At 63.2% G+C, this 55,755-nt stretch carries 55 protein-coding genes and 1 pseudogene (2 of these 56 cut by a window edge); 33 read left to right on the top strand and 23 right to left on the bottom strand.

Going from position 1 to position 55,755, the window contains the following annotated elements:
* The 4 genes from R3C13_RS03850 to R3C13_RS03835 all read right to left on the bottom strand — a co-directional run.
* Positions 1-675 carry the 5' portion of a multidrug effflux MFS transporter gene (locus tag R3C13_RS03850; RefSeq protein WP_371309472.1) on the bottom strand. 573 nt of this gene lie to the left of the window's left edge, so only the first 675 of its 1,248 coding nucleotides appear in the window; the start codon lies at positions 673-675; its stop codon lies beyond the left edge, outside the window.
* A gap of 154 nt (positions 676-829) precedes the next feature.
* On the bottom strand, positions 830-1,387 hold the full coding sequence (locus tag R3C13_RS03845) for a hypothetical protein (protein WP_371309471.1): 558 nt from the start codon (positions 1,385-1,387) through the stop codon (positions 830-832).
* 199 nt (positions 1,388-1,586) lie between these two features.
* Positions 1,587-3,017: an aldehyde dehydrogenase family protein gene (locus R3C13_RS03840; protein ID WP_371309470.1), complete on the bottom strand. Its 1,431-nt coding sequence runs from the start codon at positions 3,015-3,017 to the stop codon at positions 1,587-1,589.
* Positions 3,018-3,115: 98 nt separating this feature from the next.
* Positions 3,116-5,389 (bottom strand): NADP-dependent malic enzyme, encoded by a 2,274-nt coding sequence (locus R3C13_RS03835; RefSeq protein WP_371309469.1) that lies wholly within the window; start codon positions 5,387-5,389, stop codon positions 3,116-3,118.
* Positions 5,390-5,548: 159 nt separating this feature from the next.
* Here R3C13_RS03835 and mutS point away from each other — a divergent pair, with 159 nt between their 5' ends.
* Positions 5,549-8,254, top strand: a complete 2,706-nt coding sequence (mutS, locus tag R3C13_RS03830; protein WP_371309468.1) for a DNA mismatch repair protein MutS — start codon at positions 5,549-5,551, stop codon at positions 8,252-8,254.
* Positions 8,255-8,256: 2 nt separating this feature from the next.
* On the opposite strand, the gene R3C13_RS03825 is transcribed toward mutS, so the two are convergent.
* The 4 genes from R3C13_RS03825 to R3C13_RS03810 all read right to left on the bottom strand — a co-directional run bounded on the left by R3C13_RS03825 (position 8,257) and on the right by R3C13_RS03810 (position 10,913).
* Positions 8,257-8,661 (bottom strand): helix-turn-helix domain-containing protein, encoded by a 405-nt coding sequence (locus tag R3C13_RS03825; protein WP_371309467.1) that lies wholly within the window; start codon positions 8,659-8,661, stop codon positions 8,257-8,259.
* A gap of 190 nt (positions 8,662-8,851) precedes the next feature.
* Complete coding sequence (locus tag R3C13_RS03820) at positions 8,852-9,202, bottom strand: hypothetical protein (RefSeq protein WP_371309466.1); 351 nt, start codon at positions 9,200-9,202, stop codon at positions 8,852-8,854.
* Between the two features lie 28 nt (positions 9,203-9,230).
* Positions 9,231-10,181 (bottom strand): glutathione synthase, encoded by a 951-nt coding sequence (gene gshB / locus R3C13_RS03815; RefSeq protein WP_371309465.1) that lies wholly within the window; start codon positions 10,179-10,181, stop codon positions 9,231-9,233.
* Positions 10,182-10,223: 42 nt separating this feature from the next.
* A complete protein-coding gene (locus tag R3C13_RS03810; RefSeq protein WP_371309464.1) occupies positions 10,224-10,913 on the bottom strand; it encodes a BON domain-containing protein in 690 nt (229 codons plus the stop codon).
* Between the two features lie 165 nt (positions 10,914-11,078).
* On the opposite strand from R3C13_RS03810, the gene rsfS reads away from it, so the two are divergent.
* From rsfS to R3C13_RS03795, 3 genes are all read left to right on the top strand, one after another.
* Positions 11,079-11,516 (top strand): ribosome silencing factor, encoded by a 438-nt coding sequence (rsfS, locus tag R3C13_RS03805; RefSeq protein WP_371309463.1) that lies wholly within the window; start codon positions 11,079-11,081, stop codon positions 11,514-11,516.
* The gene (locus tag R3C13_RS03800) at positions 11,517-11,981 is read left to right on the top strand and encodes a 23S rRNA (pseudouridine(1915)-N(3))-methyltransferase RlmH (protein ID WP_371309462.1); all 465 of its coding nucleotides are present in this window, start codon (positions 11,517-11,519) and stop codon (positions 11,979-11,981) included.
* A 298-nt stretch (positions 11,982-12,279) separates the two neighbouring features.
* Positions 12,280-13,587: a TAXI family TRAP transporter solute-binding subunit gene (locus R3C13_RS03795; RefSeq protein WP_371309461.1), complete on the top strand. Its 1,308-nt coding sequence runs from the start codon at positions 12,280-12,282 to the stop codon at positions 13,585-13,587.
* A 2-nt stretch (positions 13,588-13,589) separates the two neighbouring features.
* Here the strand turns inward: R3C13_RS03795 and R3C13_RS03790 are convergent, their stop codons facing one another.
* Positions 13,590-14,327, bottom strand: coding sequence for an SDR family oxidoreductase (locus R3C13_RS03790; RefSeq protein ID WP_371309460.1), 738 nt, complete (start codon positions 14,325-14,327; stop codon positions 13,590-13,592).
* A 69-nt stretch (positions 14,328-14,396) separates the two neighbouring features.
* On the opposite strand from R3C13_RS03790, the gene R3C13_RS03785 reads away from it, so the two are divergent.
* The gene (locus R3C13_RS03785) at positions 14,397-15,599 is read left to right on the top strand and encodes an FAD-dependent oxidoreductase (protein ID WP_371309459.1); all 1,203 of its coding nucleotides are present in this window, start codon (positions 14,397-14,399) and stop codon (positions 15,597-15,599) included.
* On the opposite strand, the gene mutM is transcribed toward R3C13_RS03785, so the two are convergent.
* Positions 15,596-16,441 (bottom strand): bifunctional DNA-formamidopyrimidine glycosylase/DNA-(apurinic or apyrimidinic site) lyase, encoded by an 846-nt coding sequence (gene mutM, locus R3C13_RS03780; protein ID WP_371309458.1) that lies wholly within the window; start codon positions 16,439-16,441, stop codon positions 15,596-15,598. The genes R3C13_RS03785 and mutM overlap by 4 nt on opposite strands.
* A gap of 48 nt (positions 16,442-16,489) precedes the next feature.
* On the opposite strand from mutM, the gene R3C13_RS03775 reads away from it, so the two are divergent.
* From R3C13_RS03775 to coaBC, 5 genes are all read left to right on the top strand, one after another.
* Entirely contained in the window at positions 16,490-17,278 is a 789-nt protein-coding gene (locus tag R3C13_RS03775) for a class I SAM-dependent methyltransferase (RefSeq protein WP_371309457.1), read from the top strand.
* 8 nt (positions 17,279-17,286) lie between these two features.
* The gene (locus R3C13_RS03770; protein ID WP_371309456.1) at positions 17,287-18,801 is read left to right on the top strand and encodes an AarF/UbiB family protein; all 1,515 of its coding nucleotides are present in this window, start codon (positions 17,287-17,289) and stop codon (positions 18,799-18,801) included.
* A 44-nt stretch (positions 18,802-18,845) separates the two neighbouring features.
* A complete protein-coding gene (locus R3C13_RS03765; protein WP_371309455.1) occupies positions 18,846-19,235 on the top strand; it encodes a GFA family protein in 390 nt (129 codons plus the stop codon).
* A 96-nt stretch (positions 19,236-19,331) separates the two neighbouring features.
* Positions 19,332-20,519, top strand: a complete 1,188-nt coding sequence (locus R3C13_RS03760; RefSeq protein WP_371309454.1) for a hypothetical protein — start codon at positions 19,332-19,334, stop codon at positions 20,517-20,519.
* Between the two features lie 86 nt (positions 20,520-20,605).
* On the top strand, positions 20,606-21,838 hold the full coding sequence (gene coaBC / locus R3C13_RS03755; protein WP_371309453.1) for a bifunctional phosphopantothenoylcysteine decarboxylase/phosphopantothenate--cysteine ligase CoaBC: 1,233 nt from the start codon (positions 20,606-20,608) through the stop codon (positions 21,836-21,838).
* A 106-nt stretch (positions 21,839-21,944) separates the two neighbouring features.
* On the opposite strand, the gene R3C13_RS03750 is transcribed toward coaBC, so the two are convergent.
* Positions 21,945-22,697, bottom strand: a complete 753-nt coding sequence (locus R3C13_RS03750) for a YdiY family protein (protein ID WP_371309452.1) — start codon at positions 22,695-22,697, stop codon at positions 21,945-21,947.
* A gap of 210 nt (positions 22,698-22,907) precedes the next feature.
* On the opposite strand from R3C13_RS03750, the gene R3C13_RS03745 reads away from it, so the two are divergent.
* From R3C13_RS03745 to R3C13_RS03725, 5 genes are all read left to right on the top strand, one after another.
* Complete coding sequence (locus R3C13_RS03745; RefSeq protein ID WP_371309451.1) at positions 22,908-24,593, top strand: class I adenylate-forming enzyme family protein; 1,686 nt, start codon at positions 22,908-22,910, stop codon at positions 24,591-24,593.
* 43 nt (positions 24,594-24,636) lie between these two features.
* Positions 24,637-25,092 (top strand): dUTP diphosphatase, encoded by a 456-nt coding sequence (gene dut / locus R3C13_RS03740; RefSeq protein ID WP_371309450.1) that lies wholly within the window; start codon positions 24,637-24,639, stop codon positions 25,090-25,092.
* A gap of 96 nt (positions 25,093-25,188) precedes the next feature.
* Entirely contained in the window at positions 25,189-25,419 is a 231-nt protein-coding gene (locus tag R3C13_RS03735) for a hypothetical protein (protein ID WP_371309449.1), read from the top strand.
* A gap of 50 nt (positions 25,420-25,469) precedes the next feature.
* Complete coding sequence (locus R3C13_RS03730; protein WP_371309448.1) at positions 25,470-25,664, top strand: hypothetical protein; 195 nt, start codon at positions 25,470-25,472, stop codon at positions 25,662-25,664.
* 125 nt (positions 25,665-25,789) lie between these two features.
* Entirely contained in the window at positions 25,790-26,479 is a 690-nt protein-coding gene (locus R3C13_RS03725; RefSeq protein ID WP_371309447.1) for an RDD family protein, read from the top strand.
* Positions 26,480-26,485: 6 nt separating this feature from the next.
* Here the strand turns inward: R3C13_RS03725 and R3C13_RS03720 are convergent, their stop codons facing one another.
* The 4 genes from R3C13_RS03720 to R3C13_RS03705 all read right to left on the bottom strand — a co-directional run bounded on the left by R3C13_RS03720 (position 26,486) and on the right by R3C13_RS03705 (position 29,821).
* Positions 26,486-27,832 (bottom strand): ATP-dependent RecD-like DNA helicase, encoded by a 1,347-nt coding sequence (locus R3C13_RS03720; RefSeq protein ID WP_371309446.1) that lies wholly within the window; start codon positions 27,830-27,832, stop codon positions 26,486-26,488.
* A 49-nt stretch (positions 27,833-27,881) separates the two neighbouring features.
* Complete coding sequence (locus tag R3C13_RS03715; RefSeq protein WP_371309445.1) at positions 27,882-28,673, bottom strand: PhyR family response regulator anti-anti-sigma factor; 792 nt, start codon at positions 28,671-28,673, stop codon at positions 27,882-27,884.
* A gap of 109 nt (positions 28,674-28,782) precedes the next feature.
* Positions 28,783-29,187 carry a Fur family transcriptional regulator gene (locus R3C13_RS03710; RefSeq protein ID WP_371309444.1) on the bottom strand — a complete coding sequence of 135 codons (405 nt, stop codon included), beginning with the start codon at positions 29,185-29,187 and terminating at the stop codon, positions 28,783-28,785.
* A gap of 103 nt (positions 29,188-29,290) precedes the next feature.
* Positions 29,291-29,821, bottom strand: coding sequence for a GcrA family cell cycle regulator (locus R3C13_RS03705; protein ID WP_371309443.1), 531 nt, complete (start codon positions 29,819-29,821; stop codon positions 29,291-29,293).
* Positions 29,822-30,094: 273 nt separating this feature from the next.
* On the opposite strand from R3C13_RS03705, the gene R3C13_RS03700 reads away from it, so the two are divergent.
* The 3 genes from R3C13_RS03700 (at position 30,095) to R3C13_RS03690 (ending at position 33,041) form a co-directional block, all read left to right on the top strand.
* On the top strand, positions 30,095-30,964 hold the full coding sequence (locus R3C13_RS03700; protein WP_371309442.1) for an ABC transporter permease: 870 nt from the start codon (positions 30,095-30,097) through the stop codon (positions 30,962-30,964).
* Positions 30,965-31,059: 95 nt separating this feature from the next.
* A complete protein-coding gene (locus R3C13_RS03695; RefSeq protein ID WP_371309441.1) occupies positions 31,060-31,662 on the top strand; it encodes a hypothetical protein in 603 nt (200 codons plus the stop codon).
* Between the two features lie 161 nt (positions 31,663-31,823).
* On the top strand, positions 31,824-33,041 hold the full coding sequence (locus R3C13_RS03690) for an MFS transporter (protein WP_371309642.1): 1,218 nt from the start codon (positions 31,824-31,826) through the stop codon (positions 33,039-33,041).
* A 49-nt stretch (positions 33,042-33,090) separates the two neighbouring features.
* Here the strand turns inward: R3C13_RS03690 and R3C13_RS03685 are convergent, their stop codons facing one another.
* Entirely contained in the window at positions 33,091-34,989 is a 1,899-nt protein-coding gene (locus R3C13_RS03685) for a caspase domain-containing protein (RefSeq protein ID WP_371309440.1), read from the bottom strand.
* Positions 34,990-36,090: 1,101 nt separating this feature from the next.
* On the opposite strand from R3C13_RS03685, the gene R3C13_RS03680 reads away from it, so the two are divergent.
* The 3 genes from R3C13_RS03680 to R3C13_RS03670 all read left to right on the top strand — a co-directional run bounded on the left by R3C13_RS03680 (position 36,091) and on the right by R3C13_RS03670 (position 38,715).
* A complete protein-coding gene (locus R3C13_RS03680) occupies positions 36,091-36,783 on the top strand; it encodes a hypothetical protein (RefSeq protein WP_371309439.1) in 693 nt (230 codons plus the stop codon).
* Between the two features lie 53 nt (positions 36,784-36,836).
* Complete coding sequence (locus R3C13_RS03675; protein ID WP_371309438.1) at positions 36,837-37,046, top strand: hypothetical protein; 210 nt, start codon at positions 36,837-36,839, stop codon at positions 37,044-37,046.
* 205 nt (positions 37,047-37,251) lie between these two features.
* Positions 37,252-38,715, top strand: a complete 1,464-nt coding sequence (locus tag R3C13_RS03670) for a hypothetical protein (protein WP_371309437.1) — start codon at positions 37,252-37,254, stop codon at positions 38,713-38,715.
* A 28-nt stretch (positions 38,716-38,743) separates the two neighbouring features.
* Here the strand turns inward: R3C13_RS03670 and uvrB are convergent.
* A pseudogene (uvrB, locus tag R3C13_RS03665) lies at positions 38,744-40,942 on the bottom strand (excinuclease ABC subunit UvrB).
* Positions 40,943-41,061: 119 nt separating this feature from the next.
* Here uvrB and R3C13_RS03660 point away from each other — a divergent pair.
* The 4 genes from R3C13_RS03660 to R3C13_RS03645 are packed head-to-tail and all read left to right on the top strand — an operon-like array spanning position 41,062 to position 43,662.
* Complete coding sequence (locus R3C13_RS03660; protein WP_371309436.1) at positions 41,062-42,165, top strand: ParA family protein; 1,104 nt, start codon at positions 41,062-41,064, stop codon at positions 42,163-42,165.
* Positions 42,162-42,728: a hypothetical protein gene (locus R3C13_RS03655; protein WP_371309435.1), complete on the top strand. Its 567-nt coding sequence runs from the start codon at positions 42,162-42,164 to the stop codon at positions 42,726-42,728. Before R3C13_RS03660 ends, R3C13_RS03655 begins: the two co-directional genes overlap by 4 nt.
* A 23-nt stretch (positions 42,729-42,751) precedes the next feature.
* Positions 42,752-43,210 carry an ester cyclase gene (locus tag R3C13_RS03650; RefSeq protein WP_371309434.1) on the top strand — a complete coding sequence of 153 codons (459 nt, stop codon included), beginning with the start codon at positions 42,752-42,754 and terminating at the stop codon, positions 43,208-43,210.
* Between the two features lie 47 nt (positions 43,211-43,257).
* Positions 43,258-43,662, top strand: a complete 405-nt coding sequence (locus tag R3C13_RS03645) for a hypothetical protein (protein WP_371309433.1) — start codon at positions 43,258-43,260, stop codon at positions 43,660-43,662.
* Between the two features lie 16 nt (positions 43,663-43,678).
* On the opposite strand, the gene R3C13_RS03640 is transcribed toward R3C13_RS03645, so the two are convergent.
* From R3C13_RS03640 to R3C13_RS03630, 3 genes are all read right to left on the bottom strand, one after another.
* Entirely contained in the window at positions 43,679-45,190 is a 1,512-nt protein-coding gene (locus R3C13_RS03640) for an inorganic phosphate transporter (RefSeq protein WP_371309432.1), read from the bottom strand.
* A gap of 116 nt (positions 45,191-45,306) precedes the next feature.
* Positions 45,307-45,738, bottom strand: a complete 432-nt coding sequence (locus R3C13_RS03635; protein ID WP_371309431.1) for a group III truncated hemoglobin — start codon at positions 45,736-45,738, stop codon at positions 45,307-45,309.
* 16 nt (positions 45,739-45,754) lie between these two features.
* Complete coding sequence (locus R3C13_RS03630; RefSeq protein ID WP_371309430.1) at positions 45,755-45,901, bottom strand: hypothetical protein; 147 nt, start codon at positions 45,899-45,901, stop codon at positions 45,755-45,757.
* A 298-nt stretch (positions 45,902-46,199) separates the two neighbouring features.
* Here R3C13_RS03630 and R3C13_RS03625 point away from each other — a divergent pair, with 298 nt between their 5' ends.
* Both R3C13_RS03625 and R3C13_RS03620 read left to right on the top strand, forming a co-directional pair.
* A complete protein-coding gene (locus R3C13_RS03625) occupies positions 46,200-46,868 on the top strand; it encodes a hypothetical protein (RefSeq protein WP_371309429.1) in 669 nt (222 codons plus the stop codon).
* A gap of 548 nt (positions 46,869-47,416) precedes the next feature.
* Positions 47,417-48,703 carry an ATP-binding protein gene (locus R3C13_RS03620; RefSeq protein WP_371309428.1) on the top strand — a complete coding sequence of 429 codons (1,287 nt, stop codon included), beginning with the start codon at positions 47,417-47,419 and terminating at the stop codon, positions 48,701-48,703.
* 50 nt (positions 48,704-48,753) lie between these two features.
* Here the strand turns inward: R3C13_RS03620 and bioB are convergent, their stop codons facing one another.
* Positions 48,754-49,752, bottom strand: a complete 999-nt coding sequence (bioB, locus tag R3C13_RS03615) for a biotin synthase BioB (RefSeq protein WP_371309427.1) — start codon at positions 49,750-49,752, stop codon at positions 48,754-48,756.
* Positions 49,753-49,858: 106 nt separating this feature from the next.
* On the opposite strand from bioB, the gene R3C13_RS03610 reads away from it, so the two are divergent.
* Both R3C13_RS03610 and R3C13_RS03605 read left to right on the top strand, forming a co-directional pair.
* Positions 49,859-51,052, top strand: coding sequence for an NAD(P)/FAD-dependent oxidoreductase (locus R3C13_RS03610; protein WP_371309426.1), 1,194 nt, complete (start codon positions 49,859-49,861; stop codon positions 51,050-51,052).
* Between the two features lie 123 nt (positions 51,053-51,175).
* Positions 51,176-51,631, top strand: a complete 456-nt coding sequence (locus R3C13_RS03605) for a helix-turn-helix domain-containing protein (protein WP_371309425.1) — start codon at positions 51,176-51,178, stop codon at positions 51,629-51,631.
* A 5-nt stretch (positions 51,632-51,636) separates the two neighbouring features.
* Here the strand turns inward: R3C13_RS03605 and R3C13_RS03600 are convergent, their stop codons facing one another.
* Together R3C13_RS03600 and R3C13_RS03595 are read right to left on the bottom strand one after the other, a co-directional pair.
* Positions 51,637-51,885: a hypothetical protein gene (locus tag R3C13_RS03600; protein ID WP_371309424.1), complete on the bottom strand. Its 249-nt coding sequence runs from the start codon at positions 51,883-51,885 to the stop codon at positions 51,637-51,639.
* A 119-nt stretch (positions 51,886-52,004) separates the two neighbouring features.
* On the bottom strand, positions 52,005-52,733 hold the full coding sequence (locus R3C13_RS03595) for a lysostaphin resistance A-like protein (RefSeq protein WP_371309423.1): 729 nt from the start codon (positions 52,731-52,733) through the stop codon (positions 52,005-52,007).
* A 119-nt stretch (positions 52,734-52,852) separates the two neighbouring features.
* Between R3C13_RS03595 and R3C13_RS03590 the strand changes: the two genes are divergently transcribed.
* The 4 genes from R3C13_RS03590 to R3C13_RS03575 form a co-directional block, all read left to right on the top strand.
* Positions 52,853-53,368: a DUF2975 domain-containing protein gene (locus tag R3C13_RS03590; RefSeq protein ID WP_371309422.1), complete on the top strand. Its 516-nt coding sequence runs from the start codon at positions 52,853-52,855 to the stop codon at positions 53,366-53,368.
* A 3-nt stretch (positions 53,369-53,371) separates the two neighbouring features.
* On the top strand, positions 53,372-53,578 hold the full coding sequence (locus R3C13_RS03585) for a helix-turn-helix domain-containing protein (RefSeq protein WP_371309421.1): 207 nt from the start codon (positions 53,372-53,374) through the stop codon (positions 53,576-53,578).
* A gap of 132 nt (positions 53,579-53,710) precedes the next feature.
* Positions 53,711-54,460 carry a TVP38/TMEM64 family protein gene (locus tag R3C13_RS03580; protein ID WP_371309420.1) on the top strand — a complete coding sequence of 250 codons (750 nt, stop codon included), beginning with the start codon at positions 53,711-53,713 and terminating at the stop codon, positions 54,458-54,460.
* Between the two features lie 145 nt (positions 54,461-54,605).
* Positions 54,606-55,755, top strand: the 5' portion of a protein-coding gene (locus R3C13_RS03575; protein WP_371309419.1) for a 2-isopropylmalate synthase. Its footprint extends 386 nt past the window's final position; only the first 1,150 of its 1,536 coding nucleotides appear in the window; the start codon lies at positions 54,606-54,608; the stop codon falls past the right edge of the window.

The raw sequence follows: 55,755 nt of genomic DNA, 5'->3' as shown, positions 1-55,755 counted from the left end.
GACTTCGTTATAGGCTGCCAGCGCATTGCTGAGGTTGAGTGGCCGGCGCCGCGCAACCGGCAGCGTTTCCGGAAGCCGGGCAAAGGTCCATCCAAGCATGACGATGCCGAAGATCACCAGGGCGCCGAAAATCCATTCCCAGGGGCCAACGAACAGGACGATCTGGCCGATGGCCGGGGCGATGATCGGAATGATCATGAAGATCGTCATGACCAGTGACATGAACCGCGCCATCTGGCGTCCGGCGAATAGGTCGCGCACCACTGAGGTGGCGACGAGCCGGGCGCCTGACGCGAAGACGCCCTGCACGAAGCGGGCGGCCAGCAGCATGTGGAATTCACGGATCGCGATGCAGAGGACCGCCGTCACGATATAACCGGTCAGGCTGACGAAAAGCGGCATGCGCCGCCCGAAGCGGTCGGTGATCGGCCCCCAGAGGATCTGCGGCGCGCCGAAGCCCAGCACATAGGCGAAGATGATCAGCTGCTGGCGATTGTCGCTTTCGACGCCCGCCGAGGTGAGGCCCACATCGTGCGCGATCTGGTTCAGCGCCGGCAGCATGATGTCTATGGCGAGGGCATTCATCGCCATCAGGCCGGCGATCATCACAACGAGTTCGCTGCGCCCCGGAATGGGCCGGCCGGGTGCGTCTGAGTGCGGCGCCATGTTCTGCATGTCAGGCACCCTGTGCACCCCTTCGATCAAACCGTGTCCAGCCGGGCTATCTGGGCCGGTCCGGCCGGTTTGGCCAGAGCGGCAGCGGCATTTTCGTCAGAAAGTGAAAAGCCCCGCCGGAGCGGGGCTTTGAAGAGGAGGGGGCGGGGCCTGATCAGCCTTCGTCCGGCCGCATGATGGTGCCGCTGAGATTCATGATCACTTCATCCGCGTCGAAATAGGCCGCATCGTCGGGCTTCTCGCCCTTGCCCATCAGGATCTCGGCGGTCGCGACATAGCGGGTGGATTCCCGGTATTCTGTCGGCGCGCCCCAGAACGGGTCATAGAAGGGATCGTAGAAGCGCGAGCGATAGATCGGTGCGCGCGGGCTGAAATAGTAATAGTCGAGATAGAAGTGGTTGTAGAAGGGCGAACCGGCTCCGCCGACCGCCACCATCCGGCTATCGGCATCCGTATCGCGGCGCACGACGCGGAAATGGTCGTAACCGTTCAGCTTCGTCAGCTCCGCCGCGCGATAAAGCAGGTAGGTCTCGACCGTTTTGCGGTCGGTCAGGCTGTTGCCGGCGAACTGGACCTGGAACCGGTTGGTTTCGATCTTCAGCTCCGAATAGCCCATGCTGGACGTCATCGCCGGCTGGTAAGGCGTGGCAGTGGCGCAGGCGCCGAGCATGGCAAGGGCAGCGAGCCCCGCGGCGATCTTGAGTCTGGGCATGGGGCATAAACCTCCGGAGCGAGTCTTCGAGCCGGTCCCCTGACCAGCCTGAAACAGGATTACCTATATCAGCTGATATAAAGCTGACCTGTCTGAATGTAACTTGAATATCCGGGGGATGAGCGGACACAAATAGGTGATCGGGGGCACAAAAAAGGGCGGCCGGGGCCGCCCTTTTTCATTCGTCTGGTGCCAGAGATCAGGCGGCCTTGTAGCCGATGACGGCCTTGGTTTCGAGGAATTCCTCAAAGCCCATCTCGCCCCATTCGCGGCCATTGCCCGACTGGCCGTAGCCGCCGAACGGCGCGGCGAAGTCCGGCGGTGCGCCGTTGACATTGATCTGGCCGGCGCGGATGCGGTTGGCCACCTTGTAGGCATCTTCTTCCGGACCCTGCACATAACCGGCAAGGCCGTAGACCGTGTCGTTGGCCATGGCGATGGCATCCTCGACATCGTCATAAGGCAGGATGCAGAGCACCGGCCCGAAGATTTCCTCGCGCGCGATGGTCATGTCATTGGTGACATTCGCAAACACTGTGGGACGGGTGAAGTAGCCCTTGTTGAAGCCTTCCGGGCGGCCGGGGCCACCGGCAACGAGGGTTGCGCCCTCGTCGATGCCCTTCTGGATCAGATCCTGGACCTTCTGCCACTGGGTGCCGTTCGAGATCGGGCCGATGGAGCCCGGCGTGCCTTCCGACGGCATCATCACCTTCACGGATTCTGCTGCGGCCTTGGCGATGGCGATGGCTTCGGCCTGCTGGTCCTTCTGCACGAACATGCGCGACGGCGCGTTACAGGACTGGCCCGTATTGTTCATCATGTGCATGACGCCGCCGGTGACGGCCTTTTTCAGGTCGGCATTCGGCAGGACGATGTTCGGGCTCTTGCCGCCGAGTTCCTGGGCGACGCGCTTGACGGTCGGGGCTGCGGCCTGCGCCACCAGCACGCCGGCACGGGTCGAGCCGGTGAAGCTGACCATGTCGACATCCGGGTGCGAGGAGAGGGCGGAGCCGACGCCGGGCCCATCACCGTTGACGAGGTTGAACACGCCTTTCGGGACGCCGGCCTCATGCAGGATTTCGGCGAAGATGTAGGCATCAAGCGGCGCGATTTCCGACGGCTTCAGCACCATGGTGCAGCCGGCGGCGAGGGCCGGAGCGACCTTGCAGGCGATCTGGTTCAGCGGCCAGTTCCAGGGCGTGATGAACCCGCAGACGCCGATCGGTTCTTTCCGCAGGAGGGTCGTGCCTTTCAGCTCTTCCCATTTGTAGTTCCGCAGGATCGCCGCTGTGGTGGCGAAATGGCCCATGCCGGCAGGCACCTGCGCGGCATTGGCGAGCCAGGCCGGGGCGCCCATTTCGCTGGAGATGGCTTCAGCCAGTTCCGGGATGCGCTTCTGGATGCCGGCGGTGATCTTGTCGAGCAGCTCGGCGCGGTATTCCACGCTGGTCTGCGAGAAGGCGGGGAAGGCCGCCTTGGCCGCGGCAACCGCCTTGTCCACATCGGCCTTGGAGCCGAGCGAAATGACGGCGAAGTTTTCTTCCAGCGCGGGGTTCTCGACTTCGAGCGTGCGCGGCGTGACGGGGTCGACCCATTCACCATTGATGTAGAATTTGAGATATTCTTTCATGCCGCTCGGGCCTCCCTTGGGTTTTTGCCTTTGCAGACAAGTATAGGGGAGCGACCCGCGCCCTGCGAGTCCTGACGCTAGGAAAGGTAGGGCTTCACTCAGCCGTGAACACGGTCCACGTCATAGGCGGCAATCGTCGCCAGATTGACGATGTCGCCGACGGTCGCGCCGAGCGAGGCAATCTGGACCGGTTTTTCGAGGCCAAGCAGCATCGGGCCGATCACGGTCGCACGGCTCATCGATTCCAGCAGTTTGGTGGAGATCGACGCGGCATGGATCGCCGGCATGACCAGCACATTGGCCGGGCCCTTGAGGCGGGAGAAGGGATACAGCATCCAGTGGTTCGGGTTGAGCGCCACATCGGCGTTCATGTCGCCTTCGTATTCGAAGTCGATGCCTTCCATCTGGTCGAGGATTGCGACGGCTTTGCGCACTTTCTCGCCGCGCTCGCCCATCGGATTGCCGAAAGTGGAGTAGGAGAGGAACGCCACACGCGGCACGAAACCGACCGAAGCCACGGCGCGGGCCGCTTCGATGGCGATGCTGGCGAGTTCCTCGCCCTGCGGAAGTTCGGTGACGCTGGTGTCGGCGATGAAGACGGTCTTGCCGCGGTTGATTACCATGGACATGCCGATCACGGCCTGGCCGGGGATAGGGTCCAAGACCATCTGTGCGTCCTTGAGCGCCACGTCATAGTTCCGGGTGACGCCGGTGACCATGCCGTCGGCGTCGCCATTTTTCAGCATGCAGCAGCCGAAGACGTTGCGGTCCTGGTTCACGAGCCGCTGCACGTCGCGCTTCAGGTAGCCTTCGCGCTGCAAGCGGGCGTACAGCATATCCGTATAGACCGGATTGTTGTCCGACAGGCGGGCATTGATGATCTCGAGCGAGCCGGACGGCACGCCCATCAGTTCCATCGTCGCTTCGACCTGCGCCTCGCGGCCGATCAGGATGGGATGGCCGAGGCCCTGGTTCTTGAAGCTGTAGGCGGCGCGCACGACGGAAGGCTCTTCGCCCTCGGCGAAGACGATGCGGCGCTGGAGTTCCTTGCAGCGGGCCTGCACGCCTTCGAGGAAGGCTGCGGCCGGATCGGCCCGGCGCTTCAACGAGGCGCGGTAGGCATCCATGTCGGCGATCGGCTTGCGGGCAACGCCTGTGTCCATCGCGGCTTGCGCCACGAAAGGCGGAATGAAGCTGATCAGGCGCGGATCGAACGGCGTCGGGATGATGTAGTCGCGGCCAAACGTAGGACGCGAGCCGTGATAGGCGGCGGCGACTTCGTCCGGCACGTCCTCGCGAGCCAGTTCGGCGATGGCCTGCGCGCAGGCGACCTTCATTTCCTCATTGATGCCGCGGGCGCGTACATCGAGGGCGCCGCGGAAGATGTAGGGGAAGCCGAGGACATTGTTGACCTGGTTCGGATAGTCCGACCGGCCGGTGGCGATGATGGCGTCGTCGCGGACCGACTTGATGTCTTCCGGCGTGATTTCCGGGTCCGGATTGGCCATGGCGAAGATGATGGGGTTCTTTGCCATCGACTTGACCATGTCCTTGGTCACTGCACCCTTGACCGAGAGGCCGAGGAAGACGTCAGCGCCCTCCATGGCCTCCGCCAGCGTCCGCTTCTTGGTCTTCACGGCGAAGGCGGACTTGAACTGGTCCATCTTCTCGGTGCGGCCTTCATAGACGACGCCCGCAGTGTCGCACATCAGGATGTTCTCGGCCTTGACGCCGAGATGGCGGATGAGGCCCGCGCAGGAGAGGCCCGCCGCGCCGGCGCCGGAGACGGCGACCTTCACGTCGGAGAGCTTCCGCCCGGTGATAAGGCAGGCATTGATGAGGCCGGCGGTGGCGATGATGGCCGTGCCGTGCTGGTCGTCATGGAAGACCGGGATGTCGAGTTCCTCGCGCAGCCGGCTTTCGATGATGAAACAGTCGGGCGCGGAAATGTCTTCGAGGTTGATGCCGCCCCAGGTGTCGCCGATGTTGCGCACGGTGCGGATGAAGTCTTCGGCGTCGGTGGTGCTGACCTCGACATCGAAACTGTCGATGTCGGCAAAGCGCTTGAACAGGACCGACTTGCCTTCCATCACCGGCTTCGACGCCATCGGGCCGAGATTGCCGAGGCCGAGAATGGCGGTGCCGTTGGAAATCACGGCAACGAGATTGCCCTTCGACGTATAGTCGTAGGCCTTGTCCTCATCCTCTGCGATGGCGAGCACCGGCACCGCGACGCCGGGGCTGTAGGCCAGCGACAGGTCGCGCTGGGTGCCCATGGGCTTGGTCGGCGCCATGGAAATCTTGCCGGCATTCGGCTTGGAGTGGAAATCGAGGGCTTCCTGGTCGGTAAAGCTCGGGCGCTTGGACGTCATGGGGGAGAATCTGGCTTGCAAAATTTTGTGATGAGGCGCCGGACCCTAGGCCGCGCCGCCCGCACTGCCAACCGCTAAAAGCGTCCTGTGGCATTCCGCCAGCGAATGGCTGGTCTGATGCTTTGCGAATCCCTTTGCAAACCGTTAGCGTCCCCGGCCATGGCTGATACCGCAACCGCTCCCGATTCTGCAAAGGCGTCCCAGCCGACGCCGTTTATGGCGCAATATTTGTCCATCAAGGCCCAGCAGCCGGATGCACTGCTTTTCTTCCGTATGGGGGATTTCTACGAGCTGTTTTTCGACGATGCAGTGGCGGCGGCCCGCATTCTCGACATTACACTGACCTCGCGCGGAGAACATGACGGCCAGCCTATCCCCATGGCTGGCGTGCCCTATCACGCCGCTGAAGGCTATCTTGCCCGGCTGATCAAGTCCGGTGCCCGGGTCGCGGTATGCGAGCAGACCGAAAGCCCGGCCGAAGCAAAGAAGCGCGGCTCAAAAGCCATTGTAAACCGGGAGATCGTGCGGATCGTCACGCCCGGCACCTTGACCGAGGAGGCGCTGCTGCCGGCCCGGCAGGGACAGGCGCTGGCCGCCATCGCCATCGGGGGAGGGGGCGCGGAAGGGGCGATCGCGGTGTGCGATGTATCCACCGGCCGGTTCGAGGCCGCCGCGCTGGACCCGGCGGCGCTTGCCGATGCGCTGCTGGCCTGGCCGCTGTCGGAATTGCTGGTGGCAGATGCCGATGCCGGAAAGCCGGTGATCTCGGCGGCCTGCGAAGCCTCGCCCGCACCGGTGACCTGGCGCCCGGCCCGTGCCGCGACCCACAAGACCGGCGAAGCCCTGCTGAAGGACGCCTTCGGTGTTGCCGCAATAGATGCCTTAGGTGACTTCACGCGCACTGAACTTGCCGCCATCGGCCTGTTGCTCGACTATGTGAAACTGACCCAGGCGGGCGGCGAGATCCGGCTGGACCAGCCGCGCCGTCCGGATCCGACCGGGCATCTCTCCATCGATCCCGCGACCCGTGCGAGCCTCGAAATCGACCGCGCGATGAATGGTGGACGGGAGGGCTCGCTGCTCGGAACGATCGACCGGACGGTGACGGCGCCGGGGGCGCGCCTGCTCGCCGCGCGGCTCGCCCGGCCATCGCTGAACGAGGCGGAGATCGAGGCGCGGCTCGATGCGGCGTCGTGGTTTGCGTCGGAGCCGCCGGCGCTGGAAGACGTGCGAGCGTGCCTGAAGAAAGCGCCGGACCTTGAGCGGGCGCGAACGCGGCTCAATCTCGGGCGCGGGGGCCCAAGAGACTTGTTATCCGTCGCCGAAGCGCTTGAGGCGGCGAGCGAGGCGGCCGGCATATTGTCCCGTGCGGTGTCGCTGCCGGCGCGCCTCGCGGATGCGGCGGCGCAGCTGGACCTGGCGCGCCAGCCGGACCTCGACGGCCTGTCGGCGGACATTTCGCGGGCGATCGCCGAAAGCCCGCCGGTGCTCGCGCGCGATGGCGGCTTTGTCGCGCCGGGTTGGGACACTGCGCTCGACGAGGTGCGGGCGCTGCGCGACGACAGCCGCAAGATCATCGCCGGGATGCAGGCGCGTTACGCCAGTGACACCGGCATTTCGGCGCTGAAGGTCAAGTTCAACAATGTCCTCGGCTATTTCGTGGACGTGCCGGCCAAGCATGGCGAGACGCTGATGGCGCCACCCTGGTCGGAGACTTTCATCCACCGCCAGACACTGGCCGGGAACACCCGTTTCTCGACACGCGAACTCGCCGATCTTGCCGGGCGTATCTCGCGGGCCGAGGAAGAGGCGAAAGCACGCGAGCTGGCGATCTTCGATGATTTCGCCGCGCGGGTTTCGGCGGCGAGCAGGGCGCTCTCCGCCAGCGCCGATGCGATTGCCAGCCTCGATGTTGCGGCAGCGACCGCGGCATGGGCGGCCGAGTGCGATGCCGTCCGTCCACGGATCGAATCGGAACCGGTGTTCGAGGCGGAAGGCCTGCGCCATCCGGTCGTGGAAGCGGCGCTGAAGAAGGAGGGGCAGGGCTTCACCGCAAATGCGCTGACGCTCGATGCGGGCGGCGAGACGGCGCCGCGCCTGTTGCTTGTGACGGGCCCGAACATGGCAGGCAAGTCGACCTATCTGCGGCAGGCGGCACTGGCGGTGATCCTCGCGCAGGCGGGCCTGTTCGTTCCGGCACGGAACATCCGGCTTGGCCTCGCAGACCGGGTGTTCTCGCGCGTCGGGGCGTCGGACGACCTTGCGCGCGGGCGCTCGACCTTCATGGTGGAGATGGTGGAGACCGCGGCGATCCTGACGCAGGCGAGCCCACGCAGCTTTGTCATCCTCGATGAAGTCGGTCGCGGGACGTCGACCTGGGACGGGCTCGCCATTGCCTGGGCGGCGGTTGAGCACCTGCATTCCACGAATGCCTGCCGCGCGCTCTTCGCCACGCATTATCATGAGTTGACGACGCTGGCGGAAGACCTGTCCGGCGCGGCCAATGCCTCGCTCAGGGCGCGGGAGTGGAAGAACGACCTTGTCTTCCTGCACGAGGTTCAGCCGGGCCCGGCCGACCGGTCTTACGGCGTGCAGGTGGCGAAGCTCGCGGGCCTTCCCAAGAAGGCCGTCGCGCGTGCGGCGCAGATCCTCAAACGGCTCGAAACCGATCCGTCCTCGGCGGAATCGTTGCCCTTGTTTGCGGCTGTACCGCTGCCGGACGAGGCGCCCCCCCAGGGACTCCCCGATCCGGCAGCAGATGCTGTCAGGTCACTGCTGGACGCGGTAGACCCCGACAGCCTGACCCCAAGAGAAGCGCTCGATCTCGTCTACCGGATGAAGGATCTGGCCAAGGATTCCGAATAACATCAGTTCGCCCTGTCGAGTGCTTCAAGGATGTGGATCGCCGCCTTCAGGTCGATGGCATCGTGAATCTGGTCGATCAGGCGTTTGCCGTCCCGGCGGAGATCCTGCACCTGCAGGCGCCGCTCGGCGTCCGGTGACACCGGCATGTCGATTTCGAACGGCTCGTAGAAATAGTCGATCGGTTTTCGCAGGGCGATGGCGACGTCGCGCAGGCGGCCGGCCGACAGGCGGCTGTGCCCGGCTTCATATTTCTGGATCTGCTGGAAGGTCACTCCCAGCAGCGTGGCCAGCGCATCCTGCGTAAGGCCCAGTTCGCGGCGCGCCTGGCGCACCTGAAGGCCGACGAAACGGTCCGCTTCGGTCGGCTTGCGAGCATCATGCCCGTTATTCTGGTTTGTGTTCGGCATGTCAGTCCATCCCGGTTCCGATCCAAGATGGACAGGGACATGCAAGTCAGGGGCCAAAAATCAACTTTAACGTGTTGTTAACCAGAAGATTCGCCAAGTATTTCTACTAAAGATAGCAATATGCCGCGCGTAAGATCCTTCAGGATGACGCCCGATCGAAAAAATATTCAATTATTTCAATTATTTGGGCCTATTTCGGCTCTACGCGGATGATCTCGTCATCCGGATCGACCGGAGCGTCATCAAGGTCGATCCCGAAATCGCTCTCCGGCACGTCGCCGAAATCCGCGGTCGCCAGCTGGCCGGACCCGATCAGGCGGACGTCTTCATTCGAACCGCCGAGATTGAGGTTGAGTGTGCCACCTGTGGACTCTGAGTCCGACAGGGAGGACGGCATGGAGAGATTGAGCGTTCCGCCCGCATCCGCGGACTCGACCGTCATCGCATCGGCTGCCTCGGCAGCGGGCTTCGACTTCGACTCCGAACAGGCAACGCCCGCAATGGCAAGCGACGCAACGGCGAAAACGGTCATCAATTTCATGTTCATGCCCCGGATCATGTGCCTGCACTCAGCGCTGTGCAAGCTTCTCCTGCACAGAGTCCCAGAAAATGGCAGGGATATCAATGCCGCTGAGACGCTTGATTGCCTGAACGCCTGTGGGTGACGTGACATTGATCTCGGTGAGGCGCCCGCCGATCACGTCGATGCCGGCCAGCACGAGGCCGCGGCGCCGGAGTTCCGGGCCGATCGTCTCGCAGACAAGCCTGTCGGCGTCGCTGAGTTCGGTCTTCTCCGCCGTGCCGCCGACGACCAGGTTGGAGCGCACCTGCCCGGACTGAGGGCGCCGGTTGAGGGCGCCGACAGGCTTGCCGTCGACCAGCATGATTCGCTTATCGCCCTCGCTGACGGCGGGGAGGAAGGCCTGCACCATGACCGGCTCACGCGATTTCGAGAAGAACAGCTCCAGCAGGGAGTCGAGATTGGAATCGTCGGGCTTCAGGCGGAACACGCCCGCCCCGCCATGGCCGTAGAGCGGCTTGACGATGATGTCCTTGTGCGTTTCGCGGAAAGCGGCGATGGCGCGGGGATCGCGGCTGACGAGGGTCGGCGGCATCAGGTCGGCGAACAGGAGCGGCAGGATCTTTTCCGGGCTGGAGCGCACGCCGGCCGGATCGTTGAGAACCAGCGTCTCTTCGCTGACCAGTTCCAGCAGGTGGCAGGCGGTGATGTAGGACAGGTCGAAAGGGGGATCCTGGCGCATCAGGATGACATCGACATCTTTCGCAAGGTCCAGCGTGACCGCTTCACCGAAAATGCCAGGCGTGCCTTTGACGCGCTGAACCTTGGCCGGGCGGACGCGGGCGGTAACCCGGCGGCCCTCGAGGCTCATATCCTTCGGCTCGTAGACGAAGATCTCCATGCCGCGCGCCTGCGCCGTTTCGGCGAGCGCAAAGCTCGTATCGCCGTCGATATTGACGTTTTCAAGCGGATCCATCTGGATCGCGACGCGCAGGCTCATTCAGGCGCTCCCCGTTCTGGGAGCGCGTCGGGGCGCGTCCCGTCAGTAATTCACGCCCAGAAGTTCGGCGTTTGCGTCCGTCCCATATGAGGTATCGGGGCCGTTTTGATAAGAGGCCTCGTCGCCGGCGGGCGCAGGTGCCGCCTGTTGCGGGCCATGCGGCTCACGGATGCGGACATAGGACACGACCTGTTTGACGCCGCGGACATAGCTTGCTTCCTCGGCGGCATGTTTCAGCTCGTCGGGGCTGCGCGCGATGCCCATGAGATAAACGACGCCATCATAGGTCTCGACATTGTAGTTCACGCTCTTGACGGTCTTGGAGCCGATGAGGCGGGCGCGCACGCGGCCGGAAATGATCTCGTCGGAGACATTGGCGAGGAAGCCGCCGGGCGGCTCGATCCGGATTTCGTTGGCGACGTCCTTGGTGCGGGACGAACTCCAGGCGAAGCCCTCCGCTTTCACGCGGTCTTCCGGCGTGTTGACCCGGCCGGACAGGAGGACGAGGCCGTTTGCGACCTCCACATCCACCTCGCCGAATTTTTCGGCATCGTCGGACAGCAGCTTGCCCTTGATCTCGGCGCTCGCGGTGGTGTCGTCGAGCGCTTCGCCCCAGGTCTTGTCCTGGACCGCAGTCACGCCCACGGCGCCGGCCGCTCCGACAGCAGCGACGGCGCAGCCTGAAAGGGGAAGGAGGGCGGCAAGCAGAAGGGCGGGCAGGCGCAGGGTCATCGGCGGTACTCCGGAACAGAAACGGGCAGGATCGCCTGTTTCGTATCCCGAGGATAGGGCAAAATTCTGGCAAAACATGCCGGAAAGGCCGCTCCGGCTGCTGCAGGCGCTGCGCGAGACAGTCCTGATGGTTTCTTCTGGTTGTAGGGGGGCTGACGTGGTATTATGGGCAAATCATCAAAAGAAGGAACTGAACCCCTGACTTCCAGTGCTCCGCGGCCCCAGCCCGCCAAGCAGGCCAGTATTGAAGACATCCGATCCCTGGCCGAAGCGCTCGCCAAGGCCCTTGAGGATGACAAGGCCGAAGACCTCCTTTTCATCGATCTCGAAGGCAAGTCCTCGCTCGCTGATTTCATGATCATTGCGTCCGGCCGCTCCGGTCGACACGTTGCGTCGCTTGCCGATCATCTCGCCCAGGAAGTGAAGAAGCTGACCGGTCGCCCGGCCAGCGTCGAAGGCATGCCGAATGCCGACTGGGTGCTGATCGATACCGGGGACGTGATTGTTCACCTGTTCCGGCCTGAAGTGCGCGAATTCTACAATCTGGAAAAGATCTGGGCGCCGAATGCCGTGCGCGTCCCGTCGCAAGCCAGCCAGGCCTGAATGCGCCTCATCTTCCTGGTGGTCGGAAAGCTGAAATCCGGCCCCGAACGCGATCTTGTCGATGAATATGTGAAGCGGGCCCGGCCCGTGGCGCGCAGCCTCGGATTCCGGGGCATCGAGGAGGTCGAGGTTGCAGGCGGCGGCGGGCTCGACGCCGAAGCCGCCCGGATTCTCGAAAAAATCCCGGCAGGCGCGCGCATTCTGCGCCTTGATGAGTTCGGCCCGGCGATGGGGTCAGAGCCGTTTGCGCAGAAGCTCGCCCAATGGCGCGACCAGGGCACGCCCGACCTTGTGTTCCTGATCGGCGGGGCGGAGGGCTATGGCGAGGCGGTGAAACAGGCCGCGCCGGACACGCTGGCCTTCGGGCCGCAGACCTGGCCGCACCGCTTTGTGCGCGTCATGCTGGCCGAACAGGTCTACCGGGCGGTCTCTATCCTCGCCGGCACGCCTTATCACAAGGCGTGAACGCTGCGTTCACCCGGCATAGAGCGAAGGCTGGGGCGCGAAGGCGAGGACGAAGAGCAGGGCCGCAATCGCTCCAAGCGTCGCAAGCGACATCCAGCGGGAGATAGCGGGGGCGGTGTGCATGGCGGAGTCCTTCCGGCCTGTGTTGCGTGTTTCCTGTATGAACACTCTCCAAACGGAATGGGTTGCGTCGGGGGCGCGATCGGGGCGATTTGGAGGCAGACCCTTACAGTTTGTTGATCCTGCACCAGACCCGGCCTAGACGTGTGGGTCATAGCCATTGGTTCGGGAGGCCTGTGTGGCCGGTTTGCGCGATTTCCTGAAAGTCTATTGGCCGCTGATCGCGGTCGCCCTGATCGGCCTGATCGTGGCGTTCATGTTCATGGACCCGGCGCCGCCGAAGAAGATCCGCTTCGCCTCCGGAGCTCCGGGCGGGGCCTATCATGCCTATGCCGAGCGCTATCAGCGCCTGCTGGCGGACGAGGGCGTCGAAGTGGTGCTGCTCGACACGGCCGGGTCGGTCGAGAATTTGCGCCTGCTGGCCGATGGAGAGGCCGATGTCGGCCTGATCCAGGGCGGGCTGGCGACCGACCGGGATCGTGAGCTGTTGCAATCCCTCGGCGGCCTGTTTCCGGAACCGCTCTGGGTGTTCGTGCGCGCCGACAGCCCGGTGCAGGCTTTTGAAGACCTGCGCACGGTGCGGTTCGCGATTGGCGGGCAGGGGTCGGGCACGCGCACGCTGACGCTGGAATTGCAGGGTGAGTTCGGCGGAAGCTGGCCGGCGAGCGCGCAGATGACGCCGTCAGGTACGGCTGCCGCCGATGCGCTTCTGGCGGGCGAGGTCGATGCGGCCGCGTTCGCTGCTTCGCTCGAAGCGCCTTATGTCGAAAAACTGTTGCGGTCCGCGGATGTGCGCCTGATCCCGTTCCCGCGCGCCGCGGCGCTCGCCCGGCGGCAGAAGGCACTGTCGGCGGTGACGCTGCTGCGCGGCGTGGTGGACATCGGCAAGGATATTCCGTCTGCGGATGTGCCGCTGGTCGCCCCGGTCGCACAACTGGTGGTGAGCAAGGATCTGCACCCGGCGATCCAGGCGCTGCTGATCGATTCCGCCGTTGCGATCCATGGCGACGGCTCGCTGATTTCCGAGGCCGGCAGCTGGCCCGACCCGGACGCGACGGACCTGCCGCTGACCAGCCAGGCGCGGCGCTTTTACCAGAACGGGCCGAGCTTCCTGCGCCGTTATTTCTCGTTCGGCTGGGCGAATTTCCTCGACCGGGCCTGGGTGCTGGCGATCCCGCTTCTGACACTTCTGTTCCCGCTGGTACGGGCGGCGCCGCCGATCTATCGCTGGCGCGTGCGGCGCAAGATCTATGTCTGGTACAAGGACATCCGCGAATTGGAACAGCGCGGCCGCTCCAAGCCGACGGCCGAGGAGCGCAAGGAGATCCTCGCGGAACTCGAAGACCTTCAGGAGGAGATCGGGACGGTCGAGGTGCCGTTGTCGTATACGGACGACCTTTACCGCCTGCGCAGTCATGTCGAATTCGTCAAGCAGCTGGTGATGAACACCAAAGCCCCGGTCAATGCGCCCGCCGTGGGCGTCTGACTTCACCAGGTTTCGCACCAGGGACGCAGGTCCAGCTCGTGCGTCCAGGCAGAGCGGTGCTGCCTGTGCAGCCAGACATAATTCTTGGCGATCTCGTCGGGCACCAGCAGGCCGTCGCGCGCGCGGCGGTCGTCCGCATCCGGAAACATCTCGCGGATGAAAGCTGAATCGATCGCCCCGTCGATCACGACATGGGCGACATGGATGCCCTTTGGCCCGAGTTCCCGTGCCATGGACTGGGCGAGGGCGCGCAGGGCATGTTTCGCCCCGGCAAAGGCGGCAAAGCCTGACCCGCCGCGCACAGCGGCTGTCGCGCCGGTGAAGATGATTGTGCCCCGCCCGCGCGGGCTCATCACGCGCGCCGCTTCCCGCCCCATGAGGAAGCCGGCATAGGCGGCCATTTCCCACACCTTGCGATAGACCTGTTCGGTCATCTCGGTGATCGGGAAGCGGACATTGGCGCCGATATTGAAGACGCAGGCCTCCAGCGGGCCGACCTCTTTCTCGATCGTGTCGAAGAGGGCGACGGTTTCCGCCTCGTCCCGGGCATCGACCCCGAAGGCGCGGGCCTTGTGGCCTTCCGCTTCGATGGCAGCCGCGAGGGCCTGAAGCTCATCCAGGTGCCGTGCCCGCCGCGTGATGCAGGCGGTCAGCCCCTCGCGCGCGAAGGCCCGCGCAATCGCGCCGCCCGTTGCATCGCCCGCTCCTACGATCAGTGCCGCGCCCGGTTTATTGGCCATTGTTGCCGCTCCCTTCATCTTTCCATGCAATGCTCAAACAGGTGGGTGAGTTTGTAAAGGGAACTTACTTTGTCGGACGGACTGAACATCGCGATTGCCGGGGCCGGGATCGGCGGCCTTGCGGCGGCAGCGTTCCTTGCGCGGCAGGGACACGCGGTCACGGTGTATGACCAGTTCGAAGCGCCGGGGCCGGTCGGCTCGGGCCTGATCCTGCAGGAAACGGGGCTCTGCGTGCTGTCGGAGCTGGGCCTGCGCCCGGCGGCCGAAATGCTGGGGGTCGACATTCACCGGCTCTGGGGCGTGGCGGCGGGAACCGGGCGGACCGTTCTGGATGTGCGCTATGAAGCGCTGCGGCCGGGCCTCAAGGGCGTTGCCATCCTGAGGCCGGTCCTGTTTGCCCTTGTGTATGAGGCGGCCCTGACGGCGGGGGCGACGATTGTGCCGGGAACGCGGATCCTCAATGCCGGGGCATCGCAGGGCATGCTGACGACCGGGGAAGGGAAGGTGCTCGGCCCGTTCGACCTCGTGGTCGATGCGCTCGGTGTGCGCTCGCCGCTGTCGAACCTGCCGCGCCACAAGCTGCCCTACCGCGCGCTCTGGGCGACGCTGCCGCTGCCGGAGGATGGCGCTTTCAGGCCGGATGCGCTGGAACAGCGCTACGAAGGCGCGCGCAAGATGGCGGGCGTCATGCCGTCTGGCCGGGCAACGCCCGAGGGGCCTCAGACGGTCACTTATTTCTGGTCGATCCGCGCCGGAGACTACACTGCATGGAAGGCCCTGCCGCTTGAGGACTGGAAAGCGCAGGCGCTCGCGCTCTGGCCGGAGACCGAAAGCCTGCTCGCACTGGTCACCTCGCATGATGATCTGACATTTGCGCGCTATGCCCATCGCACGCACTGGCCCGCGGTGCAGGACCGGCTGGTGCATATCGGAGATGCCTGGCATTCGACCAGCCCTCAGCTGGGGCAGGGGGCGAACATGGCCTTGCTTGACGCCTGGGCCCTGTCGCGCGCCGTCGCACAGACCGGTGACATGCATGACCGGTTGCGCAGCTTTGTCCGGATGCGCGCGCTGCATGTGCGCCTGTTCCAGACGATGAGCTGGATGTTCACGCCGGTCTACCAGTCGGACTCTCGTGTGCTGCCCTGGCTGCGCGACAGGGCGGCCGCACCGCTCAGCCGGGTCTGGCCGGCGCCGAAACTGCTGGCGGCGATGGTGTCCGGGGCGGTGGGGTCGCCGCTGCAAAAGCTCGGCCTGAAGCCCGCGCGCTAGCGCTGGCAGTCGGGGCAGTAGAAGGTGGAGCGGCCGGACTGGACGAGGCGCCGGATCGTGGTGCCGCAGGCCGGGCAGGCCTCGCCCTCCCGGTCATAGACGGCGAAGCGGTGCTGGAAATAGCCGAGTTCCCCGCTGGCGCTGGCAAAGTCCGAGATGGAGGAGCCGCCGGCCTCGATGGCTTCGGCGATCACCTCATTGATGACCGGGGCGAGGCGTGCGGCGCGCTTGCCGGGGATGCTGGCGGAGAGGCGTTTCGGCGAGATCTTCGCGCGCCAGAGGGCCTCGCAGACATAGATGTTGCCGAGGCCCGCGATGACCGACTGGTCGAGCAGCGCCGCCTTGATCGGCGCCTTCTTGCCTTTCAGGGTCTCGTCCAGATAGGCGGCGGAAAAGCGATTGCTCAGGGGCTCCGGCCCCATCGCGATTAACCTTGGATATGCCTCGAACGACTGCGCCGGCCAGAGTTCCATGAAGCCGAACCGGCGCGGATCGTTATAGGTGATGGTGTGGCCGTCATCGGTGGTCAGCACGACATGGTCATGCACCCGGTCGGTGCCGGTCTGGTGATGGAACGCGGCAAGCTGCCCGCCGCTCACGGTAAACCGGCCCGTCATGCCGAGGTGCATCACCAGCACTTCACCGGACGAGAGCTCCGCGGCGAGGAATTTGGCCCGCCGCCCGAGCCGGATCACGGTCTGGCCCTTCAGCCGCTTGGCAAAGTTCTCGGGGAAGGGGAAGCGCAGGTCCGGCCGGTTCTGTTTCACCGAAACGATCCGCCGGCCCTCCAGCACTGGCGCGAGGCCGCGGCGAACTGTCTCGACTTCAGGCAATTCAGGCATGGTTATCGCATATGGCCTATATGGATCGGGCTAACTATGGTGGCGCGCATGTCTGCAGAGCCTGGAACAGAACGCAAGGTCTCCTTCGGTTTCGAAGAGGTGACGGAAGCCGAGAAGGTCGCGCGCGTGAAGGGCGTGTTCCGATCGGTCGCTTCGCGCTACGATCTGATGAACGATCTCATGTCAGCCGGCGTGCACCGCCTGTGGAAGCATGACGCGATGAACCGCGTGAACCCGCAGCCGGGGGAGCGCCACCTGGACGTGGCCGGCGGCACGGGCGAGCTCGCGCGCGCCTTCCTGGAACTGGCTGACAAGGCCGGCAAGCGGCGCGGCGTGGACAAGCCCGCGACGGCCATCGTCTCCGACATCAACGATGCGATGCTGGAGGCCGGCAAGGCGCGGCCCGATAATGCGAAATGGGCGGGCCGCCTCGATTGGGTGTGCGCCGACGGGCAGAACCTGCCATGGGCGGACAAGAGCTTCGATGCGGTGACGGTGTCGTTCGGCATCCGCAATTTCGCCGACCGGGTCGCGGGGCTCAGGGAATTCCGTCGCGTGCTGAAGCCGGGCGGCCGGCTGGCGGTGCTGGAATTCAGTCACATGACCGTGCCGGCGCTGCAGCAGGCCTATGACACCTATTCCTTCAACGTGATTCCGAAGCTCGGCAGCCTCGTGGCGGGCGATAAGGACAGCTACCAGTATCTGGTCGAATCCATCCGCAAGTTTCCCGACCAGGAGACTTTCCGGAAGGAGATCGAGGGCGCGGGCTTTTCCAATGTGTCGGTGACCAATTATTCCGGCGGCATTGCTGCGCTGCATTTCGGCTGGGCTGTGTAGGGATGGGCATGATCGGGGATTACCGGCGCCTGATGCGCGCGGGCGTGGCGCTGGCGCGGCATGACGTCATCCTGCCGTCGGATTACCAGTCGCGCCTGCCGATCCCGGCGCGGATTGCGGGTCGCGTGCTGCGCCTCTTCGGCGGTGGAGCGAGGGGACGGCCCGGCCAGCGGCTGGCGCGCGCGCTGGAGGGCCTTGGGCCCGCCTATATCAAGCTCGGCCAGTTCCTGGCGACGCGGCCGGACGTGTTCGGCTCCGAAGTCACGTCCGACCTTGACCGCCTGAAAGACAAGCTACCGCCCTTCTCGATGAAGGCGGCGCGCGCGGCGCTGGCGGCGGAGTTTGGCGCGGCTGAAGCAGACCGTCTGTTCCCGGACCTTTCGGAGCCGGTTGCGGCAGCTTCGCTGGCGCAGGTGCACCGGCTCGACCTGCCGGATGGCCCGCGCGCGGTGAAGATCCTGCGCCCGAAGATCGAGGAGCAGCTGACAAAGGAACTTTCCGCGATGAAGCGCGCGGCGCGCACCATCGAAGGGGTCTCCGCAGAGAGCCGCCGCCTGAAGCCCGTCGCCTTCACCGAGACCATCGCCACCGCCATGATGCGCGAGACCGATCTTCGCCTTGAAGCCGGCGGGGCCGACGAGATGCGCGCGCTGAGCGAGAAGAACGGCTATTTCCAGGTTCCGAAAGTGGACTGGGACCGGACCGGGCGCCGTGTGCTGACGACCGGCTGGGTCGCGGGCACGCCGCTGACCGACCCGAAGGCCCTGGACCAGCCCGGCATCGACCGCAAGGCGCTGGCGAACGATATCACCCGCGGCTTCCTCACCAATGCCATCGAGCATGGCGTCTTCCATGCCGACATGCATGAAGGCAACCTGATCCTGACGCCGGAGGGAAAGATTGGCCTCGTCGATTTCGGCATCATTGGCCGCATCGGCATGACCGAGCGGCGGTTTCTCGCGGAAATTCTCTGGGGCTTCCTGAAGCGCGACTATGTGCGCGTCGCGGAGGTTCACTTCGAGGCGGGCTATGTGCCGTCGACACAGTCGGTGGGGGATTTCGCACAGGCGCTGCGCACGATTGGCGAGCCGATCCATGGCAAGCCGGCCGAGGACGTCTCGATGGGCCGGGTGCTGTTGCAGCTGTTCGACTACACGCACACATTCGGCATGTCGCTGCGCCCGGAGCTGGTCCTGTTGCAGAAGACGATGGTGCAGGTGGAAGGCGTCGCGCGGGCGATCGACCCGGCGCACAATATCTGGAACGCCTCGGAACCCGTCGTCGAAGGCTGGATCAGAAAGAGCTTCGGCCCGCAGGGGGCGGCGAAGCTGGTTGCGGACAATGTCCGTGAAGTGACGAACCGGCTGAAGCGGCTGCCGGAAGTCATGGACCGGTTCGAAGCCTTCATGGAGCATGAGACGGCAGACATCCCGCCGCCACTGAAGGAACGTTTTGCGCCCTGGTGGGGCTGGTTCGGGCTCGTCGCGGTACTGGCCGGTCTGGCAGTATGGGCCTTCAAATAGGAGGGGCTCTCACGCCTCACGCAGGCGGCTGCCAGTGCGGCCGCGTGCGCTACGAAATGGACGTTCTGGAACAGTCCCATGTCTGTCATTGCCGCATGTGCCAGAAGGCGACCGGGGGCTTGTTTGCTGCGCTGGTCGGCGCGAAGAAGGACCAGATCCGCTGGACGGCGGCTCCGCCGGAGGAATTCTGGAGTTCCAATTTGGCCAAGCGCGCTTTCTGTAGTGCCTGCGGCACTCCGCTCGGCTTCACCTGCGACCTGCCCGATGCAAGGCAGTATGTGACCATCGGCAGCCTCGACCATCCTGAAGACGCCCCCATCAGCCACCAGTACGGCCTGGAATCGAAGATCCCCTTTGTCGAATTCTGCGAGAGCATTCCGGGTGAGCGGACGGGGGCGAGACCGAGGCAGTGTCCGACTTCCTCGCGAACATGACGTCCCGCCAGACGTGAACGCTACTGTAAGGGGTAGGGGGTTATGGAGGCGGCCTGTTTGCATTAGGCTGGCCCAGCCCTGAAGAAAGGACCGCCCATGAAGGCCCTCCTTGCCGCGTGTCTCGCCGCCGGTGCGCTCGGTGCAGCGCCCGCTGCGCTGGCGCAGACGGTCGAGTATTCGCAGCGCCCGGAAGTTGACAATGGCTGGTATCCGGACCGCGATGCCGAAGCCGCCGAACCCGAAGACGATGGTGACGCCAACTGGTATCCGCAGCGCCCCGAAGGTGAAGCGAGCTGGTATCCCGCCCGCAAGAGCGCGCCTGCACCGGTTGTAGCCCCGGTTGTGGCGCCGGTTGTGGAACCCGTCCCAAAACCCGAGCCGCCGGCGCCCGCACCCATCCCCGTATCGTCTCCAGCACCGGCACCGGCACCCGCACCTGCGCCGGTTCCCGCGCCAATGCCCGTGTCCGTGCCGGCGATGGCCCCGCCGCCAGCCGAGCCGATTTCCACGTCTTCGGCCGCCGTCGCGGCTGCGGCGGTAGCGGCTGCCAATGCGCCGGCCGAGGCCAGGCCGCTGCCGGCCGGCATCGGGATCCCTGACCCCGCGCCAAAGCCTGTGTCAGTTCCGGCAGCTGCGGCGCCAGTCAGCCGCTCTGCGCCCCAGCCCGTGCCAGCGCCTGCGCCAAAACCGCAGCCGGCCCCAGCGCCTGTGCCCGTTGCGGCTCCCGCGCCGCAACCGCGCCCGGCGCCCGTCCCGGTTTCTGTCTCTGTCCCTGCCGCGCGCCCTTTGCCTCAGCCAGCTCCGCCGCCGGAAGCCGCGCCTGTTCCGGCGCCCCGGCCCGTGACGAAACCTGTTCTCCAGCCCGCCCCGGCACCGATTGCCGGGCCGCTCCGCAAGACCCAGGCTTCGCCGGAGCCGGTGCGTCTTCCGCGCGCGCCTGCGCCGCAATCCTCGCCGCAGGCCGTGCCGCGCCTCTCGGGTGCGCCTGCCATGCGGTACGAAACCAGCCCGACGAAAGTGGTGAAGCTGGCGCCGATCACAGCTGCCCCGGCGGCGGCACAGGCCTCCGGCGTGCGGGTGATCCGGTCGGGCGAGGCAAGCGTCGAGCGTTCGCGCGTTGCGCCGCCTGCGGCCGCACCGCTGCCGGCCGCGCCATCGCAGCAGATGAAGGTGGTGCGCGTCGGCCCCGGCCCCAACACGACGGCCACGAGATATGGCACCGAAGTCGTCGTGGAGCCGGATGCCTTCCGCCCGAAGCCGAAGACGATCCGCGTCAATCCTTAACGGTAACGCTGTTTTCACGCGGTTTTCATGGGGGCATGGCAAGGATTCTGCTGTAAGGAAGGGCTCAGACAGCCTTAACGGGACAGATGAGCGACAAACGCATCCTCCTGATCATTGGCGGCGGAATCGCTGCCTATAAGAGCCTTGAGCTGATCCGCGAGCTCGGGCGGCGTGGCGTTGGCAGCCGCTGCATCCTGACGGATGGCGGGTCACACTTCGTTACTCCGCTTTCGGTTTCGGCGCTCTCAGGCGAAAAAGTGTTTACCGATCTCTTCGATCTCGATGACGAGGCGGAGATGGGTCATATCCAGCTTTCGCGATCTGCGGACCTGATTGTCGTCTGCCCGGCGACGGCAGATTTGATGGCCAAGGCCGTGCATGGCCATGCGAATGACCTCGCCTCCACCACGCTGCTTGCGACGGACAAACCGGTGTTGATGGTGCCCGCGATGAATGTGCGCATGTGGCAGCACGCAGCGACCCGGCGCAACGTCGCCCAACTGCGCGCCGATGGCGTGACGGTCATGGAACCCGACGAGGGCGCCATGGCCTGTGGCGAGTTTGGCCCCGGCCGCCTGCCCGAAGTGCCGGCGATTGTCGCGGAAATCGAACGGGCCCTCGCGGGGGAGGGCAGCGGCGCGCTGGCAGGCGTGCATTGCCTCGTCACGGCCGGGCCGACGCGCGAGCCGCTCGACCCGGTGCGCTTTCTGTCGAACCATTCTTCCGGCAAGCAGGGCTACGCCATTGCCGGTGCGCTGGCGGGGCTTGGCGCGCGGGTGACGCTGGTTTCTGGGCCGGTGGCTATTGCGCCGCCGCTAGGTGTGGAGCTGGTGAAGGTCGAAACCGCGCGGCAGATGCTGAAGGCGGTGGAGGATGCTCTGCCGGCTGATGTTTTCGTGTCGGTTGCCGCTGTCGCGGACTGGCGCCCGGCCCGGGCGGCCACGAAAAAGCTGAAAATCAAGGGCGCCGGCAGTTCGGCGCCTGCGATGGAACTCGCCGAGAACCCCGATATTCTCAGGACCGTCTCGAACAAGCGCAAGAACCGCCCGGCGCTGGTGATCGGCTTTGCGGCTGAAACCAATGATGTCGAGGAACACGCTGAAGCGAAGCTGAAGCGCAAGGGATGCGACTGGATCGTCGCCAATGACGTCTCCGGCGACGTGATGGGCGGAGCGGAGAACGAAGTGGCGCTTGTGACGCGGGCTGGCACCGAACGCTGGCCGCGCATGGACAAGGGTGAGGTCGCCCGGCGGCTTGCGAAGAAAATCGCCGACACGCTGCCCGGCCTCGACGGCGATCTCAGCCTAGCAGCGGAATAAACCCATTGCATGACCGGCAAAGAAATGGGGCGGCGTCATCCCACGCCGCCCCGCCGGAGTGTCCCATCCGGGCTTACGTCCCCTTGGCCCGGACCGGTTCCGGGTCTCAGAAGGCGTAGACGAGTGAAACCCGTGTTGCCGTGTCTGTGGATTCGAACCCGATAGGCGGGTCCGTGTCGTGGCGCACGTCGAACGAGACGCGGGCCGAGATCTTGCTGGTCAGCGCAGCCGTCAGCGCGGCCGAGTTGGTCAGCTGGGTCGACTCCTTCGCGTAGAGAACGCCGGTCGTGTTGGAAAAGCTGACATTGTCATTGAAGGTGTAGGAATATTCCGAGCCCGCAACGGCGCCGAAGGAGTTGACCGTTTCCGCCGGCACGGTGACCGGCAGATTGTTCACGTCAACCGTATCATAGGCGCGGACCTCGTCGATCTTGAGACCGGGGCCGCCGCGCACGGTCCACTTCACCTTGTCGCCGTCATAGATGTGATAGCCGAGGCCGCCGCCGACGAAGCTGCGCGATTCGAAGCCGGTGAATTCGTCACGCTCGTGCGAGACGCGGCCGAAGCCGAACAGCTTGTCATTGATGGCGCGGTCGACATTGAGGCCGGCGAAGAGACGGTTCTTCGATTCCAGGCCGTCGATTTCGCCATAATCGGCTGCCGCTTCGAGGCCATAGGTCCAGACGCCGGCTTCCTTGTTCAGTTTGAGGCCGAGGCCAAGATCCTTGGTCTCCGTGTTGCCGGTTGTGAAGCCGGCGCTGAGCGAGCCTTCGCCGGTCCAGCCGGATGCGCCGTCTTCCGCGTGCGACATGCTGGCGACGCATCCAAACGCCACGAGTGCGAGGAGAAACTTATTCATAGATTGGAACCCCATTGGTTGGTGTGCGTGATAAGGGGCGTGGAACCTGAACAGAGGCGCAACCCGCAATTCAACTTGCGTTCATCTGGGGCGGCCGCCCTCCGGGGAACGGGGGTGTCGCCGCACCTTGCCCCGGCGCGATGCGTTCCTTCCGGTCGGTTTGTGTGCATGATCGGCAGCAAATACACAAAACAGGATCAGGGGAGCGGGATGCACTATTCAGAGTTGCGCAAGGCGCATGAGGAGCTGACAAGGCCTGGTGGTCCGTTCGAGATTGTCGAGGCCGAGGTGCTGGGCAACAGGATCCGGACCTTCCGGCACGCCCATCCAAGTGTCCGTGAGGTCTGGCTGTCGACGGCGGCCTTCGGTGAGCGGCCCTATCTGCTCTATGAAGACGAACGCATCACATATGCGCAGGCTCATCGCGCGGTGAACGCACTTGCGGCGTGGATGGCCGCGCAGGGGGTGAAGCCCGGCGACCGCATCGCGCTGTCCATGCGCAACTATCCGGAATGGATGCTGATTTACTGGGCGGGCCTTGCCTCGGGCGTGACAGTGGTTGGCATGAATGCCTGGTGGACCGCGGAGGAAATGGAGTACGCGCTTAAGGATTCCGAGCCGAAGATCCTGTTCGTCGATTCTGAACGCCTGGCCCGCCTGCAGGAACGTCCGGATATGGCCGCCGGGATCAAAGTGATCGGCATACGGGTTCCGGACCTGCCTGCCGGGCTCATCCAGTGGGGGGACACGATTGCACAGGACGGTCACTTGCCTGACGTCGCCGTCGATCCGGATTCCGATGCCTGCATCTTCTACACGTCGGGGACGACGGGATTTCCAAAGGGGGCACAGCTGACCCACCGGGGCTGTGTCTCCAATCTCTGGAACATGATGTATTCTTCGGCCTCGTCGGCGCTGGCGACGCAGCGGGCCACGGGCATGGACCCGCCAGCCGAGCCGCCGATCCCGGTGACGCTGATCACCACACCCTTGTTTCATGTGACGGCCAATAATTGCGCCGCCTATGCCGCGACAGCGGCGGGCGGTGCCCTGGTGCTGATGTACAGGTGGGATGCCGGCGAAGCCTTGCGCCTGATCGAACGCCATCGGATCACCGGTATGAGCGGTGTTCCGGTCATGGCCCGGGAGCTGATCAATCATCCGGAGTTTGCCAGCACCGATACGTCCAGCCTGCTTATCCTGGGTGGTGGAGGGGCCCAGTTGCCGCCGGACCTGGTACATGGCATCGACCAGAAGGTCGCGACGGCCCGGCCCAATACCGGCTATGGCATGACCGAGACCTGCGGGATCATCACGTCTGTCGCCGCCGACTTCTTCGTCGACAAGCCGGACAGTGCCGGGCCCGCAATGCCGAGCTTTGAAGTGAAATGCGTTGACGAGACGGGCGATACCGTCCCGCCGGGAGAAGTGGGAGAGCTCTGGGTGAAGGGATCCTCGGTCATCAAGGGTTACATCAACCGTCCGGAGGCAACGGCGTCCTCCATCACGGACGGATGGCTTCATACCGGTGACATCGCGCGCATCGACGAAGACGGGTTCATCTTTATCGTCGACCGCAAGAAGGACATGGTCCTGCGGGGTGGAGAGAACGTGTATTGCGCTGAAGTCGAGGCGGCGATCTATCGCCACCCGGCGGTGGCGGAGTGTTGTGTCTTCAGCGTGCCGGATGAACGGCTTGGCGAGGAAGTCGGCGCGGCCGTCGTGCTGAAGCCGGGCGAAACACTGACCGACGAAGCGTTGCGCGCGCATTGCCTCGGCATCATGGCGAAGCACAAGGTGCCGCGCTACATCTGGTTCCTTGGCGAACCGCTGCCCCGCAATGCCAGCGGCAAGTTCCTGAAGCGCGACCTGCGCGAGCGGCTGAGTCCCGCCTAGGGCCGCTTGACTTGGGGCGGCGACTCCCGCAACCGCTCGCACGATGAAAAACGTCACTGTTGCCGTCTGCCCGCTGCCCCATTTCGAGGGCCTCCAGCTGCCTGCCTATGAGACGGTGGGCTCGGCCGGCATGGATGTGCGTGCTGCGGTTCCGGAAGGCGAGCCAATGGTGCTGGCGCCGGGCGAACGGGCGATGGTGCCGACCGGGCTCAGCGTGGCGATCCCGCTGGGCTATGAGATCCAGGTGCGCCCACGTTCCGGCCTTGCGGCCAAGCACGGCCTGACCTGCCTCAACACGCCGGGCACGATCGACAGCGACTATCGCGGCGAGATCAAGGTCATCCTGATCAATCTCGGCCAAGAGCCCTTCACTATTGCGCGTGGCGAACGCATCGCTCAGCTGGTCCTCGCCCCGGTGACGCAGCTTGCCTGGGAAGCCGTCGACGCCCTCGACGAGACCGCCCGCGGAGCAGGGGGCTTCGGCTCCACCGGGCGCTGATCCTTTCCGTTTTCCGGATTCCATGCGATTTTTCTTGAATGCCTGTTCAGGCATTCCCATATATCGTTTGTCGATATGAGTAGGAGGACGGGGTAAATGGATCCGTTTCAGATGGTTGTCGTCATCGTGGCGATCGTTTTTGGAACCAAAGCCTGGCGCGATCACATGCGCTTCAGGGAAATGCGGGCCAATGACCGCGCGTCGGATGTGGAGTTCCAGCGCATGACCGATGAGGTCGCCCGCCTGAAGGAGCGTGTCCGCGTGCTTGAAAAGATTGTCACCGATGGTGACCAGCGCCTGCGCGAGGAGATTTCCCGGCTCGCCTGAGCCAACCCAGTGAACCGAGCCCACCAAACCAGAACAGGAGATGAGATCCCATGCCCGTGCTTTATCCTTTTGCGCTGCTCGCCCTGTTCCTGATCTTTGCGTCCATGGTGCGCAAGTCCGAGGTCTCGGCCGCCGACCCGCGCCAGGACATGGAAATCGCGCAGCTGCGCGAGCGGGTGGAGGCTCTGGAAAAGCTGCTGACCGATGAGGACCGCATCCTGCGCGGACGGTTCGACAAGCTGTAAGGCCCGATCGGTCCGGTCAAAGGCAAGGTTAATCCGAAAAGGCCAATTCGGCCGCCACGGCGCACCTGATATTTAAATCGCCGGGCTATTCCCCGTCATGCCAGAGTGGACGGGGAGATACGGGCATGAGCGCGACGTTCGGGAAAAAGACTTCCGCGGCCCCGGCCGCATTCGGAAAGAAAAAAGCACCCATCGTGCGCGGAAACGCGCCGCGCCAGCCGGAGCTATCGCCTCAGGCGCTTTCCTTCCTCAATTCCGAACGCAGCAGGGCAGACACGCCGTTCGATGCCGCGCCCTCCTATACGGCGCCGAAGAGCCAGGGCGTTTCTGGCGGCAAGCCAGTGTTCTGGCGTCGCATCATCGCCAAACTGATCGACGAACTTGCAGGCTGGGCGCTTGTGATCCTGTTCAGCGGCGGCGCCGCGCTTGCCACAGTCGGTACTTATATCGAAGCGGAAAAGGGCAGCATGGAAGAACTCGCCGCCAGCGCCGACTTCCTCATGTACACACTGATGTTCATGGTGATCAGCCTCGTCTATTCGATCACCATGCAGGCTTCCGTCCTGCAGGCGACGCTCGGCAAGATGGCGATGGGCATCATCGTGACGGACAAGCATGGCGGCAAGCCGGGCCTGGGCCAGATCATTCTGCGCGAAACCCTCGGCCGGTCGGCGGCGAACGTGCTGCCTTTCTATGCCGGTTACATGATGGGCGCGTTCAACAAGGACAAGAAGTGCGTCCATGACTTCGTCGCCAGCACGCAGGTCTGCACGCGGGCCGTATCGGCCGCCGGCTACGTCGAGGCGTTTGCCTGACGCAGCTCAGATCAGGACGCTGTCGTCCTTGGCGAACTTTGCGAGGAGATAGGCGTCCGTATCTTCGATCGGGTCGAGCTTGCCGAAGGCGAAAGCGTCCCGGTCCAGAACCAGATCGCGCGGGCGCAGGGGCCGGCTGATCTCCAGGCCCTCCAGCGTGCGGGCCCGCGAGAAAGCGACATAGGCCTGTCCGTGTGCGAACATTCCATGGTCGAAATCGATGTAGACCTTGTCCAGCGTCAGGCCCTGCGCCTTGTGGATGGTCACGGCATAGGCAAGGCGCAGCGGCACCTGCTTGAACGTGCCGACAACTTCGCGTTTCACCTTCTTGGTCTCGGGATCAAGCTCGTAGCGGTATTTTTCCCAGGCCGAAGGCTCGATCTCATAGAGTTCGTCCTCGATGGCGACGATCACGCCCTTGCCTGAGAAGCCGGCAACGGTGGCGAGCGACCCGTTGACCCAGCGGCCTTCCGGATCGTTCTTGATCAGCATGACGCGGGCGCCCTCCTTCAGCTCAAGGTCGGCTTCGGTGGGAAAGCTCTTTTCGTCGAACTGGCCCTGGACTTCGGCTTCATACGTCTTCGACCGTGTCGTCAGCCCGTCGAGACGCGCCTGGTTGATGCGGAAGGCATTGGCATTGTTAGGCGTCAGCACGACATGGGTTTCGGACGCTTCGACGGCCGAGCGCGGCGAGACAATGCTGCGCAGGATGGCTTCGTCCGACGGTGTCACACGCCCCGTGCGCAGCGCGCCGAGCAGGGCCAGGAAGCGCGGGTCTTCCTGGCGGAAGACATGTTTCAGGGCGAGCAGGGCGAACTCGGCGTCGCGGAAGGCGGCGCAGTTGAAAAAATACTGGCCGCCATGGCGTTCCTTCAGGATCGGCGCCTCTTCGCCGGAGACGACGGGCGGCAACTGGTGCAGGTCCCCGGACAGGATCATCCGTATCCCGCCGAAAGGGCGCTTCGATCCCCGGTTCAGCTTCAGCGACTTGTCGATCGCGTCCAGCATGTCGGAGCGCACCATGGAAATTTCGTCGATGATCATCGTGTCGATCGCCTTGACGAGGCGGGGCGAGCGCAGGCGCTTGATGTCCGTCGGTTCGATGAGGCGTGGCGGGAATTTGAAGAAAGAATGGATCGTCTGCCCGCCGGCATTCATGGCGGCAACGCCAGTGGGCGCCAGCACGATGGCGCTGTCGCCGGCCTGTTTCAGGAACTTGCGCAGCAGGGTCGTCTTGCCGGTGCCGGCCCGGCCGGTCAGGAAGAGGTTGCCCTGAGCGCCGGCGCCTGAGGCGACCCACGCGGCCGGGGCGGCATAAATGTCTTCGGGCGTGTCGGGCGTCTTTCGGGCCATGAACCCGCTTAGCGGGCTTTTACCGGGCTGGCGAGGGCCGCAAAGCGCCTCAGGAGGCGAGCGCTGCGGATGGCGCCGTCTGCATCAGCGACGAGATTACCGCTTGCTCCACCACGGCGCGGACCTGGCGTGGCTGGAACGGCTTGGTGATGAGATAGGCGGGCTCCTTCGCGCCGCCCTGCAACAGGCGCTCGGCAAAGGCAGTCACGAAAATCACCGGGATGTCGCTGCCGTGGATTGCGAGGATTTCCTCGACGGCGTCGGACCCGGACGACCCGTCTGCAAGCACCTCGTCAGAGAGGATGAGGCCCGGCTTGCCGGTCCGGGCGAGGCGCACGGCCGCATCCCGCGTCGGCGCGAGCCCGAGAACGCGGTGGCCCGCTTCTTCGACCAGCACGCGGAGTTCCGAAGCGATGACGAATTCGTCCTCGATGATCAGGACAGACGTCGCGAGCGCGGATTTGAGTGAGGATTCCGCGGACAGCAGCGCGTCCTCGACGAAACGGGTCGAGACCGACAGGATGTCGGCCGTCTCGAACACGCTGAAGCCTTCGACGGCCGTGAGCAGGACAGCGCGGCGCTCGTCGGTCGTCATCTGCTCCATGATCCGGAGAACCTGCTGGTTCAGGGTGCCTTCGCCCAGCTGTTCCATGATCGTTTCGTCGAGCGCGCGGAACAGTTCCAGCCTTGAAGACGGCGTCTGGCCCCGGTTGAGGAGTGCCAGCACGCGCGTTTCTATCATCGTCTCGACCGCCAGGTCTCCGGCGCTGCGCGTGCCAAGAAGGGCGCGCGCGTAGCGGCGAAGATAAGGCAGGTCTCCGGAAATCAGATCGGCCAGCAAAATCCGCACTCCGTAAATTTTACAACAGAACAGAGCGCTTCTTGTAGTGAATAATCTCTTAAGGGAGCTGCGTTTCAGACGAAAGTCACATATGCGAATTCGCACCAATTCACCGCACGCGGATGATGATGTCACATCCGGCGATGGTCTTGCCGGCGGGCGCCGCTGGAATTCCGGCGACGCTCAGCTCGCCGGACGCAATGTCGGTCAGCTCGCCAGTCGTCTCGTCGTAGAAGTGATGGTGCGGCGCGGTGTGCGTGTCAAACACGATCGTGCCGGCACTTGCACCGCGAACTTCCCGCAGCGCTCCTGCCGAAACCAGCGAATGCAGCGTGTTGTAGACGGTCGCCAGCGCCACGGGCTCGCCCTGGTTCGCGATTTCCTCCGCCAGCCATTCGGCGGTGACATGGCGGTCCCTGCCATCCCCGAACAGGATGCTGGCGATCTTCAGCCGGGGGCGTGTCGCCCGCAGGCCGCAGGTCTCCAGAAAGGCAGAGGGATCGAAGCGCGACATCCGGCAAAACTAGTGCGACCGCGGAAAGGCGGCAAGGCCTGCGCCATGACAAAAGCCCCCGGAAACTCCGAGGGCTTTCATGTCTGCCGGATGGCTGAAAGGATCAGCCGGCGATGCGGCGGACGTAGTCATATTCCCCTTTGCGGGCGTCGCGCTTGCGGGCCGGCTGGAAGGCAACCTTGGCATGCTCGGCGCAGTACGGGCCGCAATCGGCCTTGCGGCCGCAGAAGGCGAATTTCGGATCGGCCGGATCGCCGATCGGCCATTTGCACATGGAGTCGCGCAGGGTGAGGATGGTGGCGTGTTCGCCATCGGCCAGCTGCAGCGGCGGCAGCGGTGCCAGCGCGGCGGCGGGCCGCTCTTCCGGCAGGCGCACTTCGGGCCGCTCCGGCGCGGCCGGCATGGGTGCCTTGACCGACCCGTCCGGCATGATCCGGGGCTTCGGCCGTGCCAGGCGCGGCGGCCGCTTGACCGGACGCGACGGCGTCGCCCGGCCGGACAGGCCAAGGCGGTGAACCTTGCCGATCACGGCATTGCGGGTGACCCCGCCGAGTTGCTTGGCGATCTGGGAGGCCGAATGGCCTTCAGCCCAGAGTTTCTTGAGCGCACTTACCCGTTCCTCAGTCCAGGACATGTATTCACCTTCCCGCTGGATGCAGGCCTGCTACCCAAGCCCGTCAGCCCCTATATGTTGAGATGGCAGGTACACGCCATCCCGCTCAGCACCTAGATATCGTATCAGGGGCGAAATGAAACACAACATGCGGGAGTGCCATTCCACAGGCTTTCTACATCTTGTGGCTAAAAAGCCGGCACCTGTGGAATTCGACCCTGCAGGGCTGGGTTCAGAAAATCTCGCTCGCCTTTTTTCTCGCTCCAGGCTGGAATCGGCCCTACATAGAGCCGCATGAGTTCTACCGACCCTGCCATCACCGCCGCCGCAGCCTCTTCCGTGCCGCAGTCTGTCTCCGCCAGCCGCCTTGTGCGCCAGTACGGCGCCATGAACGGGCTGGGGCTGTGGACCTTATTTAAACGCGAAGTGGGCAGATTTATGAAGGTCTGGATGCAGACCGTCCTTGCGCCCGTCGTCACGACGCTCCTGTTCATGACCGTGTTCAAACTGGCCTTCGGTGACCGCGGCAACCTCACCGGCGATTTCGAGGGGCTCAGCTATAACGACTTCCTCGCCCCCGGCCTCATCATCATGGCGATCCTGCAGAACGCCTTTCAGAACACGAGTTCCAGCCTCGTACAGGCCAAGTTCAACGCCACCTATGTCGATTTCCTGATGCCGCCCCTGTCACCGCTGGAGCTGACGGCCGGCTTCCTCGGCGGGGCGATCATGCGCGGGCTGATCGTAGCGGCGATTTCCGCCATCGGCATCCAGCTGAGCGGCCTTGCGGACCTGTCGGTCACGCATGTCTGGCCGATCGTCTGGTTCAGCCTGACGGCGGCGATCGTGCTGGGTGCGCTTGGCGCCATCGGCGGTATCTGGGCCGACAAGTTCGACCATCTCTCCGCCGTCAGCAATTTCGTGATCGTGCCGCTGACCTTCCTGTCCGGCACATTCTACGACATCAAGGTGATGACACCGCCCTTCCAGTTGATGGCGCATCTCGACCCGTTCTTCTACATGATCGACGGGTTCCGCTATGGTTTCCTCGGCGTCGCCAACTCGTCCATCCTGACCGGTGTGTTGTACACGGGCGGGCTTTCGCTCGTCTCGGTGATCGCTGTCTGGGCACTTTTCCGGTCCGGTTACAAGCTGAAGGCATAAAGCGAGCAGGACTCCCCTGATACGAGAGCATGGTTGACCCCCTTGCGGGGGAGGGCCGTAATGCAGCCTCGGGGCAGGACATACGGAGGCCGCTCATGGCTCACGCAAGACTTTTCGCCGGCGCAGCGCTCGCCTTGGCGCTGGCAGGATGCCAGGCCATTCCGCAACAGCAGACGGTCGCGGAATACTGCGCCGCCGACAATCACAAGAATGAAGGCGTGTGCCGCCTGAAAGTGGAGATCGACGGCCAGTCGGTCGCTCTGGCTGACACCGACATGCGCCTGTCGCAGGCCCGCGCCGTGGCAGACGATGCCGGCGCCGCCGCTGCCCGCGCGCAGGCGTCGGCGGACGAGGCCCGCCAGCTCGCTTCGGCCGCCATGACGAAAGCCAGCCGCGACGACAGCGTCGTGTGCGAGACCCGCACCATCCAGCAGTCGAATGTCGGCACCTGCCGGCCGGGCTATACGGTCACGAGCTGCACCCAGACCCGCTTTACTTATCGCGCCGGCGGCCCGTCCATCCTGCGGGAAATCAACGACCAGCAATGCCGCTTCCAGGACAAGGTTCTGGAAATGCAGGTGCGCTGCTGCGCCAATGCGAGCATGGCACCCACCCCGGTGGACGAGCTGATCAAGGGCTCGCCGACAGCGCCGGTTTCCACCCCGCCGCCGCCGGAGCCGTCGCCATTGCGCTACTAGTGTCGCCACCCAGGGGGCTGGGTCGCACGAGGGAAACCGCCTGACCGAGGGGGCTCAGGCGGTTTCTTTTTGTGCAGGATACGGACGATCGTAACTTCCGCCTGCGGGAGCGGCGATTATTGCATTTGTCGGATCGCCCGTTCGCCGCTATTCACGGCGCCATGAAGAAAGGCCTTTCTGATTTGCCGACAGAGCGTCCACGCATTCCGCGGACGGTCTGGGCGCTGGGACTGGTCAGCCTGTTCATGGACGTCTCGTCCGAGATGATCCATGCGCTGTTGCCGCTCTTTCTCACGGCCAGTCTTGGCGCGAGCGTGGCGCTGGTCGGGTTGATCGAGGGAGTTGCCGAGTCGACCGCGGCCATCGTCAAAGTGTTTTCCGGCTACCTGTCCGACCGATTGGGGCGGCGAAAGCCACTCATTCTGATCGGCTATGCGCTTGGTGCGGTATCCAAGCCCTTCTTCGCCCTGGCGGGCGCGCCCGCAATGGTGTTCACGGCGCGCTTCGCCGATCGGATCGGCAAGGGAATGCGCGGCGCGCCGCGCGATGCCCTCGTGGCGGATGTAACACCTGAAGCGATCCGTGGACGAGCCTACGGCCTGCGCCAGGCAATGGATACGGTTGGGGCGTTTGTCGGGCCGCTCCTGGCGATCGCCCTGCTGACCCTCTTTGCAAATGATATGCGCATGGTCTTCTGGTTTGCCGTCATTCCCGGCGCCTTAGCCGTGCTTTGCGTTTTGCTGGGCGTTGAGGACCGGGTGTCCGGTACCGATGAAGAGGTGGCAAGGCCGCCGATCCGGTGGAGGGATCTGCGCCGTCTCGACCGGGCTTACTGGGTCGTCGTCGTGATCGGTGTCGTCTTCACCCTTGCGCGGTTCAGCGAGGCGTTCCTCGTCCTCAAGACGCATGAGGCGGGCCTGCCGCTGGCGTTGGCGCCACTGGTGCTGGTCGTGATGAATGTGGTCTACGCCGTCGGCGCCTATCCGGCGGGGGCATGGTCGGACAGTGCGCATCCGTCAACGCTTCTCTTGTGCGGCCTCGGCACTCTGATGGGCGCGGATCTGACGCTTGCAATTGCCCCCGGTGTTTGGGGCGCGCTTGCCGGCATAGCGCTTTGGGGTCTGCACCTGGCGCTGACGCAGGGACTGTTTTCCAAGCTCGTCGCAGAACGCGCACCGGAGATGCTGCGTGGCTCGGCCTTTGGCCTGTTCAACCTGGCGACCGGTCTCGCGATGCTGGTGTCGAGCCTTCTCGCGGGCTTGGTCTGGGACCGGGCCGGAGCGGCGGCGACCTTTGTCGTCGGAGCCATATTTGCGGGCCTGGCCGCGGTACTGCTGGGAGCTTTCGCCCTTAAAAGGGCCGCGCGCGACCCGTCATGAGTGTGCGCCACCGCATGGGCATTTGCGGGAATCCTGCCCGGATGCGGTGTTACGGCTCGCGGAAATAGAACTCCCCGCCGGTCGTGTCGTCCATATAGTTCGGACGCTGACGGTTACTGGTTTTTTGGGCCACAGCGTCCTGTACGCGCTTGAAGACGACATTCGCCGGCAGACCCGCTGTCGGCAGGATTGCGGCCAGTTCCTGGGAATAAGTGCCGTCGTCGGCAGCGGTCTTGCCGGGCTGGGTCGCATAGGCCTGGAATACGCCGGTCGACCAGGTCACCGGACTGTAAGCCCGCACGATGCCACGGCTGTCATCATCCATCACGGTGCGGCAAGCGTCGAACACAATGAATGAGGTCGAGGCAACGGTGGTGGACATGAGGTTGAAGATCTTTTCGAAGCTGACCGCCCCGTCCTCGATCTCTTCCGGATTAGCGCCTGTGAGGTCGATCGGCAGGACATAGTTCGCATCGTTCACGTTCACGCCGTGCCCGGAATAATAAAAGAAGGTGACGGGGTGATGGTCTGCCTGCTTGCGGTCCAGCGACTTGCGGCCGACGTCGCGCATCGCCTTGATCGTTTCGCTGCGGCCAAGGTCGCGGCAACGCATGACCGAGAAGCCCGTATCGTTAAGGGCGGTGGCCACGCGGTCGCCATCGCCATGCGTCACCGACAGGCGGCTAATCGGGGCGGAATAGGACAGGTTTGACAGGACAAGTGCGAACCGGTCTGGATCGGTTCCAGAAAGCCAGCTGCAGCCGGATGCCGCACTTTCCGTGCCGGTGATCGAAGCACCTCCGCTTGTGGGGCTCGCCATCAGCGTGTTCGGTGCTACATCGCGCCCGGACATGATGGAGTTGATGCCCGCGCCCTCATTTGCATCGGCGTTGGAATCGTCATCAGCCAGCAGTTCGTCGATGGTGCGTACCGTGACGAAGAGCGGCGTAGACGAGACGGCGCGGTCATACGTGCTGCCGTTTTCCTGAAGCCGCTGTGATAAGTTGAAGGCGATGAGGCGCGAGCCCGGCTGTTCCGGGCGGACCATCCATTTCCATACGGTCGGCGCATCGGCGCGCACGGCCTGTTCTTCAGCGGTAATCGGTGTCACGCTGAACCCATCCGCGATCAGCTCTGCGGCCATCAGGGACGAGGCCTTCACCGTCTCAAAGTCTAGCGCGAACGGTGTCTCGGTACTGCCGGGTGCAAGGCCGGTACCCATTATGCCGCGCAAGCGGGCATCGGCGGCGTCCGCGTCGAGGGATGCTGTTACCGGCTGGATGCCGAGCTCTAGAATGTACGGCTGCTGGACTACCATTTCTGACGGTGCATGGTGGGCCACACGGCCGGAGTCGAAGGTGCCGGCGCCGGATGCTACCTGGTCTTTCAGCGGCGGCCCCCGCCAGTCAGGGCATGGAGAGAGCATGTATCCGAGCTCGCCGGGGGCCTGCATCTCATGGCCCCACAGGCACAGGACTGCGTCGGGCGCCCCGGCATTGATCCTTTCAAGGCCGCCGCCGAGCGAGATGGCGAGTTTCTGGAGCGTTTCGTCAAGACTGCCTTCGACGGGTACGGACGTTTTGCTGATGTCGCCGCCGGGCCCGCCGCCAAAGTTCTCTATACAGTACACGGAAATATTGTCCGTGCCATCGAGATTGGCTTCGCAACGCTTGATGTAGCTCGTGCCGGCAGCGGGTTCGGGTTCGAGTTCGTAGTCTTCGAGAAAGGCAAGATCGTCCTCGGTCAGCATGCCGCTGCTTCGGTCGCCGTAATAGTCATAGCCGGAGTCCGGCTCGCCGCGACTGACGCCGCCGTGGCCGATAGTGCCGGGGGTGCCCCAGCCGATGGTGCCCTGGCCGGTGCCGCCGCCAGCGTAGGCGGAGGGATCCTCGTCTATGTCATCGGGCACGCCGTCGGCGTCGCGATCTTCCCAATATTCATCTGGCACGTCCGGCACCTGTTTGAGCGGCGGAGGCGGTGGTGGCGGAGGAGGAGGTGGTGGGGGAGGCGGGGGAGGCGGCGGAGGTGGCGGCGGGGGAGGGCCTTGAAAAACCTGCTGAATTGCGCCGAAGGGGTCGAATTTCTTGCTCCCGTCGGGCCGCGTCGTACAGGCCGGCAGCAGCAGCAGCGCGCACAGGGCAAGGATCAGCGGGATACGGGCGTTCATGGCGGGTGGTCCTCCTGACCGCGACTTAACCATAAGCCGCCCACAGGGGCCAGCCGCCCCGCCTCGCCGGCCCACCAAAAAAGGCGCCCCCCTTGCGGAGAGCGCCTTCCTTGGTGTTTCGAATCAAACTACCGAGACACTGTGCTAGCACTCGATGCCTGTCATCGGTGACACCCGGCCTTGGACAGGGTTTCCGCGGTAACGGATCCTTCTTCCAGGCCCTTGGGTCCGGCCGGTCGCCCCGTCTTCTCTTGCGATCTGACGAGCGCCCGGGCCTTCACCCTTGACCACACCGTTTCATCCGAAGATTCAAGGCTGTGGCCCAACCGCTGGCCGCGTTGCCGCGCCCTTTGGTGCCGTGTTTCGGACTGCGCTCCGGTCACGGCCTACAGCACCATCGCCTGGGGTCTAGCTCCCCGTCGCGTGGACGCCACCTGCTTTGTCCCGGTCTCCTGCCTGGCCCTTCGCGCCGCTGCTCTCACAGCCTTGCCCCTGGCCTGGCCACCCTCCGGGGGCGGCGTACTCAGCCATCGCTCCTTATCCGGGTCTGCTCCCGCGCGGATTTCGTTGGCTTAACGAAACGATCTCAAAAACACTCGCCTGAGTCGAGTCCCTGTCGATAAAAAAACGTCACAGAAGCGAGTTTATCCACAGCTTCGCAAAGCCTGTGAATTTGTTGCGCCGCAAGGTGACGGCGGGCACCGGAACGCTCCGGCCAATCCTCCGCTGAGGCTCCGGCAAGGCTCCGCTCGCGGGAATGGGGGGAGGGGCGGGCCCGCTCTCCCCGCCGGCCGCGCGGCGGATGCCCGGCGCCGCAACAGGATCGCCCCGGCGCCGCGGCGCTCAATCCGGCAGGCGGCGGGCCGGCCTATCTTCCCCGCCATGACTGCCCAGCCGCCCAAACCGAAGCACGCCGTTCGCAGGCCCCGCCACCAGCTGGAGGCGCTGCGCCTCATCGCGCGGGAGGCGGCCGAAGCGGGCGAAAGCCTTGCCAGCATCCGCGCGCGCCTGCGCCTGCCGGAAAGCACGCTCAATGACTGGGCCCTTGCCGACGGCTTCCGCACGAAGGACATCGCCGCCCGCGCGGCCGCCAATGCCGAGGCCCGGCGCCTTGCCGACGAGGCCGAGGCGATCCGTCAGCAGGCGGAGGACGCCTGGGCCGAGGTCGCCCCCGAAGGCTTCCGCACCGCGGTGGAAAAACAGGTGGACCTCGCGCGGGCCCGCGCCGGCGCGCTGGTCGAGAAGGGGCTGATCGAGGCGGCCGAGGACGAAATGGCGGGCGTGCGCCGCCTCGCGCGCCTCGCCGCCTTTGCCGGCCCCGCCGCGCGCGAGATCGCCCGCGCCCTGAGGAAGGTGGACGATGATGTGCACGGCCTCGCCTTCGGCCTCTGGTTCCGGGCGGTGATGGAAGACGACGGCCCGGCGCCCGGCCCGCTGTTCGCGCCCGCCCTGCGCGCCGGCCTCGCCCGCTTCGCCGACCTCACAGACGACCAGAAACGCCCCTGGCTGGACGCGGCGAAAGCGCGGATGGCGGCGGCGGATTGGGGGGAGGAGGGGGAGGAGGGTTTCCTGTGAATGCGCGCCGCGCGTGCCTTCCGGCAAAAGGAATTTTATCCTATTGTCTGCGCATGGACGAGTTGCGGACCAGCCTCTATGTGGCGCTCAGGACAGCGCCGGCCTCTGTGAAGCGGCGCTATGGCACCGCGAAATTCGCGGTGGACGGCGACGCGGCCACGCACGAGATGGTGGACATCGTCCTGAAGGTGCTGGACCGTTACACGCTGGAACCGAAGCCCCTGCCGCCGCCGGTGCTGCCGCGATGCGGGGGTGGTGCGTAGGGTGGGGTGAGGTCCCGCCGATACCCACCAAACCGACGCGCGTCCGCATGGTGGGTATCGCTCCGCTCAACCCACCCTACGCTTTCTTGCCCCTCTCTACGCGTATTCACCAATAGCTTTCGAAGCCCGTTTTGCGAGCGTGCCCGAATGTCACGAAAATAGCATTTCAAGTTGCAACTTGGGATCGGGGCGATATGCAGGAATTATGAAACTTGATAGCGCGATACCGCCAGAGTCTCTTTTGGAAGAACTCCAAGAAGTAGCTACTTATAGTAGCAGCTTGATCGTTGCTATAAAGTCGGCAAATGGGATTCCTAAAGCATTTCCCCGCGAAGCTGTGTTTGATTTGTGCGTCGGTCTGGAGGGCCTCCAGTTTGGTACTGCGGAAGGGTGTCGAGTCCCATTAGAGTACGCCCGGAGCAGACTGCCAGCTATACGCCGTCAATTCATTTTTCGAGAAGAAGATCGAGTTCACGATGAACTAACCGGCGATGAGCCGCCGCCGCTGATGCGTGGAATGACAATAGATTTGGCATTTCAGTCGTTGATTGCGGCGATAACGACGGCATTAGATGAATATCGCCGTCTAGCCTCTGCTCAATCCGCTGAATCAATATCTGTGGACCAGGAATTTGACTCGACCGCAGTTTCAAAGGCTGAAGTCATTGGTGAAAGTGTCTCGGTTGGAAAATTTATTTCCGAACATGAAGCGTTGCTGAGCAGTGCTGTTAAGAATGATTCTGAAGCGGGTGCTAGCCTAATAAGATCTCTTAAGGACGCGGACAACGTAAACAAGCTTGCCCGATCGGAAGTTAAGCAAACGCTAGTTGTTGTACGTTGGTTGCAGACGCTGTCGAAGCGAATGGTTTCCCTACCAGACGCATTTAGAGCGATGGCGGGTTTTGTCAAAGTATCGGCAGACGTAGTTCAGCCGTTGAGGAAGCTCTGGACACAGACGGTGTCCGACGTCGAGGATTTTCTGTTCGATCGCTATAGAAAGCTGGGGGAAGCCTTCTCTGAAATAGCTGACAATATTGAAAAGAAGCGACCGAAAGACAGCGCCGCAAAGGGAGTGAGATCGGTAGAGCCGAACATCAACGAGGGTTTTGAGCATTGGGCGCTTTGTTTTGTATCAGAGCGGTCTGGCGCCAAGCAGGGGATAGATGCGTCTCTGTTTTATCCTGAAGTGAAACACCTTACTGGTATGACTTCGAGTGAGTTTGCGAGGCGCCGAGGCTACGCTTCGTTCAAAGATCTACTAAAAAGTCTGACGTTATTGAAGCTATTACCGAAGGGGGCGAGCTACGAAGTTCGTGCCGTTGAGGGGCAGGATCGGCAAAAACTCCTTAGGACGAAGCGGGATAGTTTTGTTTGGGTATTCGCTCAGATCATTCTGAATCTGCAGAAGCAAAAAATGGCAGATCACGGAACTAATGTTGTGCCTCTTGAGGAAATTATCAGGTACCCGTGGTTTTTGTCAGGCGACAATTGGGCGTCGTTTGTGAAAATAACTAACGAAGGCCTTGCAGAAATATTTCAATCCTACCCAGGGATGAAGTTCATCCCAAGTGAATCTGGTGGGGCGTTTGAAGTTGAAAACCCGAAGGCGCTGATCAACGCTATCTTTCCGGAACGTGTTCGGGCTCGTTTGGAAAAGCACTACCTGTAAAACAGGCGGATAAAGTGGTGGCAAATTTTCATAGCCCCAGTTCCTCCTCCCGTAGTCGCTTCACCTCGTCTCTCAAACGCGCGGCCTCTTCGAACTCCAGGTTCGCGGCGGCTTCTCTCATCTGCTTTTCGAGGTCGGCGATGACGGCCTTGAGATTGTGGCCGCTTTCGCCGGAAAGTGGAAGGGCTTTTTCTTCCGCCATGCCGCGGGCGCGGGACTTGCCGTCCTTGCCGCGGGTGCGGCCCCTGCCTTTGGCGGCGGTGTCCTTCTTCTCGCCGAGCTCGCCGAGGATGTCGGCAACGGCGCGCTTGATCGTGGTCGGCGTGATGCCGTGTTCCTCATTATAGGCCTGCTGCTTGGCGCGGCGGCGCTCGGTCTCGTCCATGGCGCGCTGCATCGAGCCGGTGACCTTGTCGGCATAGAGCACGACCCGCGCATCGGCATTGCGCGCGGCGCGGCCGATGGTCTGCACGAGGCTGGTCTCACTGCGCAGGAAGCCCTCCTTGTCCGCATCGAGAATGCCGACAAAGCCGCACTCCGGAATGTCGAGCCCTCGCGCAGCAGGTTGATGCCCACCAGCACGTCGAACACGCCCAGCCTCAGGTCACGGATGATCTCGATCCGCTCGATCGTGTCGACGTCGGAGTGCATGTAGCGCACGCGCACGCCATGCTCGTGCAGGAATTCGGTGAGGTCTTCCGCCATCTTCTTGGTCAGCGTCGTGATGAGCGAGCGCATGCCCTTCGCCGCCGCCGCCTTCACCTCGGCCATGACATCGTCGACCTGGTTGGCGCCGCCGGTTGAGACGGGGCGGACCTCGACCGGCGGGTCGATGAGGCCGGTGGGGCGGATGACCTGCTCGGTGAACACGCCGCCGGTGCGCTCCATCTCCCACGGGCCGGGCGTGGCGGAGACGTGGATGGTCTGCGGGCGCATGGCGTCCCACTCCTCGAACTTCAGCGGCCGGTTGTCCATGCAGGAGGGCAGGCGGAAGCCGTATTCGGCGAGGGTGGACTTGCGCGCGAAGTCGCCCCGGTACATGGCGCCGAGCTGGGGGATGGTCTGGTGGCTCTCGTCGGCGAAGACGAGGGCGTTGTCGGGCAGGTATTCGAACATGGTCGGCGGCGGCTCGCCCGGCTTGCGGCCGGTGAGGTAGCGCGAATAGTTCTCGATGCCGTTGCAGGAGCCGGTGGCGGCCAGCATTTCGATGTCGTACTGGCAGCGCTGCTGGATGCGCTGGGCCTCCAGCAGTTTCCCGTTCTTCTCGAAATGCGCGACGGTGGATTTCAGCTCCGCCTTGATCTGCTCGATGGCCTGGTTGAGCGTCGGGCGGGGCGTGACGTAGTGGCTGTTGGCGTAGATCTTGATGGCGGGCAGTTTTTGTTGAGTCCGGCCGGTGAGGGGTCGAACTCGGTGATGCTCTCCAGCTCGTCGCCGAAGAAGGAGAGCTTCCAGGCGCGGTCCTCATAGTGGGCGGGGAAGATGTCGATGATGTCGCCCTTCACGCGGAACGTGCCGCGGGTGAAGGCCAGGTCGTTGCGGGTGTACTGGTTGGCGACGAGGCGCTCGGTGACGGCGCGCGGGTCGATGCGCTGGCCTTGCTCCAGCTTGAAGGTCATCGAGGTGTAGGTCTCGACCGAGCCGATGCCGTAGATGCACGACACCGAGGCGACGATGATCACGTCGTCGCGCTCCAGGATGGCGCGGGTGGCCGAGTGGCGCATCCGGTCGATCGCCTCGTTGATGGAGGATCCTTCTCGATATAGAGGTCCGACCGCGGCACATAGGCTTCGGGCTGGTAGTAGTCGTAATAGGAGACGAAATACTCGACCGAATTGTCCGGGAAGAAGGATTTGAACTCGCCATAGAGCTGCGCGGCGAGCGTCTTGTTGGGGGCGAGGATCAGGGCCGGGCGCTGGGTCGCCTCGATGATCTTGGCCATGGTGAAGGTCTTGCCCGTGCCGGTGGCGCCGAGGAGGACCTGGTCGCGCTCGCCGCTGGTGATGCCGTCGACCAGCTCGGGAATGGCGGTGACCTGGTCGCCGGCCGGCTCATATTCGGAATGGACACGGAAGCGCTTGCCGCCTTCCAGCTTGACCCAGTTGCGGTCCGGCCGGTGGGGCGTCCAGTTGTCAGACGGCAGCGCCCCCGCCGCATCCAGCGCAAACCCCGCCCCGCCAAACCCCGCGGGCGCCTCCGACATGCCTTTTCCGGGTGATCGCGCCATGCCCCGAGATATGGAACGGGGTGGGGGCCGTGTCTAGGGTGTTCTTGTTGTGTTCGGGTATTGAGTGGTTCGAAATCGTATGGTTAATGATTTCTCAAACAAGTAGAACGGGGATGGGGATGGGGAGCTTTCTGGAGGATTTCAAAGATGTCGGTGGCGTCTTCCTGACTGTCACGGGAATTTTTTCGGTCGGATTTGCAGCGGGCCGTTTCTCTAGCAGAGGCCATATCAATCGACTTCAACAAGAGAACACAAAACTCAAAGATTCCGTTTTGACTGAGACGGCGGCCCTCAAGGACGCGTTTGAACAAGGTGCTGATTTCTGGCTAAGGGATGCCGTAAACCGGTTCAGGGATTACGACATACGGAGAGAACAATTTTCTCTTCCGACCATTGTTGTGAGCAACTTAAAGGGCGGCGTCGGCAAGACCACCATTACCGCAAATCTTGCGGCTTACTATGCTGCGAGAAAGAAGCGGGTTTTGGTCCTAGATTTGGATTGGCAGGGTTCGCTGGCAAATGTGTTCAACAACCTGAGCGACGCGGATAACGCGTCGTCCGACATCAATCGCATCCTTGATCCGCTTGCGAATGGATTGGTTGTTGTGGGAAATCTCAGAACGGGCGGACGCATCCCTAACAATATTTGGTACATAACAACGTACAAGCCATTTAGCGATGTGGAGAACCAAATTCTCGTAAACTGGATTCGTAATGACTACGAATTCGACGCGCATTATTTGCTGGCTAACGCGCTCTGGACCCCTGAGGTGAAAGATCGCTTTGATGTAATATTGATCGACACACCACCGCGCTTAACGGCCGGTCTTGTGAATGCACTGAGTTGTGGAACTCATTTGGTAATTCCGACTGTTCTTGATGATACGTCCGCTGAAGCAGCGGCCGCGTTTGTACAGACTGCGGATCGTTTTGCTACGCGATATAATCCGAATATGAGGATCGCTGGCATTGTTGGTAGTTTAACAATGAGGCAGCCGAGCCTTTCCAAGACTGAAGAACAAGCTCGACGCGATCTAATGGCGCGTATTGATCAGCTACGTGTAAGATATTCAGGAGAGCAGTTGATGGCGAGCACCTGGATTCCAAGAAAAGCAGCATTTGCCTCTGCAGCCGGTCGAGGTATCGCTTATGTTCAAAGCCCAGAGATTAGGCCCATATTCGACGCCATCGTCGCAGATCTGAGAATGGATCAAATAGCATGAAAGCTTCTCGACTAGTCCAATTGCTTGATCCAACAACTCAATTGTTGGGTTGGGGCGAAAATCAGCAGGCGGTTGAACGTATTAAGGAATTGGCAACCGAACTGAACAAAAGGTCTTCGCTCAACCTCTTTGTTTTTTTTTCAATGTGGCAAGTGCCGATGGGAAGCGCATCAAACGACAACCATACTCTTGGTGATCTTTTGCGATCTATCATGGGGCTGCAGAAGGCATCTGGAGCCTCCAAGAAAAGCATTACACAGCTGTCAGATCTTATAGATGTTATTCCGGTGGACGCATCAGCGCCCGAAGTTGCGCGGGCGATTGGAGGCTTTGATTTGGTAGAGGCTTTCATTGCGGGACTGCAAGATGCTGCTGGAAGCCGAGAGAAATTTGAGAAGATAATGAAGCTCTTGGAGACAAAGGGCGTTGCGACCAAAGCTCAGCTTTGCGAAATCGCTCAGCAATACGCTGGCGGCACTAAACCGAAGAGCGGCCCCTTCGCCCTAAGTGCTATTCGAGCAAAGTTTTCTTCTGATCAGCTTTTCGCCTCGAAAACAGGTTAGCCTGTCAGTATAAGAAGAACTCGATGACCACCCTCACCGAAGCTCGCATTGCCAATGTCCGTAATCATATGGCGCTGGAGGTCACGCATGATTGGGATGCGGTGATCGCGACGTTTGAGCATCCGCGCTACGAGATGCATGGCGGCGGGCAGGTGTTTGACGGGGAGGCGGCGGTGCGGCGCTATTTCGAGCTGTCGCGCACGCCCTTTCCGGACCAGGACAATGAGATCATCTCCATCGCCGTGGACGAGGCGACCGACAAGCTGCTGGTCGAGTTCTGGCTGACCGGCACGCATACCGGGCCGCTGACAGTGGGGGACACGACCATCCCGCCGACGGGCAAGAGCTTCCGGGTACGGATGGCGGCGACGTTCGAGTTCGCGCCGGGCAGCGACCGCATCATCTGCGAGCGGCCCTATTTCGACCAGGGCATGGTGCTGCGCGCGCTGGGCCTCGGGGACGTCGTCCAGACGCTTGCCTGAAGACGCGGGCGGACTAGCTCCTCCTCATCCAAGGAGGAGATGCAGCCATGAAAATCCGACCTGTCGCAGGCACGATTGCGGCGGCCGTGCTGCTGGGTGCCTGCACGACCGTGCCGCCCGAACCGGCGGCTGCGCCGGAGCCGGGCGACCTGAACGGAACCTGGGATGTCTCGATGTTCTACGCCGCCGACCAGCCGCCCAGCTCGACCGTGATGGTGCTGGAGGCGGGCGGTGATGGCGCGCTGGCGGGCAGTTTCTATGGGTCCGGGTTCGAGGAGGGGCGCTGGTCGCTGCGCGGCGAGGTGCTGGCCTTCGGCGCGGTGACGTCGGACGCCTCCGCGCCCTACAGCCATTCCGGGCGGCTGGCGGCGGACGGCCGTATCGAAGGGCAGACCCTGTCGCACGGGCGCGACTTCCTGATGATCTGGGTGGCTGAGCGGCGCGTTGAGTAGGGCGCCGTGCGCGGCCTCAGACGACGCCGAACAGGTTTTCCAGGGCGAAGAAGATGCCGGCGCTGAGCAGGGCGGAGGCCGGCACCGTGATGACCCAGGCCGCGGCGATCTGCAGGACATGCATGCGGCGCACGAGCTTGTGGCTGGAGCGCTTGTTGGTGACGCCGGCGGACTTGCTTTCCGGGTGCTTCGGCGACTTGCCGTGGATGTAAGCGAGGCGCTTGCGCGAGTTGGCGGTGTACCACTCGCGGAAGAAGCCGACGCCGAACACTGCGCCGACGGCGATGTGCGTGGACGAGACCGGCAGGCCGAGCCAGCTGGCGATGATCACGGTGATCGCGGCGGCGAGGGCGACGCAGTAGGCGCGCATCGGGTTCAGCTTGGTGATCGACTCGCCGACGGTGCGGATCAGCTTCGGCCCGAAGAGGACGAGGCCGAAGGAAATGCCGGAGGCGCCGATCAGCATGACCCAGAAGGGAATGTGGACCTTGGAGGCGATCTCGCCGGCCTCGACCGTGTGCACGATGGCAGCCAGCGGGCCGATGGCGTTGGCGACGTCATTGGCGCCGTGCGCGAAGGAGAGGAGCGCGGCAGAGAAGATCAGCGGCCACACGAACAGCTGGCGCAGCGACTGGTTGCGGTTTTCCATGCCGCGTGACTGGCGGCGGATGATCGGCAGGGTGAGCGCCCAGGCGGCGAGGCCGATGAACAGGCCGATCAGCAGGGCGTGGACGAGGTCGATCTTCACCAGCTTGCTGATGCCCTTCAGCGACATGTAGGCACCGAAGGCGGCAGCCATCAGGCCGATCAGCACCGGCACCCAGGTGCGCGCGGCGGCGATCTTGTCGCTGCGGTAGATGATGACGGTCTTGATGAAGGCGAGCACGATGGCTGCGATGATGCCGCCGAGAATGGGCGAGACGATCCAGCTGGCGACGATGTTGCCCATGGTCGGCCAGTTGACGGCGTTGATGCCCGCCGCCGCGATGCCGGCACCCATGACGCCGCCGACGACGGAGTGCGTGGTCGAGACCGGCGCGTTGAGAATGGTCGCGAGGTTGACCCACAGGGCCGAGGAAATCAGCGCCGCCATCATCAGCCAGATGAAGGTGTCGGCGCTCGGCACGGTGGAGGCGTCGATGATGCCCTTGGAAATGGTGGAGACGACGTCGCCGCCGGCGAGCAGGGCGCCCGCGCTTTCGCACACCGCGGCAATGATGAGGGCGCCGACAATGGTGAGCGCCTTGGAGCCGACGGCCGGGCCGACATTGTTGGCAACGTCATTGGCGCCGATATTGAGGGCCATGTAGCCGCCGATGGCGGCCGCCGCGGTGATCAGGATGCCATTGTCCTGGCCGCTGAGCAGGGTGCCGCCGATGATGACGATGGCGGCGAGAAAAAGGAAGCCGAGACCGGGAGCGACGATGCCCCGCGCCGCGCTGGCAACGGCGGCTTCAGCTTTGGCAACCTTGACCAGATCCTTGTCGAGCGTCGCCTTGCGAAGCGTCGGATCCTTGACGTCGGCCATTGGGAGCCCCCTCGCTGGTCTCGAGGACGCATCAGCCGCAAGCGGCGGCTTTTTTCAAGACGACGGAATGCCGAAATCGCCCGTTTTGTGCAATTGTCACAATACCTTCACGAAACTCAAAGGTTAGCTTGGAAAATCATGAACTGGAAGCTCTTGGCGATACGGGCCGCGCGTTCCAGGAAAAAGTCATGCGCGGCCGGGTTGGGGGCGATCTCGTCCAGCGTCGCGTTGAACAGGGTCAGCCAGCGCGTGAAGTGCGCTTCGCTGAGGCCCGGAAGGCGCATGTGCGGCGGCAGGGGCCGGCCATTATAGGTCTTCGTGCCGAGCGCCATGGACGACCAAAAGGACTTCATCTTTGGCAGGTGCGCGTCCCAGGACTCGCCGATCGCGCCCTCGAACACCGGGCCGATCAGTGCATCCCCGCGCACCTTGCCATAGAAGGTGTCGACGAGCGTGCTGATGAACGCCTCGTCGATGCCGAGCGCTTCGGCATTTTCTTCGATCGACGCACGGCGTTCCTCGCCGGTGCGGCGGACCACATCTGTCATGGCGCGGCCTTCCGCGTCAGTCCTTGGACTCGACCTGGTCGGATGGCGGCGCGGTCATCGCTTTCTGAACCACCCAGGCCGTAATGCCGACCATGATCAGGATCAGGCTGCCGAAGCCGACCAGCGCACCGATTGCGAGCGCGTCAAAATGCAGATTTCCCATGAATAGCCTCCCTCATTTCGTGGCTAACGTGCCATCACTCTGCCTGCTTCGCCAGAGTCGCAATACGGGAGGTTACGGATATGGTGGTGGGGGCTGTGCCCTAGAATTTTGCCCGAGTGTCTGCAGATCTGCGCCCGTCTCACTGTCCATGAGAAGTTCCGGGCGCAGAATGGCCGCAAACAACGTTGACGATGCTATTCTGTCACACGTTCTTCGGGCTAAGCTTTTCAAATACTGCGTAGGCAACTTCAGCCTAAAGGAACCCCACGGCCTTGCGGCCTTATCGAAGAGGAAACCGATGTTTGTGTCATGGGCAATGCTGCGTCACGTCGGCGCGACGCCGATCGTTCGTGCTACCGTCTTGATGCCGTTTGTGGGCTACCTCATCGTGTTCAACGCACAGATCGGGCAATGGCTGTCTCTTATTCCAGATTTGGACACGAGCACCGCAAACAGTAAGCCCTTGACCTATCTGAACGGACAGCTGAGGCTGATTTTGATTTATTACGCGCTTGTGCTGTTGGGGCTCGGCACGGCGGTGTATCAGATCTATTGTCCGGGAATTATTAAGTCTGCCAGCAACGCTTCTGATTTCACGCAGGAGCAACTGGCAGATCTTAGCGACTCTAGGGTTTTGGTCGCTGGCGAAGCGATCCGTACACATCGCAACTTGAACCACGCAAGTGCGCAAAGCCGCGTCGCGACTTTGCTGTCTGAATTAAATCTTACAGATGAGCATCTGGGCTCTCCGGCGATTTTTCAAAAAGCCATATCGAACAGCTTGCGGTCACAACGCGTAACACTTTTTGATACGCTCTATTGCTTGGAAAATTGGAACCGACGTTGGGCGAGAACAGCGGTGTCTTTCCTTTATGCTGCGGGCTTCACGGTTCTTCTGCTTCCAACTCTTGATATTTTCCAAGCAACGTTTCGTATCGCTCTGAGCTATGTCTGGGAAAATTCGTGAATGACGAATGCGTCAATAAAAGCGCAACGTGACGTTGACCCAGATAGCGTACATGCATATCCATGTGGTGTACATATATTAAACACCTAAGGTAGCCAGGCGGGATGAATTATATTGAAGATTATATTGCTCCCCTTCTGCGGGGAGACCGTCCAGTAGTGCCTTCAATCAGGCAAAGTAACTACAAGAAGGCCCTGAAACGCTCGTTTCGACTTGACTTGGATTCAAAGACGCCGAAGCCGGCAACAGTGCGCGATCTCCAAGAAGAGTTCGGGTTTTCTGAAGGCGATCAGTATGCATGGCGTTTGGCAGTCACCAAACCGCTCGCCCTTATTGCGCTCAGGGAATTGTGTGGCGGTGTTTCAGAACGAACAGCCCGAGGCCTCAATATAACTGCCTATGAAAATAGGTTCAAACGCCCCCCCCACAGACTCGGGAATTACCCGCGCACCATGCTCCTGACCTACGCGGAGTGGTTCCAATTGATTGGGTATGAGGGTCGCGAACCTCCTCTTTCCATGCTTTAATGGAATCTAGGAGGTCATCTTGTGCCCGGAGTAGAACCTCGACACCTGTTTTTCCCAAAGATATTAAAGTCCGACGAGGCCTCCCACTTCTTCGGTCGAGAATCTGCTTTTGGTCAGGCGCTCGACCATTTAGGCAACGATGAGGCAGCTGTCGCGATCTATGGTGAGCGGGGAATCGGGAAATCGTCCTTCGCTTGGCAATTGGCTTCCATTCTGGATGATTCCAATAGTGTCTTTAAGCGGTCAAAGCTTCAGCGTGTGGGTAGAGAAAAAAGATATGAGTGCATCTTCCCTTCGCCTGCCAATAAACCAAAATCGATTTCAAGTGTCATTGCGAACATATTGAGCGAGAAAACGAGCGAGTACTCCCTTCACGCAAGGTACGGGCAACGCTTCCAGGATTGGGGGCTTTATGACAGCATTCAAAAGCGGTACGGTGTTTCTCTGCACGACATCGGTTTCAAGAATGTCGGTGACGATCTGTTGTTCACCATTTTCAAAGAGATTTTGCACGAAATAAAGAACGCTAATCCGAGGTCCAGTTTGGTCGTCTTCATCGATGAGGCCGACGAGATTGATAATACTGATGGATTGGGTCAGCTCATGAAACGGATTGATGTTGCGAATTTTGTCGTTGTTGGAATTGGCGACACTGTTGGCGATATTATTCAGGACCATGCTTCTGCAGGTAGAAAGCTGATCGGCGGTCTGGTTGAGCTTGAAGGATTGAACTCCAATCAGATCGGCGAAATTTTCGATCACGCATCGGAGCGCTCAAACCGCCGAATTACATTTACAAGTGAATATCTGGCGCGCGCAAAGACAGTATGCGCCGGGTTTCCATGGTTCGCACAAAATCTTGGCTATCAATCGGTACTGAGTGTCGTCCGTAATCACGATCCGGGAGAAGATTTCACAGCGAGACTCGGTCGGGCAGAATTCCGCTTGGCTCTGGATGCAGTCAGGGGTGTCTACCAGCAGTCTTTGGAGAAACGGATTGATTTTACCGAACTCGAAGTCGCTGGCCCGAGAGAAATTATCAGGGTTTTGGCTAAAGCAAGGAAGCCGCTGACGGATACAGAAATCAGCAAAGAGTTGATCAGATCGGAGCGCCGAATACCGATGGCTAAGATCGACAACTTTCTTTACCGGTTGGTTCACGATGCATCGCTCCTAACCAAAGTGGCGGGAAAGAGTGGCGATTCGGAAGATCGGTTCCGCTTTAGGGATCCGATCGCTAGGACATTTGCGCTTGAAATTGTCGATCAACACTCGGGTGAGGAATCGTCAGACAAGTCGTTTTCATAGGCTATTTGGCTTCAATTCAGATCCTCATTCGTCTCAAATCGGGTTGCGGGTCAGCCGATCAGGGTGGCCCTGCCGCGGGCGCGTTCCATGTCCTGGTGCGAGGCCGCTTCAAGGCCCATGTCCTGCATCAGGGCGGCGTCTTCGTCCACGTCGGGATTGTCCGTGGTCAGAAGGCGGTCGCCGACGAAGATCGAGTTGGCGCCGGCCAGCAGGCAGAGCGCCTGGCCTTCCTCGGTCATGCCTTCGCGTCCGGCGCTGAGGCGCACCCAGCTTTGCGGGAAGACGATGCGGCAGACGGCGATGGCGCGGGCCATTTCGATGACGGAAATCGGCGCGCTGGTGCCGAGCGGCGTGCCTTCGATGGGGACGAGCATGTTCACCGGCACGCTTTCCGGATGCGGCGTCAGTTTCGAGAGTTCGTGGATGAGGCCGATACGGTCTTCCCGGCTCTCGCCCATGCCGAGGATGCCGCCGCAGCAGAGCTTGATGCCGGCATGGCGCGCCCGGCCGAGGGTTTCGAGGCGGTCGTCATAGGTGCGGGTCGAGACGACGGTGCCGTAATATTCCGGCGAGGTGTCGAGGTTGTGATTGTAATAGTCGAGGCCGGCCTCTTTCAGGGCTTCGGCCTGGCCTTCTTCCAGCATGCCGAGCGTGACGCAGGTTTCGAGGCCTTCGGCCTTCACGGCCGTGATCATCGCGGCGACCTTGGGCAGGTCGCGGTCTTTCAGCGAACGCCAGGCGGCGCCCATGCAGAACCGGTCAGCGCCGTTTTCCTTGGCGCGGCGGGCGGCGGTGACCACCTCGTCCAGCGGCATCAGCTTGCCGGCGTCGAGGCCGGTGTCGAAATGCGCCGACTGGCTGCAATAGCCGCAATCCTCGGCGCAGCCGCCTGTCTTGATGGAGAGAAGCTGCGACTTCTGGATTTTCCCGTCCGGCCAGTTCGCCTGTTTTACGGTGAGGGCTTTCGCCATCAGTGTGTCGAGGGGCAGGGTGTAGAGCGCGGCGATCTCGTCGCGGGTCCAATCGTGGCGGGCGGAAAGATCGGTCATGCGCGCAGGTCCTTGCAGGTGGGGGCAAACGGTGTGCGTTTGCTAGCGGCCCCGGCGCGCAGGATCAAGCTTGCGCGCAGACGCCTGGTTCCGGCATAGGCCCGTCATGAGCGCACAGTCTTCTTCCGACAAGGATGTCATCGTTCTGGGCGCCGGGGCGGCCGGGCTTTTCTGTGCGGCCCGCATGGGACAGGCGGGCAAGCGCGTGGTGGTGATCGACCATGCGGAGAAGCCGGCGGAGAAGGTGCGCATCTCCGGCGGGGGGCGGTGCAACTTCACAAACCTGGAGACGAAAGCCGACCGGTTCATCTCCGCGAACCCGCATTTCGCCAAATCGGCCCTCGCGCGCTACACGCCGTGGGACTTCATCGACCTGATGGGCCGGCATGGCCTGACCTGGCATGAAAAGACGCTGGGCCAGCTGTTCTGCGACCAGAAATCCGGCGCGATCATCCAGATGCTGCTGGACGAGCTGGCGGCCGGGCAGGGGGCGTTGCGCCTCGGCGTGGCGGTGGAGGGCGTCAGCCATGCGGATGGCGTGTTCACGGTGGCAACCTCCGAGGGCGCGTTTGCCGCGCCGAAACTGGTGGTGGCGACGGGCGGGCTTTCCATTCCGAAAATGGGCGCGACGGGGCTTGCCTATGACATCGCGCGCCAGTTCGGGCATGCCATCGTGCCGACGCGGGCGGCGCTGGTGCCGTTCGTGTTCACCGGGGCGGACCATGAAGACTTCGCGTCGATCTCCGGCGTTGCCTGCGATGTGCGCGCGGCGGCAGGCGGGGCGGCCTTCGAGGAGGCGATGCTGTTCACCCATCGCGGCCTTTCCGGCCCGGCGATCCTGCAGGTCTCGTCCTACTGGCAGCCGGGCGAGGCGCTGACGCTGACGCTGCTGCCGGAAACGGACATTGCGGAGACGCTGAAGGCAGCGAAGAAGGACCGGCCGATGCATGCCCTGGGGACGGCCCTTGAGGGGCTGTTCGCGAAGCGGCTGGCAGACCTCATCCTGCGGCGGGCGGGCCTCGAGGCTGGCGCGCGGCTCGCGGACCTTTCGCACGCGACGCTGGACGGGCTGGCGGCGCAGCTGACGGACTGGCGCGTGCGCCCGGCGGGCACGGAAGGCTATCGCACGGCTGAGGTGACGGCGGGCGGCGTCGACACGGCGGGGCTGTCCTCGAAGACGATGGAGAGCCGGCACGTGCCGGGCCTGCACTTCATCGGCGAATGCGTCGACGTCACGGGCTGGCTGGGCGGCTACAATTTCCAATGGGCCTGGGCGAGCGCGGCGGCGGCAGCCGGATAAGCCCGTCTGGCGAGACTCTGGCGGGGTGCTGGCGGGCTCGTGGCGGCCCCGTGGCGTGGCGGGAGGACGAAATTTCCCTTTTCCTTTGGAGGCATTAAGCTGCCACATCGAAAGGAGACAGACATGCATTTCACTGCCGACGCCGCCAGGATCAAACGCTGGCGCGAAGAGCGTCACTGGTCCCAGGAGCACCTGGCGGACCTTGCTGGAATCGGCCTGCGCACCGTGCAGCGGATCGAGAAGGGCGAGCCTGCCTCACGTGAGACCATGACGGCGCTGGCCGCGGCCTTCAATGTCGACGTGATGGCGCTGGCGGTCGATCCGGAGGTTGAGGCCGAGGAGATCGTGAGGCGGAAGGATGCAAAGCTGATCGCCGGTACGCGCCTCGGGCTCTTCATCTCCCTTGGCGGCTGCGCCCTCGCGCTGATCGTGTTCGCCGGGATCAATATCGGCACCGGATCGAATGTGATGCTGTGGCCGATGATCTGGGTGACCGTCGGCGCGGCGGGCCATGGCCTCGCGGCCCTCATTATCGAGCTGACGGTGCGCTACCGCCAGCAGACCAGCACGGCAGACTGAGGCAGTCATCGCCGCGGGAGGCGCCATTCCGGATCGCTGCTGGAATCCTGATAGCATGGCAAATGGGTGATGATCTGCGCGCCCTTCGTGCAGATCGCACGGCTGGTGAAGGTGTCCCCGTCAAAGACCACCGCGCCGCTGAAACGGGTGACGTCCGGAGACGGCCTGGCCACTTCGGCGGGTGCCTGGATGCAGGATGCGGCCAGCAGGCCGGCACAGGCCCAGATGGCAGGGGACGGACTCTTCGGAACCATGGAGCGGCGTCCTTTTTGGTCAGCCGGCCTGCTGAGTGTTCGGTGACGGAGGTTTCCTGGCCGCGGACCTGTTGCGCCAGCCCGGCGGTCCGGCCGATCGGGGGCGCCCGGTCCGGGCATCAGAAAATCCGCCAGATCGTGTTGATGGCGCTGTGCATGAGGATCGGGGCTACGAGGCTTCCGGTATTCAGCCGCAGCCAGCAGAGAAGCCAGCCGAACACACCTGCAAAGACCAGGGCCTCGACCGACAGGACCGGTCCTTCGCTGGTCCAGCTGAGCGCGTGGATGAGGGCGAACATGGCGGTAGACGTGAAGGCGGCCAGTCCGAAATTGGCGGCGGCGAACCGCGGCCCCGGTCCGAATGCCCGGATCAGGCAGCAGAGGAGCAGGCCGCGGAAAAAGAGCTCTTCCTCAAGGCTCGGCATGGTGAGCTGGTAGGCAATCGTCTCGGCCGTATGCGTCTCGTCCGGCATGCTGATCGCGAGGCCAACCCCGACGGCGCAAAGGACGCCGACGACGCTCCAGCCTATCCACGCCCCCTTTGCCTGCTTCAGGGTGAAGCCGACCTCATCGCGCTGAAACGGGCCCAGGAACAAAACGGCCAGCGATGCCGCCAGGGCGATCAGCTTGCCGGCCCAGTTGAACATCACCTCCGGATCGCCCGCCAGCCGGTAGGCGGGTGCGTTCAGGTGAAAGAGGTTGAGCACCAGCGCGACATTCAGATTGAACAGCGCGAACCCGGCCAATGCCCAGTGCCAGCGGAAGCGGCGGCGCGCGGCAAGCCCCGCACCGGCGCACAGCGCGAGAAAGACAAGATCCCACGCAAGGAGGCTCTGGACGGCGTTCATTGGAATCTCCTCGGCTGTGAAGCGTCATCGGCGATTGAACGGCGCCGCTGCTAAGACTATAGTTGGCAAGAAATTATCGTGAAAAGATAATTTATCAACTTCAAAAGAAAGTTTTTCTCATGTCCAGACCCTGGCTTGCCGTTGCGCGCACTGGATTCCTCATTGCGATCCCGGTGCTTTGCCTGCTCATCGTCTCGGCAGTTACGCTGTATTGGGGCATGGGGATTGCCGTGCTGGGCAACAATTTCATCGTGCTTGCGGACCCGGCGCCGGTGCCGGAGCGCCGGATGGCGGGCCTCGCCGCTGCCTTGGTCCCGACCGTGTTCATGCTGATTGCCCTGTGGCGGCTGTTCCAGATTTTCCGTGAGACCGACACGTCCGTTCTCGGCCCCGCAACGGTGCGCAATCTTCGCGCCTTTGCCGCCCTTTCCATCTGTACCGTCGTTTCCGCGTTCCTGCTGAGCGGCGTCATGCGCTGGGCGATGGGCATGTTCGACGATGCGCTGCTCTGGACGCATCTCGGCTTTTCGGTTGTGCACCTGTCGGTTCTGTTCGGGGCAATGGTCGTTTATGTGGCGACGCATCTGATCGAAGAGGGCTACGCCTGCCGGCGTGAGCTGGAAGAGTATGTCTGAGCCATGGCGATCATCGTAACTCTCGACGTCATGCTCGCGCGGCGGAAGATGAAATCGAAGGATCTCGCCGCCGCCATCGGCATCACGGAAGCCAACCTGTCGAAGCTGAAGTCGGGCAATGTGAAGGGCATCAAGCTCGACACGATCAACCGGATCTGCGCCGTTCTGGAGTGCAAGCCCGGCGACCTCTTCGATTTCGAACCCGACTAGCCGGGCGTTCGGGTCCTATGCCGCATCGGCCCCCCCCGGGCCGCGGCGCCCCGGCATGTCATGAATTCGACACCAGTTGCGCGGCGTCAGACTGCTTGACGATGGGTGCCTGCAGGATCAAACGCTTGGCGTATGAGTGAGCCCCTGACTTCCCAGCCTGCCGGACAGCCGGCGCGCCGTGCCATGCTGATGGGCGGGGCGCTGCTGGCGCTGGTGCTGGTCGTGTTCGCGCTGGGCAAGCTGGGCGTGTTGCCGAGCGGGCAGGCGCTGAATGCCTGGATGGACGGCATGGGCGGCAGCCCGTGGGGCCTGCCGGCGCTGATCCTGATCTTCTGCGTCGCTGCCTTTATCGGCATGCCGCAATTCGCGCTGATCGCGCTGGCCGTAGCGGTGTTCGGGCCGTGGACGGGTGCGGCCTATTCCTGGGTCGCGACGCTCGTCTCGGGCGCGCTGACCTTCTATACCGGCCGGTTTGCGGGCGAAGAGATGTTCCGCCGCTATGCCGGCAAGTCGGCGAACCGGATCGCGGGCTTCATCGGGCGCAATGCCTTCGTGGCGAGCGCCGTGGTGCGCAATGTGCCGACGGGGCCGTTCCTGCTGGTGAATATGGCGTTCGGGGTCAGCCGGGCGGGCTTCTGGCCCTATCTCGCCGGCATGGCCGTCGGGGCGCTGCCCAAGATCATCCTGGTCGCGTTTGCGGGCCGCGGCCTGATGGCGGCGCTGCAGGGCAACATGGTGACGGCGATCGTCCTGTCGCTGGCGTCGGTCGGCATCTATGTGGGCGTCGCCTGGTGGATGCGCCGGAGGGACCGGAGCAGGAGGCAATCTGTTGCGTTGATTGGCGAAGATCCGGTTGACAATTCGGACGGTTCGACCGATTAAACGCGCCATGCGCAAGAATTTGCCCCTATGCCTGCTTCTTACCGGCCCCTGGCCGGTGTCGGCTGCCCGTATCTGAAGGGCAGGCGCGCGGTCAGGGGTAAAACCAAGCCTTGCCCCCAAACTCTGACTTTCCAGGCCGCCTGCCATGACCAAACCCGAACACATCCGTATCTTCGACACCACTTTGCGTGACGGCGAGCAATCGCCCGGAGCTTCCATGACCCATGGCGAGAAGCTCGAGCTTGCCGCCCTGATGGAACATATGGGCGTCGACGTCATCGAGGCCGGCTTCCCCGCCGCCTCCGAAGGCGACTTCGCCGCCGTCAGCGAGATCGCGAAGAATTCGAAGGAGGCCATCATCTGCGGCCTCTCGCGCTCGACGCCGAACGATATCGAGCGCTGCGCCGCCGCCGTGCGCAATGCCGCGCGCCCGCGCATCCACACGTTCATTTCCACCAGCCCCGTGCACATGAAGCACAAGCTGCAAATGGGCCCGAACGCTGTACTGGAGGCTGTCGGCCGCTCGGTGGCGCAGGCGCGCAACCTGGTCGACGATGTCGAGTGGAGCGCCGAGGATGCGACACGCACGGAGTTCGACTTCCTGTGCAAGTGTATCGACGTCGCGATCCAGAGCGGGGCGACCACGATCAATATTCCGGACACGGTCGGCTATTCGCATCCGGACGAATATGGCCGCCTGTTCAAGCGCCTGATCGAGAATGTCGCGAATTCCGACAAGGTGATCTGGTCGGCGCACTGCCATAACGATCTCGGCCTCGCGGTCGCCAACTCCATCAGCGCGGTCGCCAATGGCGCGCGCCAGGTAGAGTGCGCGATCAACGGCCTCGGCGAGCGGGCCGGCAACGCGGCGCTGGAAGAGGTCGTGATGGCGATGCGCGTGCGCAACGACACGCTGCCTTATGAAACCGGCGTGCGCAGCGAATACCTCGCCCGCGCTTCCGCCATGGTGAGCCGCATCACCGGCTTCCCGGTGCAGTACAACAAGGCCATCGTCGGCAAGAACGCCTTTGCGCATGAAAGCGGCATCCACCAGGACGGCATGCTGAAGAACTCTGAAACCTATGAGATCATGAAGCCGGAAGATGTCGGCGTCGCCAAGACCTCGCTGGTCATGGGCAAGCTGTCCGGCCGCCATGCCTTCCGCGACAAGCTGGAATCGCTGGGTTACGTGCTGGAGCAGGACGCGCTGAACGATGCCTTCAAGCGCTTCAAGGCGCTGGCCGACAAGAAGAAGCATGTCTTCGACGATGACATCGTGGCGCTGGTCGACGATC

This window comes from Hyphomonas sp. (genome assembly GCF_041398385.1).
GTDB lineage: Bacteria > Pseudomonadota > Alphaproteobacteria > Caulobacterales > Hyphomonadaceae > Hyphomonas.
This window is presented reverse-complemented; position numbering and strand designations above follow the sequence as displayed.

Bases quoted from the DNA above. Each gene is read 5' to 3' on its own strand.
- R3C13_RS03845 (WP_371309471.1), bottom strand. From the start codon at position 1,387: ATGCCCAGACTCAAGATCGCCGCGGGGCTCGCTGCCCTTGCCATGCTC.
- R3C13_RS03840 (WP_371309470.1), bottom strand. From the start codon at position 3,017: ATGAAAGAATATCTCAAATTCTACATCAATGGTGAATGGGTCGACCCC.
- R3C13_RS03835 (WP_371309469.1), bottom strand. From the start codon at position 5,389: ATGACGTCCAAGCGCCCGAGCTTTACCGACCAGGAAGCCCTCGATTTC.
- mutS (WP_371309468.1), top strand. From the start codon at position 5,549: ATGGCTGATACCGCAACCGCTCCCGATTCTGCAAAGGCGTCCCAGCCG.
- R3C13_RS03825 (WP_371309467.1), bottom strand. From the start codon at position 8,661: ATGCCGAACACAAACCAGAATAACGGGCATGATGCTCGCAAGCCGACC.
- R3C13_RS03820 (WP_371309466.1), bottom strand. From the start codon at position 9,202: ATGAAATTGATGACCGTTTTCGCCGTTGCGTCGCTTGCCATTGCGGGC.
- gshB (WP_371309465.1), bottom strand. From the start codon at position 10,181: ATGAGCCTGCGCGTCGCGATCCAGATGGATCCGCTTGAAAACGTCAAT.
- R3C13_RS03810 (WP_371309464.1), bottom strand. From the start codon at position 10,913: ATGACCCTGCGCCTGCCCGCCCTTCTGCTTGCCGCCCTCCTTCCCCTT.
- rsfS (WP_371309463.1), top strand. From the start codon at position 11,079: ATGGGCAAATCATCAAAAGAAGGAACTGAACCCCTGACTTCCAGTGCT.
- R3C13_RS03800 (WP_371309462.1), top strand. From the start codon at position 11,517: ATGCGCCTCATCTTCCTGGTGGTCGGAAAGCTGAAATCCGGCCCCGAA.
- R3C13_RS03790 (WP_371309460.1), bottom strand. From the start codon at position 14,327: ATGGCCAATAAACCGGGCGCGGCACTGATCGTAGGAGCGGGCGATGCA.
- mutM (WP_371309458.1), bottom strand. From the start codon at position 16,441: ATGCCTGAATTGCCTGAAGTCGAGACAGTTCGCCGCGGCCTCGCGCCA.
- R3C13_RS03775 (WP_371309457.1), top strand. From the start codon at position 16,490: ATGTCTGCAGAGCCTGGAACAGAACGCAAGGTCTCCTTCGGTTTCGAA.
- R3C13_RS03770 (WP_371309456.1), top strand. From the start codon at position 17,287: ATGATCGGGGATTACCGGCGCCTGATGCGCGCGGGCGTGGCGCTGGCG.
- R3C13_RS03760 (WP_371309454.1), top strand. From the start codon at position 19,332: ATGAAGGCCCTCCTTGCCGCGTGTCTCGCCGCCGGTGCGCTCGGTGCA.
- coaBC (WP_371309453.1), top strand. From the start codon at position 20,606: ATGAGCGACAAACGCATCCTCCTGATCATTGGCGGCGGAATCGCTGCC.
- R3C13_RS03750 (WP_371309452.1), bottom strand. From the start codon at position 22,697: ATGAATAAGTTTCTCCTCGCACTCGTGGCGTTTGGATGCGTCGCCAGC.
- R3C13_RS03745 (WP_371309451.1), top strand. From the start codon at position 22,908: ATGCACTATTCAGAGTTGCGCAAGGCGCATGAGGAGCTGACAAGGCCT.
- dut (WP_371309450.1), top strand. From the start codon at position 24,637: ATGAAAAACGTCACTGTTGCCGTCTGCCCGCTGCCCCATTTCGAGGGC.
- R3C13_RS03735 (WP_371309449.1), top strand. From the start codon at position 25,189: ATGGATCCGTTTCAGATGGTTGTCGTCATCGTGGCGATCGTTTTTGGA.
- R3C13_RS03730 (WP_371309448.1), top strand. From the start codon at position 25,470: ATGCCCGTGCTTTATCCTTTTGCGCTGCTCGCCCTGTTCCTGATCTTT.
- R3C13_RS03725 (WP_371309447.1), top strand. From the start codon at position 25,790: ATGAGCGCGACGTTCGGGAAAAAGACTTCCGCGGCCCCGGCCGCATTC.
- R3C13_RS03720 (WP_371309446.1), bottom strand. From the start codon at position 27,832: ATGGCCCGAAAGACGCCCGACACGCCCGAAGACATTTATGCCGCCCCG.
- R3C13_RS03710 (WP_371309444.1), bottom strand. From the start codon at position 29,187: ATGTCGCGCTTCGATCCCTCTGCCTTTCTGGAGACCTGCGGCCTGCGG.
- R3C13_RS03705 (WP_371309443.1), bottom strand. From the start codon at position 29,821: ATGTCCTGGACTGAGGAACGGGTAAGTGCGCTCAAGAAACTCTGGGCT.
- R3C13_RS03700 (WP_371309442.1), top strand. From the start codon at position 30,095: ATGAGTTCTACCGACCCTGCCATCACCGCCGCCGCAGCCTCTTCCGTG.
- R3C13_RS03695 (WP_371309441.1), top strand. From the start codon at position 31,060: ATGGCTCACGCAAGACTTTTCGCCGGCGCAGCGCTCGCCTTGGCGCTG.
- R3C13_RS03690 (WP_371309642.1), top strand. From the start codon at position 31,824: ATGAAGAAAGGCCTTTCTGATTTGCCGACAGAGCGTCCACGCATTCCG.
- R3C13_RS03680 (WP_371309439.1), top strand. From the start codon at position 36,091: ATGACTGCCCAGCCGCCCAAACCGAAGCACGCCGTTCGCAGGCCCCGC.
- R3C13_RS03675 (WP_371309438.1), top strand. From the start codon at position 36,837: ATGGACGAGTTGCGGACCAGCCTCTATGTGGCGCTCAGGACAGCGCCG.
- R3C13_RS03670 (WP_371309437.1), top strand. From the start codon at position 37,252: ATGAAACTTGATAGCGCGATACCGCCAGAGTCTCTTTTGGAAGAACTC.
- R3C13_RS03660 (WP_371309436.1), top strand. From the start codon at position 41,062: ATGGGGAGCTTTCTGGAGGATTTCAAAGATGTCGGTGGCGTCTTCCTG.
- R3C13_RS03655 (WP_371309435.1), top strand. From the start codon at position 42,162: ATGAAAGCTTCTCGACTAGTCCAATTGCTTGATCCAACAACTCAATTG.
- R3C13_RS03650 (WP_371309434.1), top strand. From the start codon at position 42,752: ATGACCACCCTCACCGAAGCTCGCATTGCCAATGTCCGTAATCATATG.
- R3C13_RS03645 (WP_371309433.1), top strand. From the start codon at position 43,258: ATGAAAATCCGACCTGTCGCAGGCACGATTGCGGCGGCCGTGCTGCTG.
- R3C13_RS03640 (WP_371309432.1), bottom strand. From the start codon at position 45,190: ATGGCCGACGTCAAGGATCCGACGCTTCGCAAGGCGACGCTCGACAAG.
- R3C13_RS03635 (WP_371309431.1), bottom strand. From the start codon at position 45,738: ATGACAGATGTGGTCCGCCGCACCGGCGAGGAACGCCGTGCGTCGATC.
- R3C13_RS03630 (WP_371309430.1), bottom strand. From the start codon at position 45,901: ATGGGAAATCTGCATTTTGACGCGCTCGCAATCGGTGCGCTGGTCGGC.
- R3C13_RS03625 (WP_371309429.1), top strand. From the start codon at position 46,200: ATGTTTGTGTCATGGGCAATGCTGCGTCACGTCGGCGCGACGCCGATC.
- bioB (WP_371309427.1), bottom strand. From the start codon at position 49,752: ATGACCGATCTTTCCGCCCGCCACGATTGGACCCGCGACGAGATCGCC.
- R3C13_RS03610 (WP_371309426.1), top strand. From the start codon at position 49,859: ATGAGCGCACAGTCTTCTTCCGACAAGGATGTCATCGTTCTGGGCGCC.
- R3C13_RS03605 (WP_371309425.1), top strand. From the start codon at position 51,176: ATGCATTTCACTGCCGACGCCGCCAGGATCAAACGCTGGCGCGAAGAG.
- R3C13_RS03600 (WP_371309424.1), bottom strand. From the start codon at position 51,885: ATGGTTCCGAAGAGTCCGTCCCCTGCCATCTGGGCCTGTGCCGGCCTG.
- R3C13_RS03595 (WP_371309423.1), bottom strand. From the start codon at position 52,733: ATGAACGCCGTCCAGAGCCTCCTTGCGTGGGATCTTGTCTTTCTCGCG.
- R3C13_RS03590 (WP_371309422.1), top strand. From the start codon at position 52,853: ATGTCCAGACCCTGGCTTGCCGTTGCGCGCACTGGATTCCTCATTGCG.
- R3C13_RS03585 (WP_371309421.1), top strand. From the start codon at position 53,372: ATGGCGATCATCGTAACTCTCGACGTCATGCTCGCGCGGCGGAAGATG.
- R3C13_RS03580 (WP_371309420.1), top strand. From the start codon at position 53,711: ATGAGTGAGCCCCTGACTTCCCAGCCTGCCGGACAGCCGGCGCGCCGT.